Annotated in this window: 52 protein-coding genes and 4 pseudogenes (2 of these 56 only partly in view); 26 read left to right on the plus strand and 30 right to left on the minus strand. The window is 67.5% G+C overall.

Annotated elements, in window-relative coordinates; all coding sequences use genetic code 11:
• Positions 1-225: the 5' portion of a TRAP transporter small permease gene (locus tag CLG85_RS00270; RefSeq protein ID WP_095883832.1), read on the minus strand. 297 nt of this gene lie to the left of the window's left edge; 225 of the gene's 522 nt are visible here — the first part of the coding sequence; it begins with the start codon at positions 223-225; the stop codon falls past the left edge of the window.
• Positions 226-306: 81 nt separating this feature from the next.
• Positions 307-1,302, minus strand: coding sequence for a TRAP transporter substrate-binding protein DctP (dctP, locus tag CLG85_RS00275; RefSeq protein WP_176476696.1), 996 nt, complete (start codon positions 1,300-1,302; stop codon positions 307-309).
• Between the two features lie 194 nt (positions 1,303-1,496).
• On the opposite strand from dctP, the gene CLG85_RS00280 reads away from it, so the two are divergent.
• On the plus strand, positions 1,497-2,222 hold the full coding sequence (locus CLG85_RS00280; protein WP_095883830.1) for a TetR/AcrR family transcriptional regulator: 726 nt from the start codon (positions 1,497-1,499) through the stop codon (positions 2,220-2,222).
• Positions 2,223-2,240: 18 nt separating this feature from the next.
• On the opposite strand, the gene CLG85_RS00285 is transcribed toward CLG85_RS00280, so the two are convergent.
• Positions 2,241-4,358 carry a gamma-glutamyltransferase family protein gene (locus CLG85_RS00285; protein WP_260348136.1) on the minus strand — a complete coding sequence of 706 codons (2,118 nt, stop codon included), beginning with the start codon at positions 4,356-4,358 and terminating at the stop codon, positions 2,241-2,243.
• A 105-nt stretch (positions 4,359-4,463) separates the two neighbouring features.
• On the opposite strand from CLG85_RS00285, the gene CLG85_RS00290 reads away from it, so the two are divergent.
• The 4 genes from CLG85_RS00290 (at position 4,464) to CLG85_RS00305 (ending at position 8,449) form a co-directional block, all read left to right on the plus strand.
• Positions 4,464-5,243 carry a GntR family transcriptional regulator gene (locus tag CLG85_RS00290; RefSeq protein WP_235865300.1) on the plus strand — a complete coding sequence of 260 codons (780 nt, stop codon included), beginning with the start codon at positions 4,464-4,466 and terminating at the stop codon, positions 5,241-5,243.
• A 39-nt stretch (positions 5,244-5,282) separates the two neighbouring features.
• On the plus strand, positions 5,283-6,221 hold the full coding sequence (locus CLG85_RS00295) for a tripartite tricarboxylate transporter substrate binding protein (RefSeq protein WP_095880972.1): 939 nt from the start codon (positions 5,283-5,285) through the stop codon (positions 6,219-6,221).
• Entirely contained in the window at positions 6,218-6,760 is a 543-nt protein-coding gene (locus tag CLG85_RS00300) for a hypothetical protein (protein WP_260348138.1), read from the plus strand. The genes CLG85_RS00295 and CLG85_RS00300 overlap by 4 nt, the downstream gene beginning before the upstream one ends.
• A gap of 105 nt (positions 6,761-6,865) precedes the next feature.
• On the plus strand, positions 6,866-8,449 hold the full coding sequence (locus CLG85_RS00305) for a tripartite tricarboxylate transporter permease (RefSeq protein ID WP_095880974.1): 1,584 nt from the start codon (positions 6,866-6,868) through the stop codon (positions 8,447-8,449).
• 22 nt (positions 8,450-8,471) lie between these two features.
• Here CLG85_RS00305 and CLG85_RS00310 read toward each other — a convergent pair whose 3' ends face one another.
• The gene (locus CLG85_RS00310; RefSeq protein ID WP_095880975.1) at positions 8,472-9,362 is read right to left on the minus strand and encodes a LysR substrate-binding domain-containing protein; all 891 of its coding nucleotides are present in this window, start codon (positions 9,360-9,362) and stop codon (positions 8,472-8,474) included.
• A 118-nt stretch (positions 9,363-9,480) separates the two neighbouring features.
• On the opposite strand from CLG85_RS00310, the gene CLG85_RS00315 reads away from it, so the two are divergent.
• The 16 genes and pseudogenes from CLG85_RS00315 to CLG85_RS00390 all read left to right on the plus strand — a co-directional run bounded on the left by CLG85_RS00315 (position 9,481) and on the right by CLG85_RS00390 (position 25,828).
• Entirely contained in the window at positions 9,481-10,620 is a 1,140-nt protein-coding gene (locus tag CLG85_RS00315) for a TauD/TfdA family dioxygenase (protein WP_095880976.1), read from the plus strand.
• Positions 10,617-11,363 (plus strand): class II aldolase/adducin family protein, encoded by a 747-nt coding sequence (locus CLG85_RS00320; protein WP_095880977.1) that lies wholly within the window; start codon positions 10,617-10,619, stop codon positions 11,361-11,363. Before CLG85_RS00315 ends, CLG85_RS00320 begins: the two co-directional genes overlap by 4 nt.
• The gene (locus tag CLG85_RS00325) at positions 11,290-12,348 is read left to right on the plus strand and encodes a LysR substrate-binding domain-containing protein (protein ID WP_095880978.1); all 1,059 of its coding nucleotides are present in this window, start codon (positions 11,290-11,292) and stop codon (positions 12,346-12,348) included. Before CLG85_RS00320 ends, CLG85_RS00325 begins: the two co-directional genes overlap by 74 nt.
• A gap of 106 nt (positions 12,349-12,454) precedes the next feature.
• A complete protein-coding gene (locus CLG85_RS00330; RefSeq protein ID WP_235865301.1) occupies positions 12,455-13,483 on the plus strand; it encodes an ABC transporter ATP-binding protein in 1,029 nt (342 codons plus the stop codon).
• A gap of 114 nt (positions 13,484-13,597) precedes the next feature.
• Positions 13,598-14,710, plus strand: coding sequence for an ABC transporter substrate-binding protein (locus tag CLG85_RS00335; protein WP_095880980.1), 1,113 nt, complete (start codon positions 13,598-13,600; stop codon positions 14,708-14,710).
• Positions 14,711-14,765: 55 nt separating this feature from the next.
• Complete coding sequence (locus CLG85_RS00340) at positions 14,766-15,575, plus strand: ABC transporter permease (protein ID WP_260348143.1); 810 nt, start codon at positions 14,766-14,768, stop codon at positions 15,573-15,575.
• Positions 15,572-16,384: an ABC transporter permease gene (locus CLG85_RS00345; protein ID WP_095880981.1), complete on the plus strand. Its 813-nt coding sequence runs from the start codon at positions 15,572-15,574 to the stop codon at positions 16,382-16,384. The genes CLG85_RS00340 and CLG85_RS00345 overlap by 4 nt, the downstream gene beginning before the upstream one ends.
• A gap of 92 nt (positions 16,385-16,476) precedes the next feature.
• Positions 16,477-17,637, plus strand: coding sequence for an acyl-CoA dehydrogenase family protein (locus CLG85_RS00350; RefSeq protein ID WP_095880982.1), 1,161 nt, complete (start codon positions 16,477-16,479; stop codon positions 17,635-17,637).
• Between the two features lie 3 nt (positions 17,638-17,640).
• Positions 17,641-19,699 (plus strand): annotated as a pseudogene (locus CLG85_RS00355) (acetate--CoA ligase family protein).
• Positions 19,696-20,481: a carnitinyl-CoA dehydratase gene (locus tag CLG85_RS00360; protein ID WP_095880984.1), complete on the plus strand. Its 786-nt coding sequence runs from the start codon at positions 19,696-19,698 to the stop codon at positions 20,479-20,481. The pseudogene CLG85_RS00355 and the gene CLG85_RS00360 overlap by 4 nt, the downstream one beginning before the upstream one ends.
• 19 nt (positions 20,482-20,500) lie before the next feature.
• Positions 20,501-21,424, plus strand: a complete 924-nt coding sequence (gene bcoG, locus CLG85_RS00365; RefSeq protein ID WP_260348147.1) for a 3-dehydrocarnitine:acetyl-CoA trimethylamine transferase BcoG — start codon at positions 20,501-20,503, stop codon at positions 21,422-21,424.
• Positions 21,421-22,842: a carnitine 3-dehydrogenase gene (locus CLG85_RS00370; protein WP_260348148.1), complete on the plus strand. Its 1,422-nt coding sequence runs from the start codon at positions 21,421-21,423 to the stop codon at positions 22,840-22,842. Before bcoG ends, CLG85_RS00370 begins: the two co-directional genes overlap by 4 nt.
• A gap of 21 nt (positions 22,843-22,863) precedes the next feature.
• Positions 22,864-23,598 carry a class II aldolase/adducin family protein gene (locus tag CLG85_RS00375; RefSeq protein ID WP_095881358.1) on the plus strand — a complete coding sequence of 245 codons (735 nt, stop codon included), beginning with the start codon at positions 22,864-22,866 and terminating at the stop codon, positions 23,596-23,598.
• A 167-nt stretch (positions 23,599-23,765) separates the two neighbouring features.
• A pseudogene (locus CLG85_RS27595) lies at positions 23,766-24,308 on the plus strand (zinc-dependent alcohol dehydrogenase family protein); the annotation flags it as partial.
• Positions 24,309-24,411: 103 nt separating this feature from the next.
• A complete protein-coding gene (locus tag CLG85_RS00385; protein WP_260348149.1) occupies positions 24,412-24,726 on the plus strand; it encodes a zinc-binding dehydrogenase in 315 nt (104 codons plus the stop codon).
• Between the two features lie 145 nt (positions 24,727-24,871).
• On the plus strand, positions 24,872-25,828 hold the full coding sequence (locus tag CLG85_RS00390; protein ID WP_095881350.1) for an NAD(P)-dependent oxidoreductase: 957 nt from the start codon (positions 24,872-24,874) through the stop codon (positions 25,826-25,828).
• Between the two features lie 25 nt (positions 25,829-25,853).
• Here the strand turns inward: CLG85_RS00390 and CLG85_RS00395 are convergent, their stop codons facing one another.
• The 4 genes and pseudogenes from CLG85_RS00395 to CLG85_RS00410 form a co-directional block, all read right to left on the minus strand.
• Positions 25,854-26,684, minus strand: coding sequence for an ABC transporter permease (locus CLG85_RS00395; protein ID WP_260348150.1), 831 nt, complete (start codon positions 26,682-26,684; stop codon positions 25,854-25,856).
• A gap of 9 nt (positions 26,685-26,693) precedes the next feature.
• A pseudogene (locus CLG85_RS00400) lies at positions 26,694-27,414 on the minus strand (ABC transporter permease).
• A gap of 71 nt (positions 27,415-27,485) precedes the next feature.
• Positions 27,486-28,262: a transporter substrate-binding domain-containing protein gene (locus CLG85_RS00405; protein ID WP_095881375.1), complete on the minus strand. Its 777-nt coding sequence runs from the start codon at positions 28,260-28,262 to the stop codon at positions 27,486-27,488.
• Between the two features lie 38 nt (positions 28,263-28,300).
• On the minus strand, positions 28,301-29,074 hold the full coding sequence (locus tag CLG85_RS00410) for an ABC transporter ATP-binding protein (RefSeq protein WP_224849535.1): 774 nt from the start codon (positions 29,072-29,074) through the stop codon (positions 28,301-28,303).
• Between the two features lie 155 nt (positions 29,075-29,229).
• Between CLG85_RS00410 and CLG85_RS00415 the strand changes: the two genes are divergently transcribed.
• The 3 genes from CLG85_RS00415 to CLG85_RS00425 all read left to right on the plus strand — a co-directional run bounded on the left by CLG85_RS00415 (position 29,230) and on the right by CLG85_RS00425 (position 32,135).
• Complete coding sequence (locus CLG85_RS00415) at positions 29,230-29,892, plus strand: TetR family transcriptional regulator C-terminal domain-containing protein (RefSeq protein ID WP_095881376.1); 663 nt, start codon at positions 29,230-29,232, stop codon at positions 29,890-29,892.
• Position 29,893: 1 nt separating this feature from the next.
• The gene (locus CLG85_RS00420; RefSeq protein ID WP_095881377.1) at positions 29,894-31,078 is read left to right on the plus strand and encodes a pyridoxal phosphate-dependent aminotransferase; all 1,185 of its coding nucleotides are present in this window, start codon (positions 29,894-29,896) and stop codon (positions 31,076-31,078) included.
• A 160-nt stretch (positions 31,079-31,238) separates the two neighbouring features.
• Entirely contained in the window at positions 31,239-32,135 is an 897-nt protein-coding gene (locus CLG85_RS00425; protein WP_095881378.1) for a LysR family transcriptional regulator, read from the plus strand.
• Positions 32,136-32,166: 31 nt separating this feature from the next.
• Here the strand turns inward: CLG85_RS00425 and CLG85_RS00430 are convergent, their stop codons facing one another.
• The 10 genes from CLG85_RS00430 to CLG85_RS00475 form a co-directional block, all read right to left on the minus strand.
• Positions 32,167-33,345, minus strand: coding sequence for an amino acid aminotransferase (locus tag CLG85_RS00430; RefSeq protein ID WP_095881379.1), 1,179 nt, complete (start codon positions 33,343-33,345; stop codon positions 32,167-32,169).
• Entirely contained in the window at positions 33,330-34,817 is a 1,488-nt protein-coding gene (locus tag CLG85_RS00435) for an FAD-binding oxidoreductase (RefSeq protein WP_260348159.1), read from the minus strand. Before CLG85_RS00435 ends, CLG85_RS00430 begins: the two co-directional genes overlap by 16 nt.
• Positions 34,818-34,819: 2 nt before the next feature.
• Positions 34,820-36,433 (minus strand): HAL/PAL/TAL family ammonia-lyase, encoded by a 1,614-nt coding sequence (locus CLG85_RS00440; RefSeq protein WP_095884052.1) that lies wholly within the window; start codon positions 36,431-36,433, stop codon positions 34,820-34,822.
• A 66-nt stretch (positions 36,434-36,499) separates the two neighbouring features.
• Positions 36,500-37,816 (minus strand): TRAP transporter large permease, encoded by a 1,317-nt coding sequence (locus CLG85_RS00445; RefSeq protein WP_260348161.1) that lies wholly within the window; start codon positions 37,814-37,816, stop codon positions 36,500-36,502.
• Positions 37,809-38,354, minus strand: a complete 546-nt coding sequence (locus CLG85_RS00450) for a TRAP transporter small permease (protein WP_260348162.1) — start codon at positions 38,352-38,354, stop codon at positions 37,809-37,811. Before CLG85_RS00450 ends, CLG85_RS00445 begins: the two co-directional genes overlap by 8 nt.
• Positions 38,351-39,388 carry a TRAP transporter substrate-binding protein gene (locus CLG85_RS00455; protein WP_095880800.1) on the minus strand — a complete coding sequence of 346 codons (1,038 nt, stop codon included), beginning with the start codon at positions 39,386-39,388 and terminating at the stop codon, positions 38,351-38,353. Before CLG85_RS00455 ends, CLG85_RS00450 begins: the two co-directional genes overlap by 4 nt.
• 61 nt (positions 39,389-39,449) lie before the next feature.
• Positions 39,450-40,871, minus strand: coding sequence for a UbiD family decarboxylase (locus CLG85_RS00460; RefSeq protein WP_176476471.1), 1,422 nt, complete (start codon positions 40,869-40,871; stop codon positions 39,450-39,452).
• Positions 40,872-40,889: 18 nt separating this feature from the next.
• A complete protein-coding gene (ertE, locus tag CLG85_RS00465; RefSeq protein ID WP_095880802.1) occupies positions 40,890-42,140 on the minus strand; it encodes an N-carbamyl-l-glutamate amidohydrolase ErtE in 1,251 nt (416 codons plus the stop codon).
• A 2-nt stretch (positions 42,141-42,142) separates the two neighbouring features.
• Positions 42,143-43,525: a hydantoin-5-propionate amidohydrolase gene (ertD, locus tag CLG85_RS00470; protein ID WP_095880803.1), complete on the minus strand. Its 1,383-nt coding sequence runs from the start codon at positions 43,523-43,525 to the stop codon at positions 42,143-42,145.
• 101 nt (positions 43,526-43,626) lie between these two features.
• A complete protein-coding gene (locus CLG85_RS00475) occupies positions 43,627-44,097 on the minus strand; it encodes a TIGR02444 family protein (RefSeq protein ID WP_095880804.1) in 471 nt (156 codons plus the stop codon).
• 62 nt (positions 44,098-44,159) lie between these two features.
• Here CLG85_RS00475 and CLG85_RS00480 point away from each other — a divergent pair, with 62 nt between their 5' ends.
• Positions 44,160-44,729 (plus strand): UbiX family flavin prenyltransferase, encoded by a 570-nt coding sequence (locus CLG85_RS00480; RefSeq protein WP_095880830.1) that lies wholly within the window; start codon positions 44,160-44,162, stop codon positions 44,727-44,729.
• A 20-nt stretch (positions 44,730-44,749) separates the two neighbouring features.
• On the opposite strand, the gene CLG85_RS00485 is transcribed toward CLG85_RS00480, so the two are convergent.
• The 6 genes from CLG85_RS00485 to CLG85_RS00510 form a co-directional block, all read right to left on the minus strand.
• Positions 44,750-45,730, minus strand: a complete 981-nt coding sequence (locus tag CLG85_RS00485) for an ABC transporter ATP-binding protein (RefSeq protein WP_095880805.1) — start codon at positions 45,728-45,730, stop codon at positions 44,750-44,752.
• Positions 45,727-46,740, minus strand: a complete 1,014-nt coding sequence (locus CLG85_RS00490) for an ABC transporter ATP-binding protein (protein WP_095880806.1) — start codon at positions 46,738-46,740, stop codon at positions 45,727-45,729. Before CLG85_RS00490 ends, CLG85_RS00485 begins: the two co-directional genes overlap by 4 nt.
• Positions 46,740-47,657, minus strand: a complete 918-nt coding sequence (locus CLG85_RS00495) for an ABC transporter permease (protein ID WP_095880807.1) — start codon at positions 47,655-47,657, stop codon at positions 46,740-46,742. Before CLG85_RS00495 ends, CLG85_RS00490 begins: the two co-directional genes overlap by 1 nt.
• Position 47,658: 1 nt before the next feature.
• On the minus strand, positions 47,659-48,624 hold the full coding sequence (locus tag CLG85_RS00500; RefSeq protein ID WP_095880808.1) for an ABC transporter permease: 966 nt from the start codon (positions 48,622-48,624) through the stop codon (positions 47,659-47,661).
• A gap of 41 nt (positions 48,625-48,665) precedes the next feature.
• Positions 48,666-49,598: an isocitrate lyase/PEP mutase family protein gene (locus tag CLG85_RS00505; protein WP_095880809.1), complete on the minus strand. Its 933-nt coding sequence runs from the start codon at positions 49,596-49,598 to the stop codon at positions 48,666-48,668.
• 102 nt (positions 49,599-49,700) lie between these two features.
• Complete coding sequence (locus CLG85_RS00510; protein WP_217989685.1) at positions 49,701-51,281, minus strand: ABC transporter substrate-binding protein; 1,581 nt, start codon at positions 51,279-51,281, stop codon at positions 49,701-49,703.
• A gap of 358 nt (positions 51,282-51,639) precedes the next feature.
• On the opposite strand from CLG85_RS00510, the gene CLG85_RS00515 reads away from it, so the two are divergent.
• Positions 51,640-52,695 carry a LacI family DNA-binding transcriptional regulator gene (locus CLG85_RS00515; protein ID WP_095880811.1) on the plus strand — a complete coding sequence of 352 codons (1,056 nt, stop codon included), beginning with the start codon at positions 51,640-51,642 and terminating at the stop codon, positions 52,693-52,695.
• A 62-nt stretch (positions 52,696-52,757) separates the two neighbouring features.
• On the opposite strand, the gene CLG85_RS00520 is transcribed toward CLG85_RS00515, so the two are convergent.
• The 6 genes and pseudogenes from CLG85_RS00520 to CLG85_RS00545 all read right to left on the minus strand — a co-directional run.
• Positions 52,758-53,009 (minus strand): hypothetical protein, encoded by a 252-nt coding sequence (locus CLG85_RS00520; protein WP_260348174.1) that lies wholly within the window; start codon positions 53,007-53,009, stop codon positions 52,758-52,760.
• On the minus strand, positions 52,931-53,755 hold the full coding sequence (locus CLG85_RS00525) for a Gfo/Idh/MocA family protein (RefSeq protein ID WP_311734926.1): 825 nt from the start codon (positions 53,753-53,755) through the stop codon (positions 52,931-52,933). Before CLG85_RS00525 ends, CLG85_RS00520 begins: the two co-directional genes overlap by 79 nt.
• Positions 53,752-54,264: a sugar phosphate isomerase/epimerase family protein gene (locus CLG85_RS00530; protein ID WP_260348175.1), complete on the minus strand. Its 513-nt coding sequence runs from the start codon at positions 54,262-54,264 to the stop codon at positions 53,752-53,754. The genes CLG85_RS00525 and CLG85_RS00530 overlap by 4 nt, the downstream gene beginning before the upstream one ends.
• Before the next feature lie 4 nt (positions 54,265-54,268).
• Positions 54,269-54,613: pseudogene (locus CLG85_RS00535) on the minus strand (TIM barrel protein); the annotation flags it as partial.
• 42 nt (positions 54,614-54,655) lie between these two features.
• The gene (locus tag CLG85_RS00540; protein WP_095880814.1) at positions 54,656-55,489 is read right to left on the minus strand and encodes a carbohydrate ABC transporter permease; all 834 of its coding nucleotides are present in this window, start codon (positions 55,487-55,489) and stop codon (positions 54,656-54,658) included.
• Positions 55,489-55,918, minus strand: the end of a protein-coding gene (locus CLG85_RS00545; RefSeq protein WP_176476472.1) for a carbohydrate ABC transporter permease. It continues 497 nt past the right edge of the window; 430 of the gene's 927 nt are visible here — the last part of the coding sequence; its start codon lies beyond the right edge, outside the window; its stop codon occupies positions 55,489-55,491. Before CLG85_RS00545 ends, CLG85_RS00540 begins: the two co-directional genes overlap by 1 nt.

Below are 55,918 nucleotides of genomic sequence, written 5' to 3' on the forward strand. Positions count from 1 at the left end.
GAGCCGGATCATGTCGCCGCTGCGGATCACGAAGGCGAAGCTGAAAAGGATGCCCCAGAGCCAGGCGATGGTCACCCATTCCACGGTCCAGCCCACCGGCAGGCCGAGGAAATAGCGGAACACTACCTGCAGGATGAAGACGGCGAACATACTGCCCAGGAGCAGCGCAGCGATGTGCTGGGGCAGGCGGCTCAGCCACTGCCAGAGAGAGTGGAGGGTTTGCATGGGGGATCCTATCCCGAGGCGCGGGGTGGCAGAGCGCTGGCTCTGCCACCCATGGTTGGTCTTACCGGGTGGTCAGTCGGCTCACTTGCCGACGGCGAGGATCGCGTCGACCAGCCCTTCCGGCCAGTCCGCCGAGTACTTCGAGTCCTGGTAGACCGCGATCACATGGGTCTGGAACGCCTCGTTGTCCGGCGTGTAGATGTCGAGACCATTGGCGGCCATGTCGGCCTCGAGTTCGGCCTCCTGGTCGAGCGTGATCTTGTCGAGCGCGGCCTCGAAGTTGTCGGCGCAGCCCTGCATCTTCTCCTGCTGCGCCTGGGTCAGCGAGTCCCACTTCTTCAGCGAGATGGTGAACTCGTTGGCGGCGATCAGATGCGCGGTCTTGCCGATGTGGTTGATCACCTCGTCGAACTTCATGCTGCGTGTCGCCGGGAACCCGTTGTCCTGACCGTCGATCGCGCCGGTCTGCAGCGCGGTATAGACCTCGGCGAAGGGCACCGGCACCGGGGTCGCGCCCATGGCGGTGCCGACGAACTGCCAGCCTTCGCCCGGCGGCATGCGCAGCTTGACGCCGTCGAGGTCCTCGGGAGTCATGATGCGCGCGTCGCCGACATAGCCGAGGTGGCGTGCGCCGATGTAGGGGAAGGAGAGGATCTTGACCTTCGCCCTGTCCTCGATCTCGGCCAGCATTTCGTCCAGCACGTCGGAATCGTAGACCGCGCGCATGTGCTCGTAGTCGCGGAACAGGAACGGCGTGCCCAGCAGCGAGGTCGAGGGCACCTGGTTGTAGAAATCGAAGATCGCGAGGTTGCCCATGTCAAGGTTGCCGCGCTGCATGGCGGTCAGCTCGGTGCCCAGCTTGAACAGCGTGGCGCCGTGGTAGGACTTGAACTCGAACTCGTCGCCGAGACAGGCGCCGAAGGCCTCGCGCAGCGTGGTGGTGCGGATGTCGTTCTCGGAGACGGTGTCCGAATAGATCAGCTCGACCTTGTCCGCGGCGCTGGCGGGCAGGGCGAGGGTGAGTGCCAGGGCCGAGGTGGCGATGCCACCGGCCAGAAATGCCTTCAGAGACGTCATGTGGTCCTCCCATCTGTACCGTTGCGCAGCGGCGCGCCTGTCGGCGTGCCAGCGGTCCTCCCGGGCGACGGCCCGCCGCCTCATCCGCTGCTTGTCATTTATGTACCTAGTGGTTCATTAACGTAAAGAGAGATGTTTCCGCCTTGTCACCACGGGCGCACCGGGAGAGAACCGGCAGGGGAGGACCAAGAGGCATGACGGCAGACGGCACCAAGACGACCGAGGGCAAGGCAAAGGCGCGCTCGGGGCGGCGCAAGCTGGCCGCGGATCAGGACACCGCCGCACTGGCCGAGCAGACGCGCGCCAATATCATCGCCGTTGCGACCCGCGAATTCGTCCGCCACGGTTTCGACGGGGCCAGCATCAACGAGATCGCCGCGGAGACCGCGACCTCGAAGCGCATGATCTACTACCATTTCGGCTCGAAGCTGGGGCTCTACCGGGCGGTGCTCGAGGCCGCCTACGAGCGGGTGGGACACCGGGACAACAGCGCGGAGACGCCAAAGGCCCCGGCGATGGACGCCCTGCGCAGCTACGCCGAGAACGCCTTCGAGCATTTTCACGCCAACGAGGATTTCGTGCGCCTCGTCATGGCCGAAAACCTCAACAACGGGGCCACGATCCGCGAGTCCGACTTCGTCCGCGCGCGCTCGGCGGCGAACCTCTCCTCGCTCGAGGCGATCTGGACGCGCGGCGTAACCGAGGGGACGATGCGCAAGAACATCCGCATCGTCGATCTCTATTTCGCGATCGTGGCCGTCTCCTTCCATGCCGTGTCGAACCGGATTTCCACCGGCATCTCGCTGGGCATGGACCTCACGTCCGAGGCGGAGATCGACTTCCGGCGCAGGTTGGTCGGCGATGTCGCCTGTCACTATGTCGCCCGGATTTCCGACGAGTCGCCGGACCGCACGACATAACCGCTGCGGGCCGGGGCTTTAGGCGTGCAGTCCGCGGCGGGCGAGGGCCTCGGCGCAGCGGCGACCAAGGGTGATCTCCTCGGTGGAGAAGCTTGGGGCGCCCCGCAGATAGTTGATCGTCCCGAGCACCTGGCCCCCCGCGATCACCGGCACGTTCAGCACCGCCTCGAGTCCGAGTCCGAGGATGGTCTCGTGGTCGGAGAAGGCCCAGGCGATGTCCGCGGGGCCGAAACCGGCGTTCACCTCGCGCCCGACCAGCACCTTTTCGCCCCAAGCGGTGGCGCGCTTGGGTTTGCGCCCGCTCACCGGGTAGACCTCGGGCAGGGTGGAGTAGAGGCGCTCGACTTCCATCTCTGCCGCGTGAAGGCGCATGGCGGTGAAGAGCCCGTTGGGGATCGCGGCGGCGCAGAGCGCATAGGCCTCGGCGCGCGGGGTCGCGGGGTCGGCGATGCGGGCGAGGTCGGGCGGTCGTATCGGAGCGGGCCCCGTGGCGGCGGTGCCGGCACGGCGGGTGTCGGCCACGGCGATCGCGCCCTCCGCGCTGCGCAGGGCGATGCAGATGCCGCCGGCCATCCAGGTCTCCTGTGGCCAGGCTTCGAGGTCATGGCCGCGGGCCGCGAGATCGGCGATCTGCGACGGCTCCAGGTCGGACTCGAAGAGCACCTTGTTGGGGAACACGTCATGCGGCGCGAAGCTGCCGGGGAAGGCATAAGTGGCGACGCGCGGGGCGCGCACCGCCTGGGCGGGTGCCATACCTAGGTCGAGCATGTTCAGCAAAACCTGGACCATCGCCTGCACCTGCACGTCGCCGCCGGGCGTGCCCATGGCGAGCCAGGGCTTGCCATCCTTCAGCGCGAGGATCGGGTTCGGGGTGAGCCGCGGCCGCTTGCCCGGGGCAAGGGCGTTGAGGTGCCCGGGGATCGCCCGCGACTGCGAGCCGCGCGACGAGACCGAAAGTCCGGTGCCGGGGATCACCAGCGTGTCGTAGCTGGGATCGCTCGGGGTAGCCGAGAAGATGTTCCCCGCGCCATCGATGACGCTGACATGCGAGGTGTCGGCGCAGCCGATGTGGAAGACCGCCGGCGCGCCGCTTGGCGGTGTGGGGGTGCCGGGCGCGGGCAGCGGGTCGGACTGCGGGCCGATCCCGGCGAGCCGGTCGGCGAGGAACTCGGGCGCGAGCAGCTCTTCGGGGCGGATCTCCATATGGTCGGGGTCGGTGATGAAGGCCTCGCGGTCGGCGAAGACCCGTTTCAGCACTTCGATCAGGAGATGCAGGTCGAGCGCGCCATCGCGGGTGGCGGCGCCGGGGCCGGCGGCCTCGATCATCGCCAGCGTCTCGGCCATGGAGATGCCCTGGCACCAGGCGCCACAGCAATGCACCTCGGCGCCGCGGAAACTGACGGGAAGCGTCGGCTCTTCGCGCACCTCGTAGCCGGCAAGGTCGGCCGCGGTCAGCAGCCCGCCGTTCGCTGCATGGAAGGCAACGATCCGCTCGGCGATGGGCCCTTCGTAGAAGGCGGCGCGCGCTGCGGCGAGCCCGGCGCGGCGGTCGCCGGGGCAGGCGGCCTCGGCTGCGATCATCTGCTCCAGCGTCCAAGCAAGGTCGCGCTGCACAAAGCGTTCGCCGACCACGGGCGGGCGGCCTCCGGGCAGGAAAATCTCGGCGGTGGAGGGGAAACGGGCGTATTTCTCCTGCCGCGAGGCGACGAATTCGGCGAAGAGCGGGTAGACCTCGAAGCCCTCACGCGCCGCTTCCAGCGCCTCCTCGGCGATATCGGCAAAGCGCATGGTGCCCTTCTCCGAGAGGGCGCGGATCCAGCTGGCGGGGGCGGCGGGGATGACGGTGCGCAGGATGCCCTCGGGGACATGGTCGCCATGGGCGCGGTGCAGGGCCTCGACATCCGCAGCGGCGGGCCAGCCGCCGACCCCGTCCTGGCTGGTGACCCGGCCGCTGGTGGCATCGAACATGATGATGGGCGCGACCCCGGCGACGGAAACGAGATCGGGCTGGACCACGCCCAGCGTCAGCCCTGCGGCGACGCCCGCATCCACGGCATTGCCGCCGGCGCGGAGGAGTCGCTCGGCGGCCCTGGTGGCGGTCGGGTGTCCCGTGGCGACTGCCCAATTTTCGCTCATTCCGCCCTGCCTTTCAAAATAACTTCCTAGTTTTTCGAGAGTACCTGAATAACTACGTAGTTGACAAGGGTGAACGCTCATTATTACCGTTGTTGTATGAGTGACATGCCCCACAAACTCTCCCTCGCCCCCTTGGCGGCGCAATGGGAGGCAACCCCCGATACCGGGGTGAAATACCAGCGTCTGGCGGGGGCCTTCGCCGCTTGCATCCAGTCCGGCACTTACATGCCGGGCGGCCACCTGCCCAAGGAGACCGAGATCAGCGCCGCGCTGCCGGTGGGCCTGTCGACGGTGCAGAAGGCGCTGGCGCAGCTGGTCGAAGAGGGGCTGATCGTCCGCCGCCGCAAGCTCGGCAGCTTCATTGCCGACCTCAGCCATCAGGTGCCCGAGGTGCACGTCTACCGCTTCCGGGATCCGGCCACGGGTGCCGAGATGATGCCCTTCACCCGCGTGGTGCGGGTGCAGCGCGTGATCGCGGCGGAATACGGAGCGCTGCTGACCGGCTTCGACGCCGAGGAGGTGATGCGGCTCGATCGCCTGGTCTGGGTCTCGGGCGCGCCGCCGGCCTACAGCTCCTTCTTCATGCGCTGCGAGCACCACGTGGAAGAGCCCGGCGACCGGCCAGAGACGCTGCACGGGGCCTCTTACCACCGGATGCTCTGGGAGCGTTTCGGCATTCGCACCGCGCAGGTGCGGCACAGCGCGAGCGCCGAGCTGCTGTCGGGCCACGCCTGCGAGCAGCTCGATCTCGCTGCGCCGCATGTGGGGATGATCTGGGACGCCAGCGAATACGACCGCGACGGGCGGCTGCAGATCGTCCAGCGCTTCGAGCTGCCGCGCGGTCACCGGCCGATGGAGCTGGTCGAGGGCAAGACCGGCTTCTGAGCCCAATTCAAAAACATGAACACAACAGTGGAGATAGACATGAAAAGATCGCTTTTGATCGCCGCATCGATGCTGGCGCTGGCCAGCCCCGCCTTCGCCGAATGGCAGCCCGACGGTCCGATCCGGCTCTGGATCGGCTATGGTGCCGGCGGCGGCACCGACGTGCAGGGCCGCACGCTTGCCAAGGAGATCGAGGCCCGACGCGGCTGGAAGATCGTCCCCGAGAACAAGGCGGGCGAGGACGGAACGGTCATGTCGGCGCAGCTCAAGTCGGAGGCGCCGGACGGCCAGACGCTCGGCTTTGCAATCACCACCACCTATGACTTCGCGCCGATGAACAGCGACAACCTCTCGCCCGAGGATTTCACCTATATCACCACCACCGCGGGCTCGCAGATGGCGGTGCTGGCGCGCGCTGACAGCGGTTGGAACACGCTCGAGGACCTGCAGGCCGCAGCCGCCGGGGGCGAGCCGATCGTCTGGGCCAATTGGGGCACGCAGGTCGAGGCCGGGGCCGAACTGGTGGCGCGCGGGCTGGGCATTACCGTCAACCACCTGCGCACGGAAGGTGGCAAGGGCGCGCTCAACGCGTTGGTATCGATGGATGCCAACGTCGGCTGGGGCGGCGGCGTGCAAAAACCGCTGGTCGAAGCCGGGGTGCTGAAGATCCTCGCCTCTGCCGAGACGACCCCGGTCGCGCTCGACCCCGAAAAGCCGACGCTGAAGGACATGGGCATCGCGCTGAACCTCGGCTACCAGTACATCATAACCGCGCCCGCCGGCCTGCCGGACGAGATCCGCGACGAGATCGGCGCCGTGGTGGCCGAGATCCTCGCCGATCCCGAGAGCGAAACCCGCCAGTTTATCGAAAAGCAGTATCCGCCCGCGCCGATCGTCACCCAGGGCGACGCGCTGCGCGAGCAGATGCTCGCCACCTACGACTCCAACGTCGAGATGATGAAGGCCTTCGCGCAATGAGCCGTCGTCCCGAGGAAACTGCGGCGGCTCCGGCTCCTGTTCCGGTTCCTGCCGGGCGCTGGAACCTCTGGATCGGGCTTGGCACGCTGGCCTTCGTGGCGCTGTGCCTGCTGGCCTGGTTTCCCCGGGACATCGGCAGCGGTTTCCTGCAGACCAATCTCACCGGGCGCACGGTGCCCGGTGACAGCTTCTTCCCGATCCTGCTTGTAGGCCTCATGGTGCCGCTTGCGGCGCTGCTGATCCTGAGCCAGCTCGGAACGGCGCGCGGCGCGGACGGCGAGGAGGTCGGCAGCCTCGGCCCTGCCAACCTCGGCTTTCTCGGCCGGTCGCTGCTGCTGACCGCGGTCAGCCTGCTCGTGATGAACTGGACCGGTCCGGCGCTGGTCTGGCTGACCAACGCTCTGGGGCTCACCGCCTTCAGCGGCTATCGCGCGGCCTCGGCGAGCTTTCCCTTCGACGTTTCGGGCTTTTTTGGTCGGTGGCACGCTGCTGACCTGCGGCTTCATTCGGATCACCTGCCACAGGCTGCGGATGTCTGACGTGCTGGTTGCCGCGGCCACGGTCGCGGTGATGATCCTGATCTTCGACGGCCTTCTGGAGAATATCCAGCTGCCCCCGAACGCCGACCTCTGAGGACCCCTTTCATGGACCTACTCCTGCAATACGTCGGCCTCGGCGTGACTTCCGTGTTCCAGGGCGCCGACGGCGCGCTGCAATTTCTGCCGGTGCTGATGGTGTTGATCGGGGTGCTGGTGGGCATCCTCATCGGCGCGGTGCCGGGAATGTCGGGGCCCTTTGCCATGGCCATCGCGCTGCCGATCCTCGTGTCGATCTTCGGCTATGGCAACGATGCGCTCTACCCGGTGCTCGGCTGCCTGCTGGGCATCATGAAGGGCGCGACGGTGGGAGGGGCGGTGCCGGCGATCCTGTTCAAGACGCCGGGCACGCCCGACGCCTTCCTCACCACGCTCGACGGCTATCCGATGGCGCGCAAGGGGCAGGGCCGCAAGGCGATCCAGACCGCGCATTTCGCCTCGGTCATGGGCGACAACTTCTCGGACATCGTGCTCTTCATCGCGGCCCCGGCCATCGCCGTGGCGGTTGAGCGCATCCTTGGCCTGCCGGAGAAGTCGGCGCTGATCATCCTCTCGCTCTGCTTTATGGCCGCGGTGGTGGGCAAGGCCCCGCTGAAGGGGCTGATCGGCGGGCTGCTGGGGATGTTCGTCTCGCTCATCGGCTCGACCATGTCGGGCAACGGCCCGAGACTGACCTTCGGCATCCCCGAACTCGGCAACGGGCTGCCGCTGACCTCGGCGGTGCTCGGGGTGCTGGTGGTCTCGGAGGTGCTGATCTCGATCGAGGAGATGCACGAGGCCCGCAAGGTCGCGCCCCCCGCGCCCGAGGCACCCGAGATGGGGCCGCGCCTGACATGGGCCGAGCGCGGGCGGATGCTGCCCGGCATCCTGCGCGCCGCGGTCATCGGCACGGTGATCGGCGCGCTGCCCGGAATCGGGACCACCACCGCGGCAACCCTCAGCTACGACACCGCCAAGCGCCGCTCGAAGTCGCCCGAGGCCTTTGGCCAGGGCACGCCCGATGGGGTGGTGGCCACCGAGGCCGCGAATTCCGCCGTCTCGGGTGCCAACCTCATCCCGGTGATGAGCCTTGGCATTCCGGGCAACTTCGCCGCCGTCTTCATCATTCTCGCGGTGGAGACGATCGGCGATTTCTCTTTCGGCCCGCAGGTTTTCCAGTTTACCCCGATCCAGCATATCGAGGGTTTCGACACCATCCTCAACACCAACCTCGTGATGGCCTTCGGCATGTTCACGATGATGGTGGTGGCGAACCTGTTCAACTGGACGCTGGGCGGGCTGCTGATGGGTTTTCTCGGCCATCTCGTGCGCATCCCCAAGGAGCTCATGCTGCCGGTGATCCTGACCGTGTCGCTCACTGCGGCCTACGTGCAGGACGGGGGCTACCTCGGGCTGCTGACCGCCGGGGCATTCGCGATGATCGGCTACGCGCTGCGACGGTTGCGGATCTCGATCCTGCCCTTCGTGATCGGCTTCCTGCTGGCGCCGACGCTCGAGGGTCTGGTGCGCGGCGCCTTCACCGCCTCGGGCGGCGATGCGCTGTTCCTGCTGAAATCTCCCATCTCGCTCGGGATGCTAGCCTGCTCGGCCTTCTTGCTGATCCGCATGGTCCGTCAGGCACGAAGCGCCTGACACAGACGACCGAAGCAAACGGCTAGTCCTCCGATCCAGCGTCCTTGATCCAGTCGAGGAACGTCTGCGCGGTTTGCGACAGGGGCACCGTGCCGGTGACGTAATACGAGGTGCCGAGATCGACCTCTGCCTCCGGCCACATGCCCAGGGCGCCGTCGCGGACGGCGCCGCTGGCGATCGAGCGCCACCCCAACATCACGCCGCGCCCGTCGAGCACCGCCTGTGCCGCCTGCACGTAGTTGTTGAAGGTCTGGCCCGAGAGCCGGCCCCGCTCTATGCCGCGCGCCTTGAAGTAGTCCTCCCAGCCTGCCCAATGCTGGTTGTGCGGGCTGCGCACGTGGATCAGCGGCGCGCGGTCCAGCCCGATGCCCCCGGAGGTGAGTTTATCAAGCAGGGCGGGAGCGGCCACCGGGCAGACCCGCTCGTCGAAGAGCTTCAGCGTCTGTCCCTCGCGCCAGGCGCCCGTGCCATAGCGGATCGCTATATCGATGCCCGGTGACAGATGCGGCAGGTCGGTGGCGGGGGCCTGCACGTTCACGGTGATCTCGGGGTGGCGCGCGTAGAAGTCCGGCAGGCGGGGCATCAGCCAATAGGTTGCCATCCCGAGCGTGCAGGACACAGTGACCTGCCCGTCCCCCTGCCCGCTGAGAACGCGGATGTCCTCAAGGGCCGCTGCAATCTGCCCCAGCCCGTCGCGCACCGCGCGGGCGAGCAGCTCTCCGGCTTCAGTGAGTTGCGCGGGCCGCGTCGCCCGGTCGATCAGCGGTGCGCCGACATGCTCCTCGAGCGCCTTCAGTGCCTGGCTGACGGCGGGCTGCGTGACGTTGAGACGCGCGGCGGCGCGCTGCATCGATCCATGCCGCGAGACGGCCTCGAAGGTGGTCAGCAGCCGGAGCGGCGGCAGGCGGTCCATATCATTACCTAACGCTTAAGTTATCTTCACGCTAATCCGCCTGTCCGGAAATGGAAAGCCATGGGATGATTGCCTCGGAACCTCCCGAAAATCATCACTCAATACATTGGAATTGATCATGAATGTCATGAACTCCCCGATCGCTGCGCCAGTGCTGAAGGACAAGGGCCTCGACATCGTTCTCAGCGATGGTGTCGCGCACTACTTTAACTATTATTGGCTGCGCGACAATTGCCCGAGCTCCTTCGACGCCAGCACGCGCGAGCGCAGTTTCGACATTTTCCACCTCGACACGGCGCCCCGCGCCGCTTCTGCCGAAGTGGTTGGCGACGCGCTGGAGCTCACCTGGGTCGGCGAGGATCATGTCACCCGCTTCCCGCTGGGCTGGCTGGAGACCTACCGCCAAGCAGCGCCCCGCCGAGATCCGTCGGACCTGCCGCGCCAAGCATGGTACGGCGATCATTACCCGGAGGTGCCGCGCTTCAGTCAGCCCGAGCTGCTCTCCGATCCGGCGCTGCGCGCCAAGTGGATCGAGGCGATGCTGGTCGAGGGCTTCACCATTGTCACCGAGATGCCCGATAGCGACGCGGGGCTGACCGAGACGGTCAACCTGATCGGCCAGGTCCGCCCGACCTTCTTCGGCGACTATTTCGACGTGAAGACCCATATCAACCCGACCAACACCGCCTATACCGCCGCGGCGCTGGAGTTGCATACCGACACCCCCGCCGAGGAACACGCGCCGGGTGTGCAGTTCTTGCATTGCCGGGCCAATACAGTGCAGGGCGGCGGCAGCCTCTATTCCGACGGCGTGGCCGTGGCCAATGACTTCCGTCTTCGCGATCCCGAGGGTTTCAGGCTGCTCTCCGAGGTGGAAATCCCGTTCTATTGCGAGCACGACACCTACGACATGCGCTCGCGCCAGACGGTGATCGAGCTCGACCAGCACGGCGAGGTCTCGGGGCTGACGATCAGCCAGCACATGCTCGACATCATCGATCTCGACCAGGCACTGCTGGATGACTATTACCCGGCGTTCTGCCGTTTCGGCCGGATGCTGCAGGAAGAGAAATACATGATGAGGTTCGTCATGAAGGCCGGGGAGTGCATGGTCTTCGACAACCACCGTATCGTGCATGGCCGTGCCGCCTATTCTGCGACCAGCGGAGATCGCTACCTGCGTGGCTGCTACGCCGACCGGGCCGAGATGCGCTCGACCTACCGTGCGCTGGTCAGCGAGGGGAGGTTCAAGGCATGAGCGCGGCCTCTCTCCGCGCCCTGACCGAGAGTGCTGCCGATCCTGCCGCGCTACGGCAGGATCTCGCGGCGGCCTTCCGCATCTGCCACCTGCTGGGCTGGAGCGAGTCCGTCGGCAATCACTTCAGTGCCGCCGTCTCGGAGGACGGCGCGCGCTTCCTGCTGAACCCGCGTTGGCAGCATTTCGCGACCATTCGCCCCGAGGATCTGCTGCTGCTCGACAGCGGCGATCAGACGGTGCTGGAGGGGCCGGATGCCCCCGATGCCTCGGCCTGGTGCGTGCACGGCACGCTGCACCGCAAGAAGCCCGAGGCGAAGGTGATCCTGCATTGCCATTCGCCCTATGCCACGGCGCTTTCGTGCCTCAGGGACCCCACGGTCGTGCCGATCGACAACAACACCGCGCGCTTCTACGGGCGCACCGCCTATGACCTCGACTTCGGCGGCATCGCCGATGCCGTGGAAGAGGGCGAGCGGCTGGCGGATTCGCTGAGCGACAAGGAGGTTCTGGTCATGGGCAACCATGGGGTCACCGTCATCGGGCAGACCGTAGCGCAGGCCTTCGAGGACCTCTATTTCTTCGAGAAGGCGGCGCAGACGCTGATCCTCGCACGCTCGACCGGCGCGCCACTCGCGGTGCTTTCAGATGCGGTGGCGCAGAACACCGCCGATGGCTGGCTGGCCTACCGTGGCATGGCGGACCGGCACTTCGATTTCCTCAAGTCACAGGTGCCGGTGCCTTAGACGCCGGGGGCCTCGCTCCCATGCCTCCGCTGCGTTATGCAGCGGGGGCCGTTCCCATGACCATGCGAGGCCAGCCATAAAACGTTTCCCCTCGATCCAGGCGCTGCGCGCCATCGAAAGCGTCGAGCGCAACGGCGCGCTCTGGCGGGCCGCCGCCGAGCTCAACGTCACCCGCAGTGCGGTCAGCCACCAGCTCCGCCTGCTGGAGACGGACCTCGGGTTCAAGATCCTCGAGCGCAACGGCAATCGCACCGAGATCACCCCGCGCGCCCGCGCCTATGCCGAGGACGTGCGCCGCGCGCTCAGCATGATTGCCAGTTCGACGGCGCGCGTCTCGCAGCACGGGCTGACCGGGCGGCTGACGGTGAGCGCGCCGCCGGGCTTCGCCTCGGCCTGGCTGTGCCTGCACATCGGTGATTTTCTCGCCGAGAACCCTGACGTGGTGCTGAACGTGATCAGCACCCACAACCTTGCGGACACCAACAACCCCGAGGTCGATACCTTCATCACCTTCGGGCAGGAGCCGCGCCCGCATCTGCTGATCGAGCCGCTGATGACGGTCGATTTCACGCCGCTCTGCAGCCCCGCCTACCTGAGCCAGTTCAAGAATTTCAACGACCTCGGGATCCTCAAGGCGGCGACGCTGTTGCACATGAACGACTTCACCGACTGGGAGAACTGGATGCAGCTTTCGGGACTGCCGCCGGAGAACGCCCATCGGGGCATCTGCTACTCGGACATGAACATCGTGCACACGGCGGTTCTGGCGGGCCAGGGAATCGCGATCGGGGACACGGTGTTGTGGCGCGAGGAGTTGCGCCAGGGCAGGTTGATGCGTCCTTTTTCACCATCCCTGCATGCGGACACCGGCTATTTTCTTTGCACGCCGGAGGAAAACCTCGAAAATCGCACCGTGGTGGAGTTTTGTAACTGGTTGAAAACGCGTCTTGAATTGAGTCGCTTTCGTCGCACACCCGGCGCGTGACAAATTTTATTTGTCGGGCGGGTCAAGAAGTTTCATTTGCGGTCCATGTTCTCGTCTCCCTACCCTTGTCGCATAACGGACAGGAATGAAGAGCGAGGCGATTGTGGTGAACACAACGCAGATCGAAGCACGTTCGGTCGGAAAAAAATATGGGAAGTTCCATGCGTTACGGGACATTTCCCTGGAAATCGCCGAGGGCGAATTCCTCTCACTGCTGGGGCCGTCCGGCTCTGGCAAGACCACCTTCCTGACGCTGCTCGGGGGGTATGAAGACACCACCTCGGGGCACCTGTTTCTCGAAGGGCAAGACATGACCGGATGGACCGCGAACCAGCGCGGCTTCGGCATGGTCTTTCAGGGCTACGCGCTGTTCCCGCACCTGACGGTGGCCGAGAACATCGCCTTCCCGCTGAAGGTCCAGAAGCGCAGCAAGGCGCAGATCGCCGAGCGGGTCGCGCAGATGGTCGAGATGGTCGGGCTTGCCGGCCACGAGAACAAGAAACCCAAGGCGCTCTCGGGGGGCCAGCAGCAGCGCGTGGCGCTGGCCCGGGCGCTGGCCTACGAACCCAAGGTGCTGCTGCTAGACGAGCCCTTCTCGGCGCTCGACAAGAACCTGCGCGGGCAGATGCAGGAGGAGTTGCGCCGGCTGCACCGCGAGCTCGGCACCACCTTCGTCTTCGTCACCCATGACCAGGAAGAGGCGCTGGCGCTCTCGTCGCGGATCGCCATCTTCAACCACGGCGAGCTGCAGCAGGTCGGCACGCCCGACGAGGTCTACGAGCGGCCTGCCAATCGCTTTACCGCCGAATTCCTCGGCGACATCAACATCCTGACGCTCGACGGGCCGGCTGGCATCGCCGGCACCCCGATCCAGCTGCCAGGGAATGCCAGCGGCCTCGGCCATCTGGCGGTGCGCCCCGAGCACATGCGCCTCGCCGCAGAGGGCGATGCCAACCAGCTTCCCGTGCGGCTGCGGGACAAGGTCTATCTCGGCTCCAAGTCCCGCCTGCTGCTGGAAACCCGGGGCGGCGAGGAGTTGATGCTCTACCTCGACAATGGCGCCGGTCTCGTGGCGCCGCAGACCGGAGCGGAGATCCGCGTCGCCTGGGACGTCCAAGACAGCTTCGCCGTCTGACGCCTTCCCGTCTTGCCCCGCCTTGCGATCCGGAGCGCCGCGCGCCTCGGGCCGGGGCAGCTGTGCCTCAAATTACCCCGAACCCCATCAAGAAACGAAACGACAGGTGAGTAGATGAACAGCCACTTCCAGAACGATTGCGTCGAAATTCTCAAGGAACGCGAGGCCAAGGGCCAGATCTCACGCCGCCAGATGCTTCAGGGTCTCGGAGCGCTGATGGGCACCACGGCCATCGGCCTCGGTGCACGCGGCGCGCAGGCCGCAGAGGGAAAGCTGGTCTTCGTCAATTGGGGCGGCGATGCGCTCGACGCCATGGACGAGGCCTTTGGCCAGCCCTTCACCGCCGAGACAGGCATCAAGGTGCTCTACGACGGCTCCGGCCCGACCGAGGGCGCGATCATCGCCCAAGCCAAGGGCGGCAACCCGACCTGGGACCTGGTCGATGCCGAGCCCTTCTCGGCGCAGGCGCTCGGCCGCCAGGGCATGATCGAACCCATCGACTACGCCATCGTCGATCCGGCCAAGCAGCGTGAGGGCTTCCAGTGGGAGTATTCCTCGTCCTGCTACTTCTACTCCTACGTCATCGCCTATGACGCCACGCAGTTCGACACCCCGCCGACCTCGCTGGCCGATTTCTTCGACGCCGAGAAGTTCCCCGGCAAGCGCGCCATGTACAAATGGGGCGCAGGCATGTGGGAGGCGGCGCTGCTGGCCGACGGCGTGGCGCCCGAGGATCTCTACCCGCTGGATCTGGACCGCGCGCACAAGAAGATCGAGGGCTTCAAGGAGCATATCGGCGCCTTCTGGGGCGGCGGCGCGGAGAGCCAGTCGCTGCTGCTCAACGGCGACGTGTCGATGGCGCTGATCTGGAACACCCGCGCGAGCCTCCTGCACAAGGACACCGAGGGCGAGATCACCTTCACCTGGGACGGGGGCATCATCGGGCCGGGCGGCATCGCCGTGGTCAAGGGCAACCCGGGCGGCACCGAGGCGGCCATGCGTTACATCGCGGCGACGCAGGAGCCCGAGCGGCAGGTGGTGCTGTTCCAGTTGCTCGGCAACGGGCCGAGCAACCCGGCGGCGGATGCGCTGATCCCCGAGGAAGAGCGCAAGTTCAACCCGATGGATCCCGAGAACCTGCCCAAGCAGACCGCGCTCGACATGGACTGGTACGAGAAGAACTACAGCGCGGCGCTCGACGCCTACCTGCAGATCATCTCCGCCTGATCCCGTCATCCCCGCCGCCCCGCGCATCCTCTCGGGGCGGCGCCAAGGAGCCCTAATGCGCGCCTATCTTTTTCTGATATGCCCCGTGCTGCTGTTCCTCGGAGGCAGCTACCTGCTGCCCTTCCTGGGGATCATGCAGCTCAGCTTCACCGATCCCGAGCCCGGGCTCGGCCAATACAGCCACGTGCTCACCGATCCGCTGACGCTCAGCGTGATCTGGCGCACCCTGCGTATCTGCGTGATCGTCACCGCCGTCTCGGTCGCCGCTGCCTATGTCATCACCCTCCTGTGGGTCCGCGGCCGCCCGTTGGTGCGCAGCCTGACCGAGCTGTGCATCATGATCCCCTTTTGGATCTCGGTGCTCAGCCGCGCCTTCGGCTGGATGTCGATGTTGTCGAACCGCGGCCTGCTCAACAGTTGGCTCAAGGACCTCGGGCTGATCGAGACCTCGCTGCAGATGACCCGCAACGAGTTCGCCGTGATCATCGGCATGTCGCACTACCTCATTCCCTTCGCGGTCTTCCCGCTGGCCACCGCCATGCGCAACGTCGACGAGCGGGTGCTGACCGCCGCCGACGGCATGGGCGCCTCTCGGTTGCGCATCTTTTGGCAGGTGTTCCTGCCGATGACCGCGAGTGGCGTCATCGGCGCGACGCTGCTGGTCTTCGTCTTCTCGGTTGGCTTCTTCGTCACACCGGCGCTGCTCGGCGGCGGGCAGTCGGTGCTGATCGCCGAGCTGATCTACCTCTGGATCTTCCAGATCCCGCAATGGGGCATGGCCGCCGCGATGAGCGTGATCCTGATGCTCGCGGTGGGTGGCATCTTGGTGCTGCTCATGCGCCGCTACGGGGAGATGGCGAAATGACAAGGCTGCATCCCGGCCGCATCGCCACGCTGCTCACTGCGCTGGTCGCGCTCTTCCTGCTGATGCCGCTTATCGCGGTGGTGCCGGTGAGCTTCACCTCGCGCCGCTACCTCAGCCTGCCTGACGGGAAGTACTCGCTGCGCCACTATCAGGCGCTCTGGGAAGACCCCGAGTGGCTCGGCAGCTTTCTCACCTCGTTGCAGGTGGGGGCGATCGCGAGCCTTCTCGCCGTGGCACTGGCCGCCGCGTTCTGCATCGGCATCTGGATGCTGCGCCCGCGCTTCTCGGGGCTGATGACCGGCTTCGTGCTGCTGCCCATGGTGGCCCCGCCCGTGGTGTCGTCGCTGACGCTTTACTTCTTCCTCAAGAAGCTCACCGAGTGGAACAGCCTGATCGCCTACGACAGCCTCGGCGGCGTGATCCTCGCCCATATGGTGATGATCGTCCCCTACGCGGTGGTCGTGGTCATGGTCTCGCTGAGCCAGCTCGACCGGCGCATGGATCTGGCCGCGCAATCCATGGGCGCCAGCGTGCCGACCCGCGTCTTCGGGGTGATCCTGCCCAACATCCGCTTCGGCCTGCTGGGCGCGTTTTTCCTGTGCTTCCTGCTCAGCTGGGACGAGATCGGCGTGACGCTCTTTGTCACCTCGGTCGAGACCATCACCCTGCCGCGCCGCATGTGGATGGGATTGCGCGACAACGTCGACCCCTCGATCGCCGCGCTCTCGGTGCTGCTGATCCTCGTGGTGACCGTCCTCGTCGTGCTGCGCGCCGCGATCCTCATGCGCCGGGAGAAACAGGCCCGCTGACACCATCTGGGTGCCGCGCGGCCTGGCCCGCGCGGTCACCGCCCCCCCGTTCACTCGTAAACACTCCGACCCAAAGACAAGAGCGTGCCCCAATGCATTTTGGACTGACCGAAGAGCAGGAGATGATCGTCTCCACCGTCCGCAGTTTCGTCGAAAAGGAAGTCTACCCCCACGAAGCCGTCGTGGAGCGAACCGGCGAAGTGCCTGCCGAGATCGCGCAGGAGATCAAGCGCAAGTGCCTTGATCTCGGTTTTTATGCCTCGAACTTCCCCGAGAGCGTCGGCGGGCCCGGCCTGTCGCACCTCGAGTTCGCCCTCGTCGAGCGTGAGCTGGGCCGCGGCTCGATGGCGCTGACCCACTTCTTCGGGCGGCCGCAGAACATCCTCATGGCCTGCAGGGGCGAACAGGTCGAGAAGTACCTCATGCCCGCCGTGCGCGGCGAAAAGATGGACGCGCTGGCAATGACAGAACCCGACGCGGGTTCGGACGTGCGGGGCATGAAATGCTCTGCAGTGCGGGACGGCGGTGACTGGGTGATCAACGGCTCGAAGCACTTCATCTCGGGCGCCGAGCACGCGGATTTCGTGATCGTCTTCGTCGCCACCGGCGTCGATGAGACTCCGCGCGGCCCGAAGAAGCGGATCACCTGCTTCCTCGTCGACCGCGGCACGCCCGGCTTCGAGATCGCGCGCGGCTACAATTCGGTCTCGCACCGGGGCTACCAGAACAGCATCCTCTATTTCGACAACTGCCGCCTTTCGGACGCGCAGGTGTTGGGCGAGGTCGACGGCGGCTTTGACGTGATGAACGAATGGCTCTACGCGACGCGCATCACCGTGGCGACGAACTCGGTGGGCCGCGCACGCCGGGTCTTCGACCACGCCGTGCAATATGCGGCCGAGCGCAAGCAGTTCGGCCAGCCGATCGGCAAGTTCCAGGGTGTCAGCTTCCAAATCGCTGACATGATCACCGAGATCGATGCTGCCGACATGCTGACGCTTTCCGCCGCCTGGCGCCTTGACCAAGGGCTGCCTGCCAACCGCGAGATCGCCTCGGCCAAGGTCTATGCCTCGGAAATGCTGGCCCGCGTGACCGATGCGGCGCTGCAGATCCATGGCGGCATGGGGTTGATGGACGAGCTGCCGATCGAGCGCTTCTGGCGCGACGCCCGGGTGGAGCGCATCTGGGACGGCACCTCGGAGATCCAGCGCCACATCATCAGCCGGGAGATCTTCCGGCCGCTGGGAGCCTGACCCATGGAGCCGTTGAGCCGCTTCTTTTCACCGAAGGCCATCGCCGTGATCGGCGGTGGCACCTGGTGCGAAAGCGTGGTGCGCCAGTGCCGCGACACCGGCTTCTCGGGGCCGATCTGGCCGGTACACCCGAAGAAGATCGAGGTCGGCGGGCTGCCCGCCTATAGGGACCTCTCGTCGTTGCCGGGGGTGCCCGACGCGGCCTTCATCGGCGTCAACCGCGAGCTCTCGGTGCAAATCGCCGGCGAACTCTCGGCCATGGGCTGCGGCGGCGCGGTCTGCTTTGCCGCGGGCTTCAGCGAGGCGGTGTCCGAGCTTTCGGACGGTGATGACCTGCAGGCGCAGCTGGTCGCCGCGGCGGGTGGGATGCGGGTGCTGGGGCCGAACTGCTACGGCATTGTCAATGCGCTCGACGGCGTGGCGCTCTGGCCGGACCGGCACGGGATGACACCGGTGGAGCGCGGCGTCGCCGTCATCGGGCAATCCTCCAACGTGCTCATCAACCTCACCATGCAGCGCCGCGGCCTGCCGCTGGCGATGGTGGCGGCGGCGGGCAACCAGGCGCAGACCTCGATGGCCGAGCTCGGCATCGCACTGCTCGACGATCCGCGCGTCACCGCACTCGGCCTGCACATCGAGGGGATCAGCAACCTGCCCGCCTTCGAGCGGCTCGCTGCCCATGCGGTATCTCTCGGCAAGCCGATCGCCGCGCTGCGCGTGGGGTCCTCCGAACAGGCGCAGGCGGCGGCGGTCTCGCATACCGCCTCGCTCACCGGCTCGGACGCGGGCGCGCGGGCGTTGTTCAAACGGCTCGGCATCGCGCAGGTCGACTCGGCCTCCGAGCTGGTCGAGACGCTGAAGCTGCTGCATGTCACTGGCGGGCTCGCCTCGAGCCGCATCGTCTCGGCCTCCTGTTCCGGCGGCGAGGCTTCGCTGATGGCCGACATGGGCGAGGCGGCGGGGGTCTCCTATCCGCCGCTGACCGCCGCGCAGGCAACCGGGCTGCGTGCCGCGCTCGGTCCCAAGGTCGCACTGGCCAACCCATTGGATTACAACACCTACATCTGGGGCGACGAGGAGGCGCTGGCGGCGACCTTCACCGCACTCTGCGCGCCGGAAGCGGCGCTGGGTCTTGGCTGCGTGGTGTTGGACTACCCCCGCGACGACCGTTTCGAGGCGCCGGACTACGACCAGGTGCTGCGCGCGGTCGCCAGAACGAGGATGGTCACCGGAACCCCGATGGCGCTGGTCTCCCTGCTGGCAGAGGGCCTGCCCGAGACAGTGGCGCGCAAGGCGCTGGCGATGGGGGTGGCACCGCTCTGCGGCATGGGCGATGCGCTGCGGGCGATCCGTGCGGCCTCTGTCTGGGGGGGAGGTGGTTGCCCGCAACGCCCGACCGGAGCCGGTGGTCTGCCCGGTGAACGGCACCACCGCCGCGCGCGTGTTGAGCGAAGCAGAAGCCAAGGCCCTGCTCTCGGGAGCCGGGATCCGCGTGCCGAGATCGGACCGCGCGGATTGTGCAGAGAACGCCGGGATTTGCGCCTCCGGGATCGGCTTCCCTGTGGTGCTCAAGGGCGAGGGCATCGCCCACAAGACCGAGGCGGGTGCGGTGGTGCTGAACCTCGACTGCCGCGAGGCGGTGACCGAGGCGGCGGCGGGCATGCCCGCGCAGAGCTTCCTCGTCGAGGAGATGATCACCGGTACCGTCGCCGAGCTGCTGATCGGCGTGACCCGCGACCCGGCGCATGGCTTCGTGCTGACGCTGGGGCTGGGCGGCATCCTCACCGAGTTGATCCGCGACACCGCCTCGGTGCTGGTCCCGGCCAGCCGCGACGAGATACGCGGTGCCCTCACCGGGCTGCGCACCGGCGCTCTGCTCACCGGGTACCGAGGCCGCCCGGCGGCGGACATGGAGGCAGTACTCGACACGATCATGGCTTTGCAGGCCCTCGTGCGCAGCCATGCGGACAACCTTCACGAAATCGAAATCAATCCGCTGATCTGCCGTGCCTCCGGCGCGGTGGCGGCGGATGCACTCATCAGGATGGGAGAGAGCCAATGACCTCTTCGAACGTGCTCACCGAGCGCCGCGGCGCGGTGCTCGAGGTGACGCTGAACCGACCCAAGGCCAACGCCATCGACATGGCCACCAGCCGCGAGCTGGGCGAGATCTTCACCGAGTTCCGCGACGATCCCGAGCTGCGCGTGGCGATCCTCACGGGTGCGGGCGAGAAGTTCTTCTGCCCCGGCTGGGATCTCAAGGCTGCCGCCAGCGGCGAGGATGCCGACGGCGATTACGGCAAGGGCGGCTTCGGTGGCCTGCAGGAGCTCCGCGGGCTCAACAAGCCGGTGATCGCCGCGGTCAACGGCATCGCCTGCGGCGGCGGGCTGGAGCTGGCGATCAGCGCCGACATCATCCTTGCTGCCGATCACGCCACCTTTGCCCTACCCGAGATCAAGTCGGGCACCGTGGCCGATGCGGCGACGCTCAAGCTGCCCAAGCGCATTCCCTACCACATCGCCATGGAGCTTCTTTACACTGGCCGCTGGTTCGATGCCGAGGAGGCGCACCGCTGGGGTCTCGTCAACCGCATCCTCCCCGCCGCCGGGCTGATGGAGGAGGCGCGCAAGATGGCGGATGAGCTCGCCGCCGGTCCGCCGCTGGTCTTCGCCGCAATCAAGGAGATCGCCCGCGAGGCCGAGGACATGAAGTTCCAGGACGCGCTGAACAGGATCACCCGCAGCCAGTTCGAGACCGTCGAGCGGCTCTACCGCTCCGAGGACCAGAAGGAAGGCGCCCGCGCCTTCGCCGAGAAACGCGACCCGGTCTGGAAGGGCCGGTAACGAGACGACAGGAGACACCATGCCTCTTCAGATGAACCGCAAGATCTTCCTCACCGCCGCGATCACCGGGGCAGGGGCCACTGAAGACAAGAGCCGGCTCGTGCCGCGCTCGCCCAAGGAGATTGCCGATGCCGCCATCGACGCCGCCAAGGCCGGGGCTGCCATCGTGCATTGCCACGTGCGTGACCCCGAGACCGGCGCGCCCTGTCGCAACCTCGCGTATTACCGCGAGCTGACCGACCGCATCCGCTCCTCCGATGTCGACGTGGTGCTTAACCTCACCGCAGGCGTCGGCGGCGACCTGACCTTTGGCGACCCGGAAACGCCGATGGACCTGGACGCGCCGAACACCGACATGGCCGGCGCCACCGAGCGTATGGCCCATATCCGCGCCTGCCTGCCGGAGATCTGCACGCTCGACTGCGGCTCAATGAACTTCGGCGACGGCGAATACGTGATGACCAACACCACCGGCATGCTGCGCGCCATGGGCGCGCAGATGACCGAGCTCGGCGTGAAGCCGGAGATCGAGGCCTTCGACACCGGCCACCTGTGGTTCGCCAAGCAGCTGGTGAAAGAGGGTGTGCTGGAAGACCCTGCGCTTGTGCAGCTCTGCATGGGGGTGCCTTGGGGCGCACCGAACGATCTGAACACCTTCATGGCGATGGTCAACAACGTGCCCGAGAGCTGGACCTGGTCGGCCTTCAGCCTTGGCCGCGACCAGATGCCCTATGTGGCGGCGGCGGCGCTGGCGGGCGGCAACGTTCGGGTCGGGCTCGAGGACAACATCTACCTCGAGCGCGGCGTGCTGGCGACCAATGCCCAGCTTGTCGAGAAGGCGGCGAGCCTGCTGACCAACATGGGGGCCTCGCTGATCGGCCCCGAAGAGGTGCGCGCGCAGCTCGGCCTCGTGAAGCGCGCCGCCCCGGCGGCCGCGGCATGAGCCGCGCGGCGATCATCGGCGGCGGCGTCATCGGCGGGGGCTGGGCCGCGCGTTTCCTGCTGAATGGCTGGGACGTGGTGGTCTTCGACCCCGATCCCGGGGCCGCGCGCAAGATCGCCGAGGTGCTGGACAATGCCCGCGCCTCGCTGCCCGCGCTCTATGCTCGTCCGCTCCCGCCCGAGGGCAGCCTCACCTTCGCCGCCTCGATCGCCCAGGCGGTGGCGGGCGCAGACTGGGTGCAGGAGAGCGTGTCCGAGCGGCTCGCGCTGAAACACAAGGTCTACGCGGAGATCGCGGCGCATCTGCCCGAGGGGGGCTTCATCGCCTCCTCGACCTCGGGCTTCAAGGCCAGCGATCTTGCCTCCGGCGGCGCCCCTGTGGTCGTCGTGCATCCGTTCAACCCGGTCTACCTGCTGCCGCTCACTGAGATCTCGGGCGATCCGTCGCTTTGCGACACGGCCGCGGCGGTGGTCACCTCCATCGGTATGCACCCACTGGTGCTCCGCAAGGAAATCGACGCCTTCATCGGGAACCGCTTCCAGGAGGCGGTCTGGCGCGAGGCGCTTTGGATGCTCAAGGACGGCATCGCAACCACGTCCGAGATCGACGACGCGATCCGCATGAGCTTTGGCCTCCGCTGGGCGCAGATGGGCCTCTTCGAGACCTACCGCATCGCTGGCGGCGAGGCCGGGATGCAGAGCTACATCGAGCAGTTCGGCCCGACCCTCAGCTGGCCCTGGACCAAGCTGACCGATGTGCCCGATCTCGACGCCGCGCTGATCGAGACGATCGGGAGCCAGTCCGACGCGCAATCCGGGCATCTCGGCATTCGCGAGCTGGAGCGCCTGCGTGACGACAACCTCGTCGCGATCCTGCGCGGCCTGCGCCGCACAGGAAGCGGCGCGGGCGGCGTGGTGCTGCGGCATGAACAGACCCTGGAGGCGGAGGGCGAGCTGGACGGCCTGCCGATCACCCTGAGCCAGTCGGTGCCGGTCACCTGGACCGACTACAACGGCCACATGAACGAGGCCGCCTACCTCGAGCTGGGCACCTGGGCCACGGACGGGCTGATGGCTCTCGTCGGCGCGGATGAGGCCTATGTCTCTGCAGGCAAGAGCTTTTTCACGGTCGATACCCGTATCCGCTACCTGGGTGAGGTGCACCGCGGGACGATGCTGACGGTGACCACGCAGGTGCTCGAGGGAGCGGGCAAGAAGATGAAACTTTTCCACAGGGTGACAAAACCCGATGGGACCCTTGCGGCGACGCTCGAAACCCTGCTTCTTCACACCGACCTGACCACCCGCCGTGCCTGCGCGCCCGAGCCGCAGGTCGCGGAGGCCCTTGAAACCCTGGCTGCGGTGCATGCCGGGCGCCCCGCGGAGGGCGCCGGTGGTAGCGTCGGCCAACGCAACTGAAGACCGGAGACACAGATGACCATGTCCCCCGAAGAAAAACAGACCCGCGAAGAGCTCGCCGCCTGCTACCGGCTCGCGGCGCTGCACCGGTTCACCGACCTCATCTACACCCATATCACCGCCCGTGTGCCGGGCGAGGATGGGCATTTCCTGATCAACCCCTACGGCTGGCGCTGGGAAGAGATCACCGCCTCGTCGCTGGTCAAGATCGACGTCGACGGCAACAAGGTTGACGGCAGCCCTCAGCGGGTGAACCCGGCGGGCTTTACCATCCACTCGGCGGTACACATGACCCGCCACGACGCGGCCTGGATCATGCACACTCACACGCGCGCGGGTGTGGCGGTGGCCTGCATGGAGGAGGGGTTGCTGCCGCTCAACCAGATCTCGCTGCAGTTCGCGGGCCGCATCGGCTACCACGATTTCGAGGGCATCGCGCTGGATCTGGAAGAGCGCGAGCGCATCGTCGAGGACCTGGGCGATCACCCAGTGCTGATGCTGCGCAATCACGGGCTCATCGCCACCGGCCGCAGCGCCGCAGAGATGTTCAACAACATGTTCTACCTCGAGCGCGCCTGCGAGATCCAGATCGCCGCCACCTCCAGCGGTCGGCCGCTGCGACTGGTAGGTGACGAAATCGCCGCTCGCGTGCACCAGCAATATGTGCAGATGAACGAGGAAGATGGCGACCTCCAGCTCGAGTGGCAGGCTCACCTTCGCTCGATCGAGGGGGTCGGCACCGACTTCCGAGCCTGAGGGGGCGACGGGTCTTATGGAAGCCCTTCCGGGAATGGACTCTCGAGAGGGCGCACTAGATCCGCCGACAAGGCGGACATTGGCTCCTCCGCGGGCCAGGACAGAAGGAAGGCAATCCAATGAAACAGGTGACGACCAAGGCGCCGGGCGGGCTCGACAACCTCGTTATGAGCGATGTCGCGGAGCCCTCGGCACCCGGCGCGGGCGAGATCACTGTGCGCCTGCACGCCAGCTCGCTCAATTACCACGATTACCGGGTCTGCGCCGTCGAGGGAGCCCTGCCCGATGGGCGGATCCCGATGGCCGACGGCGCGGGTTTGGTCGAGGCGGTGGGCGCAGGAGTCGAGGGGGTCGCGGTCGGCGACGCGGTCGTGTCCTGCTTCTTCCCTGACTGGCAGACCGGCGACGACCGGCCCAGCAATTTCTCGACCACGCCGGGCGACGGGCGCGACGGCTACGCGCGCGAGCGGGTGACGCTGCCTGCCACCTGGTTTACCCCTGCGCCCGAGGGCTGGAGCCACGAGGAGGCCTCGACGATCACCACCGCCGGGCTGACCGCCTGGCGCGCGCTCGTGGTCGATGCCGGGATCAAGGCGGGCGACACGGTCGCAGTGCTCGGAACCGGCGGCGTGTCGATCTACGCGCTGCAGCTCGCCAAGGCGATGGGCGCGACGGTGATCGCGACCTCGTCGTCCGATGCCAAGCTCGAGCGCCTGAGTGCTCTGGGGGCGGATCACGTCATCAATTACCGCAGCACGCCCGAGTGGGGCGAGGAGATGCGCCGCCTCACCGGGGGGGCGCGGCGTCGACATCGTGGTCGAGGTCGGCGGTCCGGCAACGCTGGCGCAATCCATCATGGCGGGGCGCCCGGGGGCGCATATCGCGCTGATCGGCGTGCTCACCGGGCGCTCCGGCGAGGTCCCTACCGCGCTCCTGATGGCGCGCCAGCAAAGGCTTCAGGGGCTGATTGTCGGCTCGCGCCAGCACCAGCTCGATTTCGTCAAGGCGCTTGAGGCGCTGAAGCTGCGCCCGGTGATCGATCGCAGCTTTGGGCTGGCCGATCTGGCCGAGGCCTTCCGCTACCAGGAGAGCGGCGCGCATTTCGGCAAGATTTGCGTGACCGTGTGAGCCTGCGGTGGTCTCCCTGGCCGGGAGACCACCACGCTGCAGGACACTGGAGAGTTTGCTCGGCGATCCCGTCAGGCAGTGCGACGTGGCGCTTGTTATACGCATGTGCAATAAGGTGACTGTCGTATCAAAGGGAGAGAAGTCCATGCCCGCGCAATCACCGATCCTCGGCGTCTACCTCAGCGCGACGGCCGATCTCGATGCGCTTTACGGAGATGCCCTGCGCAGCTGCGCAATGGATGTCGTTCTGCGCCATCCTGCCGAGATCGACCGGCCCGAGGATGTGCGCTTTGCGATTTGCTGGGAGCCGGGAGAGGGCGCGTTTGCGCCCTATCCGAACCTCGGGCTAGCTATGTCGGTCGCCGCGGGAGTTGATGCTTTACTGGCGCATGACGGCGTGCCCCGGGGGGCCGCCATCGCCCGCGTGCGCGATCCTCATCAGGCCGAGCTGATGGCCGGCTACGCGGTGCATGAGGTGCTGCACTATGAGCGCGGCTTTTCTGAAATGGCAGGCAATGCTGCGAAAGCGCGATGGGTGCCGCTCCGGATGCGTGCCCCGGCCTCGGTGCAGGTCGCGGTGCTGGGTCACGGGACCATGGGGCGTGCGGTCGTGAGGGGGTTGCGGTCCGTGGGGTTCTCGGTCCGCGTGGCCTGTCGCAGCGAGCCGGCGGAGCAGCTTCCGGGTGTCAGATATCTGTCCGGTCCGGGCGCCGTGGCGCGCGCCGCGGAGGGGGCGCAGTACCTCGTTAACGTGCTGCCGCTGACCGCCGAGACCGAAAACGTTCTGGATGCGGCGCTCTTTGCGCGGCTGGCCCCGGGGGCGCGTCTGGTGCAGATCGGTCGCGGGGAGCACCTGGTCGAGGCCGATCTTGAGGCTGCACTGGACAGTGGCCAGCTGGCGGCGGCGACGCTCGATGTCTTCCGAGAGGAACCGCTGCCGGCAGCGCACCGCTTCTGGCAGGATGCTCGGCTGCGGATCACCCCGCATGTGGCCAGCGACTCGCTGCCCGAAGTGGTCTCTGCGCAGGTGGTCGAGACGGTTCGGGCGCTGCGCGACGGGCAACCCATGGCCTATGCGGTCGACCGGGCGCGCGGTTACTGACCGGGGGGGCGGAGATGGCGCGGGCTCAGCGCCCGCTCGGCACCCGCCCCTCCATCCAGCGCAGCAGCAGCGTCAGCGTGCCGCTCAGGCTCAGGTAGATGGCGATCAGCAACAGCAACGGTTCGTAGGTGAGGTAGGTGTCCTGCCGCACACGGGTGATCACCGCGTAAAGGTCGGTGACGGTGATCGTCGCCACCAGCGGCGTCGCCTTCAACTGCAGGATGATCTCGCCCGCCAGCGTCGGCAGGGCGCGGTGCACGGCGCGGGGCAGCCAGACCCGGCGGAAGATCTTCAGCGGCGACATGCCAAAGGCCCGGGCGGCCTCGAGCTCGCCGCGCGGCACGCCGGCGAAGGCGCCGCGCATCACTTCGCCCTCGTAGGCGGCGAAGGAGAGAGCCAGCGTCAGGAAACCGTAAGGCCAGGCCTGCCGCAGGTAGGGCCAGAGCCAGGAGCCTCGGATCTCGGGAAACTGCGCGAAGAGCGCGCCGAGACCGTAGTAGATCAGCCAGAGCTGCAGCAGCAGCGGCGTGCCGCGGATCATCGTGCAGAAGCCCGCCGCCAGCCAGCGAAGCGGCGCCGGGCCGGCGACCTGCACCGCGCCGAGCGGCAGGGCGAGGGCGAAGCCCGCGGCGATGCTCGAGGCCAGAAGCGCCAGAGTCACCAGCAGACCGCGGCCGATCTTCGGCAGGTAGGCGGGCAGCCAGGCCCAGTCCATCTGCGTGAGCATCGCGGCGAGCGCCGCCAGGGCCAGCGCGGCAAGGGCCAGGCGGTGCGGCATCAGCAGGGGTGCGAGCCGTGCGCGCAGGGGCAGCGAGGGGGCCGGGGGGATCGGGGTGGCAATATCGATATCGGGCATGGTCGCTCCTCAGGCGGCGGCGGGCAGGCCGCGGCGCGCGCGCCGCTCGAGCCAGCGCAGGCCGAGGTTCGAGATCAGGGTAAGCGCGAGGTAGAGCAGCCCCGCGGCGACGAAAAACAGGAAGTACTCGCGGGTCGCGGCGGCGGCTTGCTTGGTCACCAGCGTCAGCTCGGAAAAGCCGATGACGGCGAGCAGCGCGGTGTCCTTGGTGGCGATCATCCAGAGGTTGGCCATGCCGGGCAGGGCGTGCGGCGTCATCGCCGGGAGGGTCACCCGGTGCAGCACCTTGAGGGGCGACATGCCAAAGGCCTGCGCCGCCTCGATCTGCCCGGGGGGGCACGGCGCGGATCGCACCGCGGATCACCTCGGTGGCGTAGCCGCCCTGCACCAGGCCGATCACGAGAATGCCGGCGCTGAGGCCGTCGATGTCGATCCCCTCGCGGCCCAGGGCCCCCATCAGCTTGTTCAGCAGATCGGTGCCCACGTAGTAGAAGAGCAGCATCAGGACGAGCTCGGGCACGGCGCGGATGAGCAGCGTGTAGAGCTCGGCGATGTCGCGCAGGACGCGCCCGCCGTAGAGCTTGGCGGTGGCGCCGAGCAGGCCGATGACGATGCCGAGCAGATAGCCGCCTGCCGCCAGTTCCACCGAGCGCAGGAAGCCGGCGAGAAGCGCGCCGCCCCATCCCGGTGAAGAGAATGCGAGCAGGCTGAAATCAAGTGCGTCGAACATCGTGCGGCGGTATCCCTTGTCGTTGAAATGCACCGGGCCGCGACGCTGGTGTCGCGGCCCGGGAAGACGGCTCAGCTGCCGTAGATGTCGAGACCTTCGAAATAGGGCTCAGAGATTGTCTCGTAGGTGCCGTTTTCGCGGATCGCCGCGATGCCGGCATTGACCCGCTCGAGCAGCTCGCCGTCCTCCTTGCGCAGGCCGACGCCGACGCCTTGACCGAGGATTGCCGGATCGCCCGCCACCGCGCCACGGTACTCGCAGCAGGCCGCGCCAGCCTCGGTGTCGAGGAAGGGCATCATCGCCAGCATGTCGCCGATCACCGCATCGATCCGGCCCGCGGCGAGATCCTGCAGCTCCTCGTCCACCGTCGGGTAGCTGCGGATGTCGGCGGCGGTCTCGGCGAAATGCGCGCGGGCGTAGGTCTCGTGGATGGTGCCTACCGAGACGCCCAGATAGGCGCCCTTCACCCCCTCGGGGGTGGGCTCTACCTTGCTCTCCTTGAGCGCGATCACGCCGGTCGGCGTGTCATAGTACTTGTCCGAGAAGGCGATCTGCTTGGCCCGTTCCTCGGTGATGCTCATCGAGGCGATGATCATGTCGATCTTGCCGGTGTTGAGCGCCGGGATGATGCCGTCCCAGGCGACCGGGGTGATCACGCAATCGGCCTCGATCTCGGCGCAGAGCGCCTCGGCGAAATCGATCTCCCAGCCGCTCCAGGTGCCGTCCGAGGCGGGGCTGTAGAAGGGCGCATAGGGCTCGGCGGCGATGCCGACCTTGTAGGGGTCGGCAAGCGCCGGTGCGGCGAGCGCGGCGGCGGCAGTAGCGGCAAGCGCGAGTGTCTTGAACATGGTCTCTCCTCTGTTGGTCTTGTCTTGCAACCGCGCGGTCAGGCGATCGAGCGGATGAATTGCTGCATGTGCGGCGAGCGGGGATCACCGAAAATCTGCTCTGGCGGGCCCTCCTCCTCGATCCGGCCGTCCTTCAGGTAGACGACGTGGCTCGCCACATCGCGGGCGAAGCCCATCTCGTGGGTGACGAGGATCATCGTGCGCTTCTCGGCGGCAAGGTCGCGGATCACGTTCAGCACCTCGCCGACCAACTCGGGGTCGAGCGCAGAGGTCGGCTCGTCGAAGAGCATGGCCAGCGGCTCCACCGCGAGCACCCGCGCGATGGCGCAGCGCTGTTGCTGGCCGCCGGACATGTGAGCGGGATAGGCGTCTTCCTTGTCCGCCAGCCCGACGCGGTCGAGCACCTGCCGGGCGCGGGCGACGGCCTCCTCCTTGGGGATGCCGAGCACCTGCATGGGCACCTCGATCACGTTGCCGAGGACGGTGCGATGCGGCCAGAGGTTGAAGTTCTGGAACACCATGCCGAGCTGGGCGCGGATGCGCTGCAGCTGCGCGCGGTCCGAGGGCTCGAGCCCGCCGCCGCGGGCCGGGCGCATGGCATAGGTCTCGCCGTGGATGGCGATTTGCCCGGCGCTGGGAGTCTCGAGCATGTTGATGCAGCGCAGCATGGTCGACTTGCCCGAGCCGGAACCGCCGATCACCGCCACGACGTCGCCGGGATTCGCGGTGAGCGAGATGCCCTTGAGCACCTCGAGGTGTCCGAAGTGCTTGTGAAGGTCGCGGATCTCTACCGCCGGCGTGGCGTCGTTCATGGCTGTCCCTCTGCCGGAACCGGGCGCTCCCGGGCGGCTGCATCTCTTGCAATTTCGTCGCTGTTGTACGAATGTAAAACAAATCTCGACGAGGAAGTCAAAGTGACCATACGGAATGCACGGGGACTGACGAATTTGGCGGCACGAGGCCGGGTGTGACCCGTCGTGCCTACAGCCGCCTGTCGCAAGACCAGCGCCGCACCGACCTGCTCGAAGCGACGCTCGCCTGCGTTGCGGATCTCGGCCTCGACAAGGCCGGGGCGCGGCAGATCGCCGAGCGAGCCGGGGTCTCGGCCGGGCTGATCCGCCACTACTTCCCCTCCAAGGAAGACATGGTGCGTGCCGCCTACGCCTATCTGATGGGGCAGATGACCGCCGCCGCCGAGGATTCCGGGACCGGGGAAACCCTGACCCCCGAGGCGGCGCTGGCGGACTTCATCGCCGCCAACTTCGCGCCGCCGAGCCTGTCGGGGGTGAAGGTCTCGCTGTGGGCGACCTTCATCGGGCGGGTGCGGGTCGATCCCGCCTATGCCGACATCCACCGCGAGGGCTACCGCGAGTTCCTCGACCTGCTCGCGGCGCGGATCCACCCGGTGCTGGTCGCGCAGGGCCGCCCTGCGGATCCTGCGCAGTGCCAGCGCCTCGCGATTGCGCTCAACGGCTTGATTGATGGGCTCTGGATCGAGGGCTCGCTCGGCCACGGGCTCTATGATGCGCGGCGGCTCCCGGGCATCGCGCTGGATGCTGCCGAGGCGATCCTGCGACTGCCAGACACGACGCTGACGCGCCACATGGTGCCAGAAGACGAAAGGACCTGACATGCGGTATGCCGCGATCACCGAGCGCCTGCGTTCGCTGGGCGGAGACAAATGGGCGGTCCACAATGCCGCGCGCGCCCGGCGCGACGCCGGCGAGGACATCGTCGAGCTGACCATCGGCGAGCCCGACATCGCGCCCGCCCCCGAGCTCGTCGAGCATTGCGTCGCCGCGCTGCGGGCCGGACGTACCCAGTATTCCAACGGCCGCGGCGAGCCCGGACTCGTGGCGGCTCTGGTCGAGACCTACCGCCCGCGCCAGCCCGATATCTCCGCCGAAAACGTGCTGTGTTTTCCGGGCACTCAGACCGCGCTTTTCGCCGTGATGCTGGGGCTGGTCGGGCCGGGCGAGGGGGTGCTGATCGGCGACCCCTATTACGCCACCTACGAGGGCGTGGTGGCCGCCGCGGGCGCGCACGTGCAGCCGGTGCCGCTGCGAATGGAGTGCGATTTCGTGCTGCAGCCGGAGGATCTGCGCGCCGCGATCACGCCCGAGAGCCGCGTTCTCCTGCTCAACACCCCGCACAACCCGACCGGTGCGGTCATCGACCGCGCGACGCTGGAGGCGCTGGGGGACATCTGCGCCGAGCGCGATCTCTGGATCGTCTGCGACGAGGTCTACGCCGAGCTGATCTTCGAGGGAAGCTTTGCCTCGCCGCTCGAGATCGCGGCGCTGCGCGAGCGCGTGGTGGTGGTCTCGTCGATCTCCAAGAGCCACGCCGCCACGGGCTTTCGCAGCGGCTGGGCCATCGGCCCGGCGGCGTTCTGCGCGGCGCTGCTGCCGGTTTCGGAAACCATGCTGTTCGGCAACCAGCCGTTCATCGCGGACATGACCGCGGCCGCCCTGCGCGGCGCCTTCGACACCTCGGCGCGGATGCGCGAGGCCTTCGGACGACGGGCGCGGATGCTCTGCGAGCGTCTGAACGCGGTGCCGGGCCTCTCGGCCCAGATGCCGCGCGGGGGCATGTTCCTGATGCTGGACGTCTCGGGCACCGGGCTCGATGGCGAGCGGTTTGCTTGGCGGCTGCTGGAGGAGCAGGGCGTTGCGGTGATGCCGGGCCGCGCCTTCGGTAACAATGGCGCGGGGCTGGTGCGTGTCGCGCTGACGGTGCCGGACGCGCAGCTTGCGGAGGCGGCTGCGCGGATGGAGGCGCTTTGTGCGGGGCTGCCGGGCCGCGCCGTGGCCTGACCGCGGTCCAAGCGAGCGCCCGCTTGGGCGCTTCCCGGAGTCTGGTGAGAGAGAAGATCAACAAATGCCGAGCCGGGCGCAACAGAGTGACGCTGGTGCTTGTGGCCAGCGGTGGTTCGCGTACACCTTGAAAGGACCACGCAAGTCACTGGATCGGTAAATGCGCCTACGTCAAATCGAGGTTTTCTTTGCGATCTGGCGCAGCGGGTCGGTGACCGCTGCCGCCGAGGAACTGGCAATCTCCCAATCGTCGGTCAGCAAGACGCTCAAGCACGCCGAGCAGAGCCTCGGGTTCGAGCTGTTCCACCGGGTGCGCGGCAAGCTGGTGCTGTCGGAGGAGGGGGAAATCCTGCTCAACGATGCCGCGCGAATCTTCGAAAGCCTGGACCAGATGCGCGGCCGCGCCGCCGGATTGCGCAATGGGCTCGCCCGCTCGGTGCGGGTGGTCTGCCTGCCCAGCCTCGGTCAGTGGCTGATCCCGCAGAGCGTCGTCAAGTTTCACGCGGAATTTCCCAAGGTGGCGATGGAGATCACCACCAAGCACGAGGGCGAGATGCTCGAAGGGGTACGTGCGCGCGAGTACGATCTCGCCTTCGCCTTCGGACCGGCCGACGATCCGCCGCATTTTTCCGGGTTGACCAGCGAGAAGGTGACCGAGGGCCAACTGGTCTACATCGAGAGCGGCCGGGGTGGATGGGCCGCGCCGGTGACCCTCGCCGAGATCAACTACGCGACGCTGATCAACCTCAGCGGGCGGCATTTCCTCGGCAACGCGCTGCGCGAGGAGCTGGCGGAGCGCGGTCTGCCAGAGCGGTCGAACATCTTGGTGCAGACTTATTCCGTCGCCCGCGAGCTCATCGCCAACGGCCTTGGCAGCTGCATCGTCGACGAGTTCACCGCGATCACCCGGCCGATCAACGTGCGCATCCGGCCGCTTCGACCGAAGATCCGCTTCGGCATCCATCTCTACCACCGCGAAGGCGTCGTGCTGTCGCGGCACGAGCGGGCCTTCCTCGAAATGGTGCGCGAGGCCGCGGCCACCGCGCGGCGCCACTGAGCGCCGCGCGGCAGGGTTTCCGGGGCGGTGTTCAGAGCACCGAGGCGACCGCCCGCGCGAGGACCGGGGCCTGTGCCGCATCGAGCCCGGCAAGATTGATCCGCCCGTCCGAGACCATGTAGATCGCTTGCTCGTCGCGCAGCCGGTCGACCTGTGCGGCGCTGATCGGCAGGCAGGAGAACATGCCCTTCTGCGTGCCGAGGGCGGCGAAGCGCTGTGCGTCTATTTCCGCCAGTGCCTCGGCAAGCGCCGCGCGGTTGCTCGCCACATGCCGGCGCATCGCCTCGACCTCTCCGCGCCATTGCGCGGCCAGCTCGGGGGTGCCGAGGATGTCGCGCACCAGCGCCGCGCCGTGGTCCGGCGGCATGGAATAGGCAACTCGGTTGCGCACCCCGAGCTGGGCCTTGGCGATTCCCGCGGCTTCGGCGGTTTCCGACAGCACGAAGGCGGCGCCGACGCGATCGCGGTAGATGCCGAAGTTCTTCGAGCAGCTGTAGGCCAGCAGGAGCTCGGGCAGCCGGGCTGCCATCTTGCGCAGCGCCGCCGCATCCTGCTCGAGACCGTCGCCAAATCCCTGGTAGGCCAGGTCGACGAAGGGCAGCACGCCGCGCGCGGCGATGGCGTCGATGATCCGGTCCCAGTCTTCCGCGACGGGGTCGGCGCCGGTCGGATTGTGGCAGCAGCCGTGCAGGAGGATCACGTCGCCCGGGGCCATCGCCGCGATGTCAGAGAGCATCTCCTCGATGCGCAGCTGGCCGCTGGCGGCGTCGAGATAGCGGTAGCTGGTGGTGCGCAGCCGCGCATCGGCGAGCACCGAGTGGTGGTTGACCCATGTCGGGTCGGGCACATGCACCACCGCCTCGGGCGCCTGCTGCGCGATGAGGCCGGCCAGCACCCGCAGCGCCCCGGCGCCGCCGGCGGTCTGCACGCCGCCGATCCGGGTCACGGGCGCTTCGCTGCCGAAGGCAAGGTCGCGTACCAGCTCGACGAAGCGCGGATCGCCGCCCGGCCCGACATAGGCCTTGGTCTGCAGCGTGGCCACATGCGCCGCCTCGGCGGTAGCCACAGAGGGCAGGATCGGGGTGCGTCCCTCGGGGTCCTTGTAGACGCCGACGCCGAGGTCGAGCTTGCCCTGCCGGGTGTCGGCGCGGAACAGCTCGCTCAGCGACAGGATCTTGTCGGGCGGCGGGGCGGTCATGGTCTGGAACATCGGAAAGCGTCCTTATGGGGCTCGGGGGCGCCTTTGGCATCATCGCCGCAGGAGCCGAAAATATTGCCCGGGTTGAGCCGGTTTGCGGGATCGAAGGCGGATTTGATCCGCCCCATCAACGCCAGCTCCGCCGCGGGTTTCATGCGCCGCAGCGCGGCGCGCTTGTGCAGGCCGATGCCGTGCTCGGCGCTCACCGTCCCGCCGAGCGAGAGGGCGATGGACTCGATCGCCTCGGAGAGCGCCGCCTTGCCGGGCAGCGCGTCGCCAGGTGCTGGGGGCATCACGTTGACGTGGATGTTGCCGTCGCCGATATGGCCGAAGAACGCCGCCCGCAGGCCCCCGCCAAGCGCCGCGACATGTGCGTCGACGCCCGCCACGAAGCGTGGCACCTGCCCGAGCGGCACGGCGCAATCGGTGCGCAGGATCGGGCCGCGCCAGAGATCCATCGCCTCTGCCACGCCTTCTCGCAGGCTCCAGAGGCCGAGCCGCTGCGCCTCGCTCTGCGCGAACACGCCATCCCCGGCCAGCCCCTCTTCGAACGCCGCCTCGAGCAGCGCGTCGAAACCGGCGGCAAGGTCGAAGAAGCGGCTGGTGCGCTCTGCCTCGAGCAGCAAAAGCCAGCCGGGAGCGCTTTCCAGCGGTACCTTGGCGACGCCCATCCCGGCGGCGAAGTCGGTGGCGCTGCGCGACATCAGCTCGGCGGCGGTCACCGCATCGCCGAGCAGGTCGCGCGCCAGTCGCAGCAGCGCCAGCGCCTGCGCCGGTCCTGCCAGGCCGAAAAGCGCCGCCTGCCGGTCCAGCGGTGGGGCGCGCAGCTTCAGCGTCACCGCGGTGACAAAGGCCAATGTGCCCTCGGAGCCGGCGAGCAGCTGCGGCAGGCTGTAGCCGGTGTTGTCCTTCCACAGCTCCGCCGCGCCGGCAATGAGAGTGCCATCGGCGAGCACCGCCTCGATCCCGAGGATCTGGTCGCGCGCCATGCCGTGGCGAAGCACGTTGGCGCCGCCGGCATTGGTTGCGACCGAGCCGCCGAGCGTCGCGCTGCCGGCGCCGCCGTGGGTAAGCCCGAGGTGCAGACCGGCCTCCCGCGCCGCCGCCTGTGCCTCGGCCAGAACCACGCCGGCCTCGGCCACCATCAGGCAGGCGTCGCGGTCGATGCGGCGGAGGGTGCGCATGCGTTCGGTCGAGACAACGAGGCTCGCCGCGCCTGCGCCGGGGGTTGCGCCGCCGGCAAGACCGCTGCCACCGCCGCGCGGCACCAGCAAGATTGGCAGGTCGGCCAGAAGCGCCAGGCCCTCGGACAGCATCTCGGCGGAGGAGGGGCGGAAGACGCAGAGTTCCGCCTCCTCCTGTCGGTACATGAGATCGCCCCGGTAGGGGGCGATCTGGGTGGGGGCGTCGAGCACGGCGGAGGCCCCGAACCTTTCGGCGAGGCGGCGGACCGCCTCTGCCCGGATCGCGGAAGCCTCGCGCATGGTCAGTTCAGCACGCCGACCGCGGCTTCTACCGCGGCGAGCACTTCGCCGGATTGCGCCATGGCGAGCACCGGAACCCGCTGGTTTACCATGTAGCTGTCCTCCTGCATGAAGGGCACCTTGGCGCGCAGCGCGTCGTAGGCCGCCTGGCTGCCCTTGCCAAGCGCGTAGTCGCCGAGCACCTCTTCGGTGAGGAAGATCGCGCGCGCCGCCAGCAGGTACTCGACGCCGACGATCTTGGGCATGTTGTCGAGGATTTGCTGCGCCTTGCGGCAGGACCATGCGGCCATCGACACGTGGTCTTCCTGGCTCGACTTGGTCGAGATGGTGTCGGCCACCGAAGGGAAGGCCAGCGTCTTGTTCTCTGAGGCGACGGCGGCCGCCGAGGTCGCGATGATGCCATAGCCGTAGTTCAGGCCGATCGGCTTTCCCGCGAGGTTCGGCGGCAGGCCGTAGTTCAGCGTCACATCGTTCAGCGCGAAGAGCCGGCGTTCCGAGATGTTGCCGATCTCGATCAGCGCGATCGACAGGATGTCCATGGCGAAGGCGATCGGCTCGCAGTGGAAGTTGCCGCCCGACATGAATTCCAGCGCGCCGAGCTCGTTCCAGAACACCAGCGGGTTGTCGGTGGCGGCGTTGAGCTCGCGGGTGACCAGCGTCTTGGCGTGCTCGAGCTGGTCGCGGCACGAGCCGTGGACCTGCGGCAGGCAGCGGAAGGAATACTGGTCCTGCACGCGCGGGCTATGGGTCGGGTGCAGGAAGTCATCCTCGAGATGCACCGCGCGGCAGCCCTCGGTGGTGCGCTTCGAGCCTTCGATGATGCGGCGGATGTTCTCGGCCACCTCGATCTGGCCCGGCTGCTTGCGGGCGGCGTGGATGCGCGGATCGAAGGCGGCCTGCTCGCCGCGGATCGCCTCGAGCGACAGCGCGCCGGCGGTGTCGGCAACCTTCATCATGCGCTCGGCGTCCCAGAGCGTCAGCGCGGCCATGCCGGCGCAGAGCGAGTTGCCGTTGATCAGCGCGAGGCAGTCCTTGGCCTGCAGGTCGAACTGGATCGGGCTGATGCCGGCCTTTTCCAGTGCCTCGGGGGCCTTCATCGTCACGCCCTCATAGGTGGCCTCGGCCTCGTCGTAGCCGATCAGCACCGAGACCATATGCGCCAGCGGCGCAAGGTCACCCGATGCGCCGACAGAGCCCTGGATCGGCACCACCGGGTGCACGCCCTTGTTGAGCATCTCGATCAGCCGGTCGATCACCTCGACCCGAAGGCCCGAGACGCCGAGGCAGAAGGCGTTGATCCGCACCACCATCATGGCACGCACGATCTCTTCCTTGGCCGGATCGCCGAAGCCCGAGCAATGCGACAGCACAATGTTCTTCTGGAAGCGCTCATTGTCGGCCTGGCTGATCTTGTAGTCCTTGAGCTTGCCGACGCCGGTGTTGAAGCCGTAGGTCGCCGGCGCGTTCTCGGTCAGCCAGTTCTCCTCGATGTAGTTGCGGACCTTGACGATCTCGGTGCGCGCCTCGGGCGCGAGCGTCACCTGCACGCCGTCGCGGGCGACGCGGACGACGTCCTCGATGGTCAGGCTGTCGCCGTCGAGAATGATTGCGGTCATCTGGGGTAGTCCTTTCGTTGGTCCCGGCCACGCGTGCCGGAGAGGGAAGAGGGTACGAGTGAGGGGTCAGCCCAGCCCGGTGAGCCAGAGCGCGAGGCCGGGCACGAAGAGCACGAGCAGGATCCGGAGGATGTCCATCGCGTAGAAGCCGAGCACGCCGAGGTAGGTCTGCTGGATCGGCACGTCCTTGGCGATGGAGTTGATCAGGAACAGGTTCATCCCGAAGGGCGGCGAGATCATCCCGGTCTCGACGCTCATCAGCACGAGGATGCCGAACCAGATCAGCACGGCGTCGGACGTCATGCCGAAGTCGAGGCTGGTCATCACCGGCACGAAGACCGGTAGCGTCAGCAGCACCATGGCCAGGCTTTCCATGAAGCAGCCGAGGATTATGTAGATGATCAGCAGGCACAGCAGGATCATCACCGGCGGCAGCGCCAGCCCGCCAATCCAATGCGAGATCTCATTGGGCAGCTGCGACAGCGCCAGCGCCGCCGAGAAGAGTTCGGCCGCGAACATGATCAGGAACATCATGGCCGAGGTGATCCCCGCCGCAATGACGCTCTCGACGAAGCCCTTCCAGCGCAGCCCGCCGCTGACAACTGCCAGCACCAGCGTCGCGAAGGCGCCGACGGCGGCGCCGTCGGTGGGCGAGAACCACCCGAGGTAGATGCCCAGCACCACCACGGCAAAGACGATGAGGATCGGCCAGACCGCCCGGGTGGTCTCGAAGCGCGCGCGCCAGCTCGCGCGGGGCACCGACGGGGCGGCCTCTGGCTTGAACAGCGCCCAGAGGATCACGACGAGCGCGTATTGGATCACCGCGACAAGCCCCGGCAGCAGCGCCGCCACGAAGAGCAGCCCCACCGACTGTTCGGTGTAGATGGCGTAGATCACCAAGATCACCGAGGGCGGGATCAGGATGCCCAGCGTGCCGCCGCCCGCGAGCGTGCCGGTGGCCAGCGAGGGCGCGTAGCCCATCTTGCGCATCTCCGGCAGGGCGACCTTGGACATGGTCGCCGCGGTGGCCAGCGACGAGCCGGAGATCGCGCCGAAGGCGGCGCAGCCGCCGATCGTGGCCACCGCCAGCCCGCCGCGCCAATGCCCGAGCCAGGCCCGCGCCGCGGCGAAGAGCCGGGTGTTCATCCCGCCGCGCGTGGCGAATTCGCCCATCAGCAGGAAGAAGGGCAGCACCGAGAGCTGGTAGCTGGAGAACTTGGCGAAGGTCATCGACTTCAGCGTCGAGAGCACCGGCGAGAGGCCCGTGATCATCGCGTAGCCGGCGATCCCGGCGAGCAGCATGGCCCCGGCCACGGTCATCCGCAGCGCGATCAGGATCAGCGCGGCGGCGAACATCATCAGGCCGATATCGAACTTATCCATGGAGGGCTGCCTCCGGCTTGCGCGCCTGGCGCCCGGTGGCCACGCGCAGCGCGGTCCAGGTGGTGTAGAGGATGGTGATCACCCAGATCACGCCGGCGATTGCGCCGACGAGGTATGTGGGCCACTCCGGCAGGCCGAGGAACATCGACTGCTTGTTGCGCACGAAGGCCGAGTTCCCGCCGACCGTCAGCCGCCAGGTGAGCAGCGCCGCGATCAGCGCGAAAACCAGCGTCACCACCACGTCCGAGATGTTGCGAACCACCTCGGGCAGCGGCTTTGAGAAATAGTCGACCACGATATTCGCGCCCTGCAGGTGGCACGGCGCAAGGAAGCAGAAGATCGACGCGCCGATGAGCAGCTCGACGATCTCGTCCGCACCGAGGATGGGATGACCGAAGGCATTTCCGAGCACGTGCACCACCAGCGTCAGCATGGCGGCGACCATGAACAGCCCGCCGATCAGGGCAAGCCCATGGCAGACCCGCTCCAGGGTCCGCCCTGCACTTGCGTGCAGGGCGTCGTCGCGCGATGCGCTCATTCGGTGCGCCCGAATTTCGCGGTGATGGCCATCAGGTCGTCGAACATCTCCTGGCCGGGCAGGCCGCGCTTGTTCATCTCCTCGATCCAGATCTCGTAGACAGGCTCGACAGAGGCCTTCCATGCCGCGATCTGGTCTTCCGGCAGCGCGTAGAGCGTGCCGCCCTCGGCTGTGATGGTTTCCTTGGCGTCCGCGGTCAGCCCGTCGATCTGGTCGGCGATCTCGACCGACTTCTCGAAGCCGATGTTGGCGTCGATCACCGCCCGCAGGTCCTCGGGGAGCGCTTCGAAGCTGCCTTGGTTCATCAGCACGAAGATGGCGTTCTGATAAAGCGGCGTCTCCATGTGGTACTTGGTGACTTCCTGCAGCTTGTAGGGGGTGACGATGGCCCAGTTGATGGTCATGCCGTCGACTTGGTGCCGCTCGAGCGCCTCGTAGGTCTCGCCGAGGCTGAGCCCGATCGGGGTGCCGCCCCAGGCCTTGACCGCCTCGCCGGTATAGCGACCGGGGGCGCGGACCTTCAGGCCCTGCATGTCGTCCATGCTCGAGACCTGCGTGTCGACCGTGTGGAGAACCGCGGCATCGGTGGCGTGCATGTGCAGGATCTTGATGCCGGCGAACTCGTCCTCCATCAGCCAGTTGTCGGCGAAGGTGAGCAGCGCGCCGGTCTGGCCCGCCGAGGTGCCGACATTGGTGAAGGGCATGTCCATGCCCTCGAGACCCGAGAAGCGTCCGGGGGTCAGCCCGGGGATGCCGACGATGATGTCGACCACCTGATCTTCCATCTGCTCGACGAGGTCAGAAGCGGAGCCGCCGAGCTGCATCGAGGGGTAGAACTCGATCTTCAGCCGGCCGTTGGACTGGGCCTCGACCGCCTCGATGAAGGGCAGCACCATGTGGATCGCCTCGGGGGCCTGCGGGCCCGAGAAGCTGTGGATCTTGAGCGTGTAGCTGTCCTCGGCGAAGGCCGCGGCAGGGGTGACTGCGGCGGCGGCGGCAAGGGCCGTGAACTGGCGTCGGGTGGTCCTGATCATGGGATTGCTCACTGTTGGGGATGTTTGTCTTTGCTTGTCCTCCTCCCGTCTTCACCGCGCCTCAGTCGGGTGCGGCCTCCCCCGTCTCCTCGGCGCGCCGCGCCCCGGCGCGGATGCGGGCAACGATCCCGGCGGTCGCGTCATAGGCTGCCTGCGGCGGCAGCGCCGGCGTCCAGTCGGGCCGGTCGTCGGCCCGGCGGGTGGCGACGAACCCGTAGTTGGTGATCGTCCCGCCAAGCTTCATCGGCTCGGAGCGGTCGGTGCGCATGCCGGGAACGATGACGATGTCACGCTCGGCGCGCATCCGGGTCATCACCGCGGTGCGCACGGCGAATTCGTCCCAGGGGTCGACGTCCTCGTCCACCACGGTGACGTGTTTCACAAGGTTGACCGCCGAGAGCGCCCCGAGGATCGCCTTCTTCGGATCGCCGAGGTGATGGCCCTCGGCCAGAGTCACCACCGCCGAGAGGCGGCCGCAGCCCGAGTTGTCGATGGCCACGCGGCGCACCGAGGGGATGATGCCCTTGAGATGGCTCTCGAGCCCCGCCGCGATCGACACGCCGCCGATCAGAAGATGCTCGAGGTGGAAGCCCGGCACGATGGCCTGGAACATCGCATTGCGGCGGGCGGTGATCTTGGTGATCCGCACCAGCTGGCCGGGGCCGTAGTCCTCGTACATCCCGTGGTATTCGCTGACCGGCCCTTCGTGCACCCGCTCTTCGGGGTCGATCACGCCCTCGATGACGATCTCGCAATCGGCGGGCACCAGCAGGTCGGAGGTCTTGCAGCGTACGCAGTCGATGGGTGCCCCCTCGAGCGCGCCGGCCACTTCCATCTCGTCATCCCCGAGCTTGAGGTAGAGCGCCGCGGCCAGCAGCACCGAGGGCGCGTTGCCGAGGGTGATGGCGATGGGCTGCTCCTCGCCGCGGGCGGCGGCGGCGCGGGCCATGACGGCAAGGTGATGGTTGGGCGCGATGCCGATCAGCGCGGTGTCCGGCCCGGTGGGGCGCAGGCGCGCATAGGAGAGGTTGGCGATGCCCGCGGCGCTGTCCTTGGCGACGATGCAGCCGGCGGTGATGTAGGGGCCGCCCTCGTGTTCGAAGAAGCGCGGGATCGGCAGGGCGGAGAGGTCCTTGCCGAGATCGACCTCCTGGCAGGCGCCGGTCTCGACCACCTTGGGCGCGACGGGGCGACCGATGGCATCGGAAATCGCCGTTGGCAGGTCGGCGCGGGTCAGGCCGAGCCCCAGCGCGACCCGGTCGATCGAGTTGAGCACATTGGCAACCACCGGCATTCCGGTGGGTCCGGTCTGGGTGAAGATCGCCGCGGGTCCATCGTGCAGCGCCGAGGCCATGGCCGAAAGCTCGAACCCGTCCGGGTCCACCGGCGTGGCGATCTCGGCCAGCTCGCCGCGCGCCTGCAGCAGCGCCATGAAGCCGCGGAAGCTGTTGGTCTTGTCGGCGGCGTTTTCAGGAAGCGTCATCGTGGTGTCTTTCATGAGTCAGGCCGCATCGGCCTTGAGGAGCGTGTCGAGCAGGCAGCGGGCGCCAGCGGCCATCTCTTCGGGGCTGGTCCATTCCTCGGGGCAATGGCTGAGCCCGCCCTTCGAGGGCACGAAGATCATCGCCGCCGGGGCGATCTGCGACAGGAACACCGCGTCGTGTCCGGCACCCGAGGCCAGCTCTCGGCTCGCCATCTGGCGCTCGGCGGCCGAGACGGCGATCATCTCGCGCAGCGCGGGCGCACAGGCGGCGGGGGCGACGTTGCTGATCTGGGTGAAGGCGTCGAGCCTGCAGCCCTCGGCCGCCGCCGCCGCCTCGGCAAGCTGGCGGAAGAGCGCCACCTGCCGGGTCATGAGCGTGCTGCTCTCGGCGCGCATGTCGATGATGATCTCGGCGCGGCCGGGCACGACGTTGGCGCCGCCCGGAAGGATGTCGACGACGCCGATGGTGGCGACGAAATGCCCTTCGCCCGCCGCTGCCGCGGCGATCGCCGCATCGCGCATCGCCAGCTGGAAGCGCGCGAGGGCGAGGCTGGCATCTTGGCGTAGGGACATCAGCGTTGTGCCTGCGTGACCTGCCTCGCCCGCGAAGGCGAGCTTCAGCCGCACCACACCGGCAATCCCGGAAACCACGCCCACCGGCACCTGCTCGCGCTCCAGCACCATGCCCTGCTCGATGTGCAACTCGACATATGCAGCGAGGTCGTCACGCCGGGCCTCGTCGAGCCGCGCAACATCGCCGCCGATGCGATCGATGGCGTCGGCCAGTGTCTCGCCGCCCGGCCCGGTCAGTGCCAGTTCCCGCGCGCCGAGCGCCCCGGCCATGCCGCGGCTGCCGACGCAGGAGAGGCCCCATTCGCTGGGCTCCTCGGCAAGGAAATCCACCAGCTCGAGGCTGTGCCGCGGCTGGTAGCCCGCCGCCCGCATGGCGCGGATCGCGGCAAGCCCGGCGAGCACACCGCCGATGCCGTCGAAGCGGCCGCCGTCGGGCACGGTATCGCTGTGCGAGCCGGTCATCACCACGCGCTCGGGCAGCTCGCGGCCCTCAATCCGGCCGATCAGGTTGCCCGCGGGATCAATGCGCACCGAAAGCCCCTCGGCCTCGAAGGCCGCGCGCAGCCAGTCCCGGCCCTCGAGGAAGAGCCTGGAGAAGGAGCGCCGGGTCCAGGGCCGGTCGGGATCGGTGATCCCGGCCAGCGCCTCGATGTCGGACCAGAGCGCGGATGCGTCGATGTCGGGCGTCGCGGTCATGGTCACTCCGCCGCCAGAGCCGCGGCGACCGGGCGCGTGGGCTTGACCCAGCTGCCGGTGCCGGGCGCCGCCAGCACCTCGGTGCCGTCGAAGACCAGCTCACCGCGCAGGAAGGTGGCGATGGCAGCGTGCTGGATGGCGCGCCCTTCGTAGGGGCTCCAGCCGACCACATTGTGCCCGGAGGCGGCGGCATCGTAGACGCGCGGGCGATGCGCGTAGACCGCGATGTCGGCGTCGCAGCCCACCGCGAGCTGGCCCTTGCGGTCCGAGATGCGGAACAACCGCGCGGCATTGCCCGACAGCAGCTTCGCCGCATGGGTCAGCGGCAGACCGCGCGCAACGAGGCCGTCGATCAGCAGGCTGCCCATGACCTCGAGCCCCGGCATGCCCGAGCTGTTCTCAAGCATCACCGGAGAGGACTTGCGCTCGAGGCTCCACGAGACGTGATCGGTCGACACCACGGTGATATTTCCGCGCGCCAGGTGATCCCAGAGCGCCTCGCGCTCGGCACGGGCGCGGATCGGCGGGTTGCACTTGGCCTTGCCGACCAGCCGCGAGACATCCTCCTCCTCGCAGCAGACGAGGTAGTGGATGCAGGCCTCGATGGTCGCATCGACCCCCTGCGCGCGATAGCTTTCGGCCATCTCGTAGCCGCGGCCGAGCGAGCAATGCACGATATGGCCCGAACAGCCGGTGTCCTGGGCGATCTCGTAGACCTCGGCGATCGCCAGCGTCTCGGAGGCCGCGGGGCGCGAGGCGGTATGGGCCCGGTAGTCGGTGATCGCTGCGGCCTTGACCCGGGCCATGGCGGCCTCGATCATCTCCTGGTTCTCGTTGTGCACGCCGGCGATGAGCCCGGTCTTGGCAACCTCGGCGAAGGCGGCGTGCAGGAGCGGCGTGGTGATCCGGGGAAAGCGCACCGGGTCCGTCTCGAAGGTCGAGAACTTGAACGCCGCGGCCCCTGCCTCGGCCAGGCCGGCGATCTGCGACACGCCGTGGTGCGGGTTGATCGTGGCATAGAGGGCGAAATCGACGCGGGCCTGCTCGGCGGCTTCGGCGGCCTTCTCCCTCAGCAGATCGGGCGTCGAGATCAGCACGCCCTGGTCGTAGGGCATGTCGACGATGGTGGTGACGCCGCCGGCCGCCGCGGAACGCGTCGACCAGATGAAATCCTCCTGGTCGCCCTGGCTGCGCGAGTGCACCTGCGGGTCGATCGCCCCGGGCAGGATGTAGGCACTGCCGAAATCGTCGGTCTGCACGGCGGCGGGCGCGACTCCCTGGCCAAGGCGGGCGATCTTGCCGCCCGCGATCGCGACGTAGCCGTTCTCGATCACGCCTTCTTCGGTAACGAGCGTGCCGCGCACCACCCTGTCAAAATCAGCCATAGGGTCCTCGATCTGTATTTCTCGGACCATGTCTTGGTCGGCTTGAGGGCTGAACTCAAATTCCAAGTTCGCCGCAGGTCATGGCCTGAGGGAATACAATCTCAGGATGTATCTGCGGCTAGGAACGGTGCCATCCTGCGCGCGATCTCCGCCTCGCCGAGGCCCAGCAGGCGCAGGTAGCGCGGTGCCAGATCGCCCTCGCCGGCGCCCGCCAGAAACCCATCGGCAAGCGCCTCGATGTGCAGCTTCTCTGCCTCCAGCTCGACCGCCTTTATCCTTTCGCGCAAGGCGTTTGCGGCGGGGTCCGCGACCTTTGGCTTGAGCGTCACCCGGACAGAGCGGAGCGGCCTGATGACCGTCTCGCGCCATTCGGTGGCGGAGCCGATCCAGTCGGAAAAGGCGGGGTCCGAGAGCCCCTGGCCGGCCCTGTCGGCAAGCACGCAAATCAGGAAAATCGGCACATCCGCGTCAAACTCATGCTGAAGATTCAGGCATTCACCGGAAATTCCGCTTAATCCGTAGAACTTTACCATCTCGGCAAAAACCGAGGTGCAAAATTTTTCTCTTTCCATGGTCTCCCGCCGAGTGCTTGAAGAGGGCCTATTACACGTACGGACTAAACAAGGTGCAGCAGGTGGCCGAAAGCAGAATCGTCGTCGGAATTTCCGGGGCCTCAGGGGCCATCTACGGGCTGCGCTGCCTCGACATGCTGCGCGCGGCCGGGGTCGAAACGCATCTCGTGGTCAGCCGCTCGGGCGAGCTGACTTTGCGGTCGGAATGCGGGCTGGGATTGCGCGATCTGGAGGCGCGCTGCGACGAGATCCACGCGGTCGGCAACGTCGGCGCGACGATCGCCAGTGGCTCGTTCCGCACGCTGGGGATGATCGTCGCGCCTTGTTCGATCCGCACCCTGTCGGAGATCGTCTCGGGGGTCACCTCGACGCTGCTCACCCGCGCCGCGGACGTGGTGCTCAAGGAGCGCCGACCGCTGGTGCTGATGGTGCGCGAGAGCCCGCTGCACCTCGGCCACCTACGCAGCATGACCGCCGCTGCCGAGATGGGCGCGATCATCGCGCCGCCGATGCCCGCCTTCTACGCCGAGCCGCAGAGCATCGATGACCTGGTGAACCACTCGGTGGGCCGGGCGCTCGACCTCTTTGGCATCGACAGCGACATCACCCGCTGGCGCGGGCTCGGCAAGTAGGCAGGGCTACGGCGCCCGGCTCAGGCCGGGACCGCCGCCGCGGGAAGGGGGAAATGGCAGGCCGCCTGCTGGCCGAGGGGCGTGGTGGCCAACTCGGGCCGGACCCGCGCGCAGATGTCTTGCGCAAAGGGGCAGCGGGTGCGGAAGGCGCAGCCACCCTCCTCCTCGAGCCGCGAGGCCCGCACAGCCCGCTCGGGGCTCGGCACCACCTTGGCGCGTGCGTCTGGTACCGGCACCGCATCAAGCAGCGTCCGGGTGTAGGGATGCGCCGGGCGCTCGAAGATCTGCCGCACGTCGCCGATCTCGACGATCCGCCCCATGTAGAGCACCGCGATGCGGTCGCAGATGCTGCGCACCACGGCAAGGTCGTGCGAGATGAAGATCATCGCCAAGCTGCGGGCGCGGCGCATGTCGCGCAGCAGGTTCAGCACCCGTGCCTGCACCGACACGTCGAGCGAGGCGACCGGCTCGTCGCAGACCAGCATCTCGGGGCGCAGGGCCAGCGCCCGGGCGATGGCGATGCGCTGGCACTGCCCGCCGGAAAACTGGTGCGGACGACGGCCCTCGACCATGCTGCGGCTCATCCCGACCTCGGCCAGCGCGGTGTCGACCCTCTCGGCTATTTCGGTCTTGCCGACACCCTGGATCCGCAGCCCCTCGGCGACGATCTCCTCGATCCTCCGGCGCGGGTTGAACGAAGATACCGGGTCCTGGAAGACCATTTGCGCCTGCGCCCGGAAGGCCTTGAGTTCGGCCGCCTTCGCGGCAGTCAGCGGGCGGCCGTGGAAATCGATCTCGCCGGACACGTTGCGCTCGGCGAAGGGCAGCAGCCGCAGCACCGCGCGGCCGATGGTGGTCTTGCCAGAGCCGCTCTCGCCGACGAGGCCGAGCGCCTCGGTCGGGCCGAGATCGATGGACACGTCGTCGACCGCCTTGAAGCTCTGCCGTCCGCGCGGAAAAGTGACGGAAAGGTTGCGGACGTGAAGCAGCGGAGCGGTCATCGGGCGCCCTCCAGGGTCTGTGCCGGCACGCGCGGCGGGTGGTGGCAGGCGGCCTTGTGCCCATCGTCTCCCGCCGGGGCGAGCACCGGCATGGTTTCGGAGCACAGCGGCGTCGCAGCGGCGCAGCGCGGTGCGAAGGGGCAGGCGCGGATGCCGATCAGCCGGTCGGGCGGCTGGCCGGGGATGCTGACCAGCTCCTGGTCGATCGGCGCCTGCAGGCTCGGCACGGCGGCGATCAGACGCTGGGTGTATTGATGGCCCGGCGCCTCGAAGACCGCCCGGGTGGGGCCGGTCTCGACCAGCCTCCCGCCATACATCACCGCCACCTCGTCGGTGCGCCCGGCGACCACGCCAAGGTTGTGGGTGACCTGAATCATCCCCATGCCGGTCTCGGCCTGGAGGATCTGCAGTAGGTCGAGGATTTCCTTCTGCACCGTCACGTCGAGCGCCGTGGTGGCCTCGTCGGCGATCAGCAGGTCGGGTTCGATGGCTAGGGCCGAGGCGATCATGATGCGTTGTTTCATGCCGCCCGAGAACTCGTGCGGGTAGCGGTCGTGGCAGCTCGCGGCGTCCGGGATGCCGACCCGTTCGAGCAGCGAGATCGCCAGCTCCCGCGCCTCTTCGGCCGAGATGCCCCGGTGCACCCGCGCCGCCTCGCTGACCTGCGGGCCAACGCGCTCGAAGGCGTTGAGCGAAGCGGTGGGGTTCTGGAACACCACCCCCACCCGCGCGCCGAGCAGCCTGCGCCGCCGCGCCTCGGGCATGCCGGTGATCGTGTCGCCGTCGAAGCGGATTTCGCCCGAGATGCGCGCCTTGCGCGAGGCGAGCCCCATGATCGCGCGGATCAGCATCGACTTGCCGGCGCCGCTCTCGCCGACGATGCCCAGCGTCCGACCGCGCTCGAGTGTCAGCGAGATGTCGTTGAGCAGGTGCAGCTCGCCCTTTGGCGAGGGCAGCCGCAGGTGCAGGTTGCGGATGTCGAGAAGCGTGTGCTGCGGTTGCGGGGCCATCAGAGCTGCCTTTCGCGGATGTCGACCCGGCGGGCGAGAAAGTCGCCGACGGTGTTGAGCGCGTAGACGGTCAGCACGATGGCGAGGATCGGCCCGAAGATCAGCAGCGGGAAGCGGCTGATGAGATCGGTCGAGCCGGCGATCATGCCGCCCCAGCTCGGCGCCGGAGCAGGGATGCCGAAGCCAAGGAAGCTGAGCGAGCCCTCGGTGATGATCAGCCCCGCCATCAGCGGCGGCACCACCGCGGTGAGCGTCGGCACGAGGTTGGGAAGGATCTCGCGCAGCAGCACCCGGCCGTGGCCAGCACCCAGCGCGCGGGCCGCGAGCACGTAGTCGCGGTCGTTCTGGCTGATCACCCCGCCCTTGGTGATCCGGGCGTAGGTGCCAATATCGAGGATGCCCAGCGTCAGCGTCATGGTCAGCACCGAAGTCCCGGTGACCGAGACGAGTGCGAGGATGATCAGCACTGGCGGCAGCGACGACATGGTGTTGGCGAAGAGATCGACGCCGTGCTCGGCGAAGCCGCGGAAATAGCCGGCGAGCATCCCGAGGAAGATGCCGCAGACCATCGAAATCACTGTCGCTGCGGTGACGATGATCAGTGTCTGCCGGGCGCCGTAGATCACCCGCGACAGGATGCTGCGGCCCAGCCCGTCGGTGCCGAAGAGCCCGTTCAGGGTCCAGTTCGGCGGGGCGGAGAAATCGCCGTAGGGAAAGTTCGGATTGACCAGCCCGGGGATGAAATCGGCGAAGGCCGCGATCAGCACGAGGCCGATCAGGAAGAGGATCGAGAAGGCCTCGAGCGGGCTGCTCTGCGGAAAGCGCATGCGGGCGATCCCGGCGCGCCAGCCGCGTGCCAGCTCGGCGCGGTGCGGCGGCAGCGCGGTGGTGGTGTCGTGGGTCTTGCCGGGGGTCATGTCATTTCACCTCAACGCGCGGGTCAATGAGCGCGTAGCCGAGATCGACCAGCGCAAAGACCAGCACGAAAATCAGCACGGTCAGCACGAGGATCGCCTGCACCATCGCGAGATCGTGGTCCTGCACCGCCGAAAGCACCGTCCAGCCGATGCCGGGGATCGCGAAGAAACTCTCGACAATGAAGGAGCCGCCGAGCAGGTAGGTCATCGACAGGCCCATCACCGTCAGCACCTGCGGAAGCGACGGGCGCAGCACGTGGTGCCACAGGATGTAGCGCGTCGAAAAACCCTTGGCGCGGGCCGAGGCGATGAAGTCCTGCTGCAGCGTTGCAAGGAACTCGTTGCGGGCGACGCGGAAGAAATAGGCCACCTGGTGCACGCTCAGGCACATCACCGGCAGGATCAGGTGGCGCAGGTTGCCGAGCGGGTCGTCGAAGAAGGGCACCCAGCCGGTCGCCGGCAGCCAGCGCAGGAAGATCGAGAACAAGAGGCTCAGCACCACCACCGACACGAAGGTCGGCACCGCCAGCATGGCGCTGGCAGCGAAGCGCAGGGCGCTGTCGAGCCGTCCCCCGGCCCGGGCTGCCATGGCAAGCGCCAGCGGCACCGCGACCGCCAGCGAGAAGATCATGGCGGCAAAGGCGATCTCGAAGGTCACCAGCGCCCGGTCGAAAAGCACCTGCGCCACCGGCTGCTGGCTGTAGAGCGTGTGCCCGAGATCCCCCTGCAGCGCGTTGCCCAGCCAACGCAGGTAGCGCTGCCAGGCCGGCAGGTCGTAGCCATAGGCGGCGTTGAGCTGAGCGATCTGCTCGGGCGTGGCGAACTCGCCGAGGATTGCCTGCGCCGCCGATCCGGCCATCAGGTCAGATAGAGCCGTGGCCGCGAAGGTCACCAGCAGCAGCACCGGGATGCCGGCAAGAAGCCGGGTCCCGAGTGCCTTGAGATAGGGGGTGGCTGAGGAGTGCATAGTCGTCCTTGTTCTGGCTTGGCCCTTGGGGGTGGCGGAGCTCAGAGCGCGTTCCAGCGCGCGTCGCCCTCCATCCAGCCACGGTCCCGCTCGACCGAGGCGCGGCGTTCCTTGTCGGTCAGCCCGCCCATGTCGTGCTCGTCGGCATAGCGTGTCGACTGTTCAGCGAACACCCGGCGGCCATAGTCCATCATGCCATACATCGAGCCTTTCTCGAGGTAGTGCATGGTGACGAGGTTGAAGCCGAGATCGGCGATTTCCTCGAGCGTGACGAAGGGCTTGCCATTGACCCAGGCAACGTCGCCGAACATCTTCCAGCCGGGCAGCCGCGCGGCCACCTTCTTGCATTCCTCGAGCGTGCGCAGGGCGTGCACATAGGTCATCTCGGCGCCCAGCTTCTCGGCCATCTCGCAGCGCACGATCGCCTCCTCGAGACCCAACTCGAGCTTTGCCTCAGTGCGGGCGATGACCACGCAATCGGTGCCCTCGCAGGCCTCGATCGCCGCCTTGATCTTGGCCAGCCAATGCTCGCGCGAGACCACCGGGTGGGGCACGTTGCCGTCGACGCGGCCCTCGAGCGTGGCCTTCTCCATCGCCGCGCCGAAGCGGGCGAAGCCGCGCTCGTTGGGGGTGTCCTCGATCAGGATCGCCGCGGCGCCAGCCTTGGCCAGGCGGTGGCAGGTCCGGTAGACGTTGACCACGTCGCCGAAGCCGTCATCGGCATCGATGATCAGCGGCAGGGGCGAGTAGTCGGCGATGCGGTCGGTGGCCCAGACCAGTTCCTCCTGGTTGTGCAGCCCGAGGTCGGGCACGCCCGACATGCTGAACCCCAGCGATGCGCCGGACAGAAGGATGGCCTCGAAGCCCGCCATCTCGGCGGCCTTGGCCGAGTAGCAGTCCCAAACGCAGGGAGTGAAAACCTGCCCCTTGGACATCAGCTCGCGGAATGTCACGCGCGGGGATTTGTTCAGCATCGGTCTTTGCCTTGTCGGTTCTGATAACGTTTGAAAAAAGGGGCGGCCCTTGACGGGCCGCAGTGCACACCGGGCGGCAGGGCCGCCCGGCACGGGGAGCGATCACTCGACGCAGGCTGCGTCGCAGACGAAGAGGTACTGCTTCTGCAGGATGCCGCCGTTCGAGTTCACCACGCCGCCGGTGTCGTCGCGCAGCAGCAGGTGACGGTGGTCCTCGCCGAAAATGTAGAAGGGCAGGTCCTCGGCGAAGAGCTTCTGCGCCTCGGCGTAGTCGGCCTTGATCTCGGCCTCGTCTACGGTCTCGGTGGCCGCGGCGAGCAGCTTGTCCATCTCGGGGCTGGAGTAGTGGCTCCAGTTCAGTGCCCCACCGGTGCCGAGCAGCTTGGATATGTTCGGCTCGGCGCCGTTCGAGACCAGCGCGCCGCCGTCAAAGCAGACGTCATAGGCGAGCTGCTGGTTGCAGGTGTCGCGCAGGTTGGCCATGGCGACCTCGGTGATCTTGGCGCTGGCATTGTCGTAGGCGTTGATCACCTGCTGGACGTATTCCGCGAGCCGCTTCATGTCCGAGTTCGGGTAGGTCACGATGTTGACCTCGAAGGGCTTGCCGTCGGCGGCCAGTTCGTCGATCAGCTCCTGCGCCTTCTCGGGATCGTAGCCGGGCACCTTGTAGTCGGGCGCGAAATAGGCCGAGCTCTCGCCGAAGTAGTTGTCGGGGGCGGTGTAGCCCTTGGTCTGGGTGTAGGCCTGCATCAGCCGGCCGCGGTCGATCGCGGCATAGAAGGCCTCACGCGCGCGCAGGTCCTGGAAGATACCGTTCTCGAAGTTGAAGTAGCCGCGGTAGATGCCCCGGATCGGGATCTCCTTGGTGGCCACGCCGGGCGCCTCGGCGTTGTTGCCGAACTGGTAGGTGTAGCCCGCCATCATCGTCGCGCCGCCCTGCACCACGGTCGAGATCCGGCTGTTGGTCTCGGGGATGATCTTGAACTTCAGCGTGTCGAGATAGGGGCGCGGTGCATCCCAGTAGTCCGGGTTGCGCGCCAGCGTCATGCCGATGCCCTGATCCCAGCTCTCGAGGGTGAAGGCGCCGGCGCCGACCGGCTGTAGCTTGGTCTTGTCGGTGCCCGCGGCCTCGAGCATCTTGGGCGAGGCAATGAAGGGCACCAGCTCGGCGACCTGCTGCGCGAAGATGGCGTTGGGGGCGGGCAGGGTGATCTTCAGGGTCAGCGGATCGACCACTTCCATGCCGCCGGCCCAGGTCGCGGCCCAGGTCCCGGCAGAGGCCAGCGTGTCGGGATCCGCGGCGCGCTCCCAGTTGTACTTCACCGCCTCGGCATCATAGGGCGTGCCGTCGGTGAAGGTCAGGCCATCGCGCAGCTTCAGCGTCCAGGTCACCGCGTCGTCGCTGGTCAGGCTTTTCGCCATCCCGCCCTGCACCACGCCGTTGACGTCGACGTAGACGATGAAGCCGTAGATCGCGTCGAGCACATCCATCGGGCCGCCCGGGTAGGTCGAGTTGGTCACCGCCGGATCCCAGCCCTTGATGTCCGAGCCGTTGATGATGGTCATCTCGCCGCCACGTGCCGGTTCGGCGGCCGAGGCCGGTGCCAGCGGCGCAGTGAACGACAAGCCGAGCGCAAGCAGTGCGGCGGCCGAAGACATGGTCGGCCAAACAGGACGTCTCATGGACATGATCCCGGTTCCTCTCTGTTGGGGAGATAGCTTGAATTTTATGAAGAAGCGTCAGCTCCTGCGGCCCATTTTCACCGGACCAACACCCATGAGGCTACGGATGCCAGCCCCTGACTGTCAACGCGTTATCGATATCATCGTTTGCGGCGATTTGGGGCGCTCGGGCGGCTGAAAGGTGAGCAAACGGGCAGAGTTGCAGAAAGGGTTTCCATGAATTCATGTCCCAATTCCCTTGGGTTCATTACTGGTGCTTGCTGATGGGAAAGCGGCGGCGAATCAGGCATTCCCTCCGCAGGACAAAAATGATGTTATCGTTCTCACGCAGCGGTGAGAGCGTTGAAGGGATGGCAGCATGGCCGAGAGGCAGACAGGCAGGAAAGCCGGCACCGGGCGGCCGACGATGAAGGATGTCGGCGCGCTCGCCGGGGTGTCGGTGATGACCGTCTCGCGGGCGCTGTCGATGCCCGACCGGGTGAGTCCGGAGACGTTGAGCAAGGTGCAGCGGGCGGTGCTGCAGACCGGCTACGTGCCGGACCAGAACGCCGGCGCGCTGTCCTCGAAGCGCTCGCGCATCGTCGCGCTCTCGCTGCCGACGCTCGCCAACGTGAACTTCGCCGATCTCGCCGAGGGCATCTCCGAGGTGCTGCTGCCGGCGGGGTACCAGCCGCTGATCGGCCACAGCGGCCACAGCCTCGAGAAGGAGGAGGAACTGGTGCGCATCATGCTGGCGCGCCGTCCCGACGCCTTTGTGCTGGTCGGCACCGCGCACAGCCGCGAGACCTCGCGCATGCTGCATGCCAGCGGCATCACGGTTATCGAGACCTGGGAGCAGACCGACAACCCGATCGATCTCTGCATCGGCTTTTCCAACCGCCGTGCCGGCGAGGTCGCCGCCGAGCATCTCGCCTCGCTGGGCCACCTCCGGCTGGCGGCGATCGGCGGCTCGCTGGACGCCGACCTCAAGGACTACCGCGGAGAGCAGCGCCTGCGTGGCTTCCAGGAGGCGACGCGGCGGCTCGGGCTGCCGACGCCACTGATCATCCGCCAGGCGCAGGTGCCGATCCGCCATGGACAGGGCGCCGACAGCATGGCGCGGTTGCTGCGCGAACATCCAGAGGTGAGCGCGGTCTTCGCGATCTCCGACACCATGGCCTTCGGCGCGCTGATGGAATGCCACCGCCAGGGCGTGGCGGTCCCTGGGCGCATGTCGCTGCTGGGGTTCGGCGATTTTGACATTGCCGCGCAATGCGTTCCCGGTCTGAGCACCATCGCCGTCGCCCCGCGCGAGATGGGGCGGATCATCGGCGAACGCATCCTGCGACGGATGGACGGCGCAGAGACCTCGGGACATGAGATCGAACCGGTGCTCGTGCTGCGCGAGAGCACCGGAGCAAACACCGGGTCCTGATCGCTCTCAGTTGGGGACGGAGGTGGGGCGCCCATGGCCGCTTTGCCGGGCGCAGGGCCCGTTCAGGGGCCGATCTGCGCGATCATCCGCTCCAGGCGCTCCATGGCCCGCACCCCGTCGCCAATGTCGGGCACATCGCGGCTCTCGCCACGCAGCACCGCCGCGGCATCGGCCAGCAACGCGGCGTAGCCTTTATGGTCCTCGTTGGCGGCGGCGGTGAAATTCGGCGTCCAGCTCAGCGTGTCGCAGGCCGGGTCGAGCCGCGCGGCGGGGTCCTCGGCCTTGAACGGGGGGGTCGCGGTAGAGCGCGACATTGATGATGTTGTCCACGTGCAGCCGCGCGTGATCGCCCATGATGCGGATCTCCTCCATTGGCGTGCCGCGCGATTGCACTGTGCCCATCACCACGTTGCCGATCACCCCGCCCGCCGTGGTGAAGTTGAGGTGCAGCAGCAGTTTGCCCGGCTGCGGCGACACAGAGCGTACCTGCATGTCGCCGAAATCCTCGCCGGCGAACCAGGGGATCAGGTCCATGTAATGCACGCAGTGATGCAGGTAGAAGCCGGTGTAATCGGGCTCGCGCTCGAAATATGTGGGGGCGGTCATATAGGCGCCGGTGATGCCGAGCACATCGCCGAAATTCCCGCTCCGCACCTCGTTCATCGCGATCCGGTTGCCGGTGGAATAGCGCTTCATGAAGCCGACGATCACCGGCTTGCCCGCCTTCTCGGCGGCGCGGGCGACCTCGCGGGCGCCCTCGGCGGTGGCGGCGGGGGGGCTTTTCCATGAAGACCGGCAGCCCGGCCTCGAGCGCGGCGATGCTGGCGGCGCGGTGCAACTCCGGGCCCACCGCCATGCCGATGGCGTCGAGCCCCGGCGTGGCGATCAGCTCGCGGAAATCCGAGCAGAGGCGCGACACGCCGTATTCGGTGCCGGTGCGTTCGAGCGCCGCGCCATCCCGGTCGCAGAGCGCGGCGATGCGGATGTCGTTGCGACCGAGCTGCGGCAGCAGCATCTGGCGGGCGTGGCGGCCGCAGCCGATCCAGCCAATATTGATCATTGGTCGACCTCCGCAAGGGCAAGGGCGTTTCGGATGACGCCGAGACCGGCGCGCAGCTTGGCGCTCTCGTCCTCGCGCGGGGCGCGCCAATGGGCGATCGGCAGGGCGACGCGGTCGTCGGCGCGGCGGAACGGCTCGAGTGAGATGGGCCCGCTGTAGTCCACCTGGTGCAGCGCGCGCATGATCGCGGGCCAGTCGAGGTGGCCGGTGCCGGGGTGCCCGCGGTGGTTCTCATTGGCCTGGAAATGCGCGATGCGGTCCCCGGCGAGGCGGATCGCGTCGGGGATCGAGCGGTCCTCCATGTTCATGTGAAACGTGTCGAGCATCAGCTTCAGCCCGGCATCGTTCACCGCGTCGACCACCTCGACGGCCTGCCGCGTGGTCGACAGGATGTCTGTTTCGAAACGGTTCAGCGCCTCGACGGCAAAGGTGATCCCGGCGGCCCGCGCCCGGGGGGGCGACTTCGGCGAGGCCCGAGATGGTGCGCTCGGCGCGGGCGGCGATGTCACCGTCGCTGCGCGGCACCGGGGGCCGTCCGGCAAAGACCATCGGCTCGCCGTAGAGCGGGCCGCCGACGATGCGCGCGCCCAGTTCGGCGGCGACATCGACGCAATGCTTTAGGTAGTCGAGCCCGCCTTGCCGGTTGACCGCATCGTCCGACGCGATGGATCGTTGCGGGTTTACCCGTGCCGCCAGCACGGTGAAGATACCCGCGTCCTCGGCGGCCTTGCGCACGTCGGAGAGGGGCAGTGCGTCCTCGGGTTCGGGCACCAGCAGCTCGACGAAGTCAAAGCCGAGGTCAGCGGATTTCCGGAAGTAATGCAGGTCCTTGCCGGTGAACGGCCGGGTGAACTGCATGGAGATGATGCCGATGGGGTTGTCCAAGTCCTCGTCCTTTCGTCAGCCCTTTACCGCGCCCTGAGTCAGGCCGGAGATCAGGCGTTTCTGCACCGCCAGGAAGAGCACGGTCGCGGGCAGCGCGCCGACGATGCCGCCCGCGGTCAGCAGGCCCCATTGCACCTCGTACTCGCCGATCAGGGTCTGAACGGCGACGGTGATCGTGCGCACGTTCCGCCCGCCCAGCGTGAGCGCGTAGAGATACTCGTTCCAAGATGTGATGAATATGTAGATGCCGGTGGCGATGATCCCCGGCAGGCAGAGCGGCAGCACCACCCGGCGCAGCGCCTGCATCCGGGTGCAGCCGTCGGTCATCGCCGCCTCGTCGAGCGAGCGCGGGATGCCGTTCATGTAGCTGACCATCATCCAGATCGAGAAGGGGATCGCGACCGTGGAATTGGCGATGATCAGCGCCAGATGCGTGTCGAGCAGTCCGAGTACGCGCATCAGCACAAAGAGCGGCAGGATCAACAGCACCAGCGGGAACATGTTGATGAGCAGGAACTGCAGCATCAGGATCCGCTTGCCGCGGAAGTTGAAGCGCGAGAAGGCATAAGCAGCCGTCACGCTGAGCGAGAGCCCCACCACGACAGTGCCGGAGGCAACGATCAGGCTGTCGAGCAGGTTGTCGGCGAAGCCGACCGTGGCGAAAAGCCGGGTGTAATTCTCGATGGTGGCGTTCCAGATCGAGGGGCCCTCGGTGAAGAGGGTGCTCTCCTCGCTGATCGAGGTCAGGAACATCCACAGGTAGGGGCCGAGCGTGAAGGCGAGGATCGCCAGCATCGGCAGGTCCACGGTCAGGATGCGCCGCGGGGTCGAGCGTCGTTTGAGCGCCATCAGGAAACCGCCTTTCCGGTGCGCTTGAGGTAGACGACCACCACCAGCATCAGCAGCAGGGTGAAAAGCACCGCGATCGCCGAGCCGTAGCCGAAATCTAGGTTGGTGCGCGCCTTGACGAAGGCGAAGAGCGGCAGCGTGTAGGTGGCATAGCCCGGGCCTCCGCCGGTCATGACGAAGATCACGTCGAAACTGTTGGCCACCCAGATCGTGCGCAGCAGTACCGCGGTCACCATGACCCCCGAGATGCCGGGCAGGGTGATGTGCCAGAACTGCCGCCAGGGGCTTGCGCCGTCTATCGAGGCGGCCTCGTAGTAGCTGCGGGGGATCGACTGCAGCCCGGCAAGGATCATCACCGCGAAGAAGGGGAAGCCCTGCCATGTCAGGGTCAGGATGATCGCCGCCAGCGCGGTGTCGGGGTTGGCGAGC

The organism is Alloyangia mangrovi (assembly GCF_002300555.2).
GTDB lineage: Bacteria > Pseudomonadota > Alphaproteobacteria > Rhodobacterales > Rhodobacteraceae > Salipiger > Salipiger mangrovi.

Bases quoted from the DNA above. Each gene is read 5' to 3' on its own strand.
- CLG85_RS00510 (WP_217989685.1), bottom strand. From the start codon at position 51,281: ATGAGACGTCCTGTTTGGCCGACCATGTCTTCGGCCGCCGCACTGCTT.
- CLG85_RS00450 (WP_260348162.1), bottom strand. From the start codon at position 38,354: ATGAGCGCATCGCGCGACGACGCCCTGCACGCAAGTGCAGGGCGGACC.
- CLG85_RS00360 (WP_095880984.1), top strand. From the start codon at position 19,696: ATGACCTCTTCGAACGTGCTCACCGAGCGCCGCGGCGCGGTGCTCGAG.
- CLG85_RS00375 (WP_095881358.1), top strand. From the start codon at position 22,864: ATGTCCCCCGAAGAAAAACAGACCCGCGAAGAGCTCGCCGCCTGCTAC.
- CLG85_RS00435 (WP_260348159.1), bottom strand. From the start codon at position 34,817: ATGCGCGAGGCTTCCGCGATCCGGGCAGAGGCGGTCCGCCGCCTCGCC.
- CLG85_RS00460 (WP_176476471.1), bottom strand. From the start codon at position 40,871: ATGACGCTTCCTGAAAACGCCGCCGACAAGACCAACAGCTTCCGCGGC.
- dctP (WP_176476696.1), bottom strand. From the start codon at position 1,302: ATGACGTCTCTGAAGGCATTTCTGGCCGGTGGCATCGCCACCTCGGCC.
- CLG85_RS00285 (WP_260348136.1), bottom strand. From the start codon at position 4,358: ATGAGCGAAAATTGGGCAGTCGCCACGGGACACCCGACCGCCACCAGG.
- CLG85_RS00405 (WP_095881375.1), bottom strand. From the start codon at position 28,262: ATGTTCAAGACACTCGCGCTTGCCGCTACTGCCGCCGCCGCGCTCGCC.
- CLG85_RS00490 (WP_095880806.1), bottom strand. From the start codon at position 46,740: ATGGCCCCGCAACCGCAGCACACGCTTCTCGACATCCGCAACCTGCAC.
- CLG85_RS00325 (WP_095880978.1), top strand. From the start codon at position 11,290: ATGGCTGGCTGGCCTACCGTGGCATGGCGGACCGGCACTTCGATTTCC.
- CLG85_RS00430 (WP_095881379.1), bottom strand. From the start codon at position 33,345: ATGTTCCAGACCATGACCGCCCCGCCGCCCGACAAGATCCTGTCGCTG.
- CLG85_RS00520 (WP_260348174.1), bottom strand. From the start codon at position 53,009: ATGTCGCGCTCTACCGCGACCCCCCCGTTCAAGGCCGAGGACCCCGCC.
- CLG85_RS00390 (WP_095881350.1), top strand. From the start codon at position 24,872: ATGCCCGCGCAATCACCGATCCTCGGCGTCTACCTCAGCGCGACGGCC.
- CLG85_RS00340 (WP_260348143.1), top strand. From the start codon at position 14,766: ATGCGCGCCTATCTTTTTCTGATATGCCCCGTGCTGCTGTTCCTCGGA.
- CLG85_RS00475 (WP_095880804.1), bottom strand. From the start codon at position 44,097: ATGGAAAGAGAAAAATTTTGCACCTCGGTTTTTGCCGAGATGGTAAAG.
- CLG85_RS00315 (WP_095880976.1), top strand. From the start codon at position 9,481: ATGAATGTCATGAACTCCCCGATCGCTGCGCCAGTGCTGAAGGACAAG.
- CLG85_RS00290 (WP_235865300.1), top strand. From the start codon at position 4,464: ATGCCCCACAAACTCTCCCTCGCCCCCTTGGCGGCGCAATGGGAGGCA.
- CLG85_RS00500 (WP_095880808.1), bottom strand. From the start codon at position 48,624: ATGCACTCCTCAGCCACCCCCTATCTCAAGGCACTCGGGACCCGGCTT.
- CLG85_RS00305 (WP_095880974.1), top strand. From the start codon at position 6,866: ATGGACCTACTCCTGCAATACGTCGGCCTCGGCGTGACTTCCGTGTTC.
- CLG85_RS00485 (WP_095880805.1), bottom strand. From the start codon at position 45,730: ATGACCGCTCCGCTGCTTCACGTCCGCAACCTTTCCGTCACTTTTCCG.
- CLG85_RS00350 (WP_095880982.1), top strand. From the start codon at position 16,477: ATGCATTTTGGACTGACCGAAGAGCAGGAGATGATCGTCTCCACCGTC.
- CLG85_RS00505 (WP_095880809.1), bottom strand. From the start codon at position 49,598: ATGCTGAACAAATCCCCGCGCGTGACATTCCGCGAGCTGATGTCCAAG.
- CLG85_RS00495 (WP_095880807.1), bottom strand. From the start codon at position 47,657: ATGACCCCCGGCAAGACCCACGACACCACCACCGCGCTGCCGCCGCAC.
- CLG85_RS00280 (WP_095883830.1), top strand. From the start codon at position 1,497: ATGACGGCAGACGGCACCAAGACGACCGAGGGCAAGGCAAAGGCGCGC.
- CLG85_RS00370 (WP_260348148.1), top strand. From the start codon at position 21,421: ATGAGCCGCGCGGCGATCATCGGCGGCGGCGTCATCGGCGGGGGCTGG.
- CLG85_RS00515 (WP_095880811.1), top strand. From the start codon at position 51,640: ATGGCCGAGAGGCAGACAGGCAGGAAAGCCGGCACCGGGCGGCCGACG.
- CLG85_RS00335 (WP_095880980.1), top strand. From the start codon at position 13,598: ATGAACAGCCACTTCCAGAACGATTGCGTCGAAATTCTCAAGGAACGC.
- CLG85_RS00295 (WP_095880972.1), top strand. From the start codon at position 5,283: ATGAAAAGATCGCTTTTGATCGCCGCATCGATGCTGGCGCTGGCCAGC.
- CLG85_RS00445 (WP_260348161.1), bottom strand. From the start codon at position 37,816: ATGGATAAGTTCGATATCGGCCTGATGATGTTCGCCGCCGCGCTGATC.
- CLG85_RS00310 (WP_095880975.1), bottom strand. From the start codon at position 9,362: ATGGACCGCCTGCCGCCGCTCCGGCTGCTGACCACCTTCGAGGCCGTC.
- CLG85_RS00425 (WP_095881378.1), top strand. From the start codon at position 31,239: ATGCGCCTACGTCAAATCGAGGTTTTCTTTGCGATCTGGCGCAGCGGG.
- CLG85_RS00395 (WP_260348150.1), bottom strand. From the start codon at position 26,684: ATGCCCGATATCGATATTGCCACCCCGATCCCCCCGGCCCCCTCGCTG.
- CLG85_RS00420 (WP_095881377.1), top strand. From the start codon at position 29,894: ATGCGGTATGCCGCGATCACCGAGCGCCTGCGTTCGCTGGGCGGAGAC.
- CLG85_RS00525 (WP_311734926.1), bottom strand. From the start codon at position 53,755: ATGATCAATATTGGCTGGATCGGCTGCGGCCGCCACGCCCGCCAGATG.
- CLG85_RS00455 (WP_095880800.1), bottom strand. From the start codon at position 39,388: ATGATCAGGACCACCCGACGCCAGTTCACGGCCCTTGCCGCCGCCGCC.
- CLG85_RS00300 (WP_260348138.1), top strand. From the start codon at position 6,218: ATGAGCCGTCGTCCCGAGGAAACTGCGGCGGCTCCGGCTCCTGTTCCG.
- ertE (WP_095880802.1), bottom strand. From the start codon at position 42,140: ATGACCGCGACGCCCGACATCGACGCATCCGCGCTCTGGTCCGACATC.
- CLG85_RS00540 (WP_095880814.1), bottom strand. From the start codon at position 55,489: ATGGCGCTCAAACGACGCTCGACCCCGCGGCGCATCCTGACCGTGGAC.
- CLG85_RS00345 (WP_095880981.1), top strand. From the start codon at position 15,572: ATGACAAGGCTGCATCCCGGCCGCATCGCCACGCTGCTCACTGCGCTG.
- bcoG (WP_260348147.1), top strand. From the start codon at position 20,501: ATGCCTCTTCAGATGAACCGCAAGATCTTCCTCACCGCCGCGATCACC.
- ertD (WP_095880803.1), bottom strand. From the start codon at position 43,525: ATGGCTGATTTTGACAGGGTGGTGCGCGGCACGCTCGTTACCGAAGAA.
- CLG85_RS00410 (WP_224849535.1), bottom strand. From the start codon at position 29,074: ATGAACGACGCCACGCCGGCGGTAGAGATCCGCGACCTTCACAAGCAC.
- CLG85_RS00440 (WP_095884052.1), bottom strand. From the start codon at position 36,433: ATGACCGCAATCATTCTCGACGGCGACAGCCTGACCATCGAGGACGTC.
- CLG85_RS00320 (WP_095880977.1), top strand. From the start codon at position 10,617: ATGAGCGCGGCCTCTCTCCGCGCCCTGACCGAGAGTGCTGCCGATCCT.